This window comes from Flavobacterium aerium, from assembly GCF_030766725.1.
Taxonomy (GTDB): domain Bacteria; phylum Bacteroidota; class Bacteroidia; order Flavobacteriales; family Flavobacteriaceae; genus Flavobacterium; species Flavobacterium aerium.
Genome location: NZ_JARQWR010000009.1, coordinates 115,343 through 173,013 on the forward strand (window position 1 = coordinate 115,343; position 57,671 = coordinate 173,013).

Annotated in this window: 41 protein-coding genes and 2 tRNA genes (2 of these 43 running past the window's edge); 24 read left to right on the forward strand and 19 right to left on the reverse strand. The window is 34.0% G+C overall.

Going from position 1 to position 57,671, the window contains the following annotated elements; all coding sequences use genetic code 11:
- The 7 genes from P6733_RS13275 to P6733_RS13305 all read right to left on the reverse strand — a co-directional run.
- On the reverse strand, positions 1-484 hold the 5' portion of the coding sequence (locus P6733_RS13275) for a queuosine precursor transporter (RefSeq protein WP_306353389.1). 173 nt of this gene lie to the left of the window's left edge; the window shows 484 of its 657 coding nt (coding positions 1-484); the start codon lies at positions 482-484; the stop codon falls past the left edge of the window.
- A gap of 168 nt (positions 485-652) precedes the next feature.
- The gene (gene tsf / locus P6733_RS13280) at positions 653-1,477 is read right to left on the reverse strand and encodes a translation elongation factor Ts (protein WP_306353390.1); all 825 of its coding nucleotides are present in this window, start codon (positions 1,475-1,477) and stop codon (positions 653-655) included.
- 103 nt (positions 1,478-1,580) lie between these two features.
- Entirely contained in the window at positions 1,581-2,351 is a 771-nt protein-coding gene (rpsB, locus tag P6733_RS13285) for a 30S ribosomal protein S2 (protein WP_306353391.1), read from the reverse strand.
- A 172-nt stretch (positions 2,352-2,523) separates the two neighbouring features.
- Positions 2,524-2,910: a 30S ribosomal protein S9 gene (gene rpsI, locus P6733_RS13290; protein WP_306353392.1), complete on the reverse strand. Its 387-nt coding sequence runs from the start codon at positions 2,908-2,910 to the stop codon at positions 2,524-2,526.
- Positions 2,910-3,365: a 50S ribosomal protein L13 gene (rplM, locus tag P6733_RS13295; RefSeq protein WP_306353393.1), complete on the reverse strand. Its 456-nt coding sequence runs from the start codon at positions 3,363-3,365 to the stop codon at positions 2,910-2,912. The genes rpsI and rplM overlap by 1 nt, the downstream gene beginning before the upstream one ends.
- 305 nt (positions 3,366-3,670) lie before the next feature.
- Positions 3,671-4,492: a ferritin-like domain-containing protein gene (locus tag P6733_RS13300; RefSeq protein WP_306353394.1), complete on the reverse strand. Its 822-nt coding sequence runs from the start codon at positions 4,490-4,492 to the stop codon at positions 3,671-3,673.
- Positions 4,493-4,515: 23 nt separating this feature from the next.
- Complete coding sequence (locus P6733_RS13305) at positions 4,516-5,232, reverse strand: ferritin-like domain-containing protein (RefSeq protein WP_306353395.1); 717 nt, start codon at positions 5,230-5,232, stop codon at positions 4,516-4,518.
- A gap of 390 nt (positions 5,233-5,622) precedes the next feature.
- Between P6733_RS13305 and P6733_RS13310 the strand changes: the two genes are divergently transcribed.
- Positions 5,623-6,648 (forward strand): LacI family DNA-binding transcriptional regulator, encoded by a 1,026-nt coding sequence (locus tag P6733_RS13310; RefSeq protein ID WP_306353396.1) that lies wholly within the window; start codon positions 5,623-5,625, stop codon positions 6,646-6,648.
- 10 nt (positions 6,649-6,658) lie between these two features.
- Here the strand turns inward: P6733_RS13310 and P6733_RS13315 are convergent, their stop codons facing one another.
- From P6733_RS13315 to P6733_RS13340, 6 genes are all read right to left on the reverse strand, one after another.
- Positions 6,659-7,972, reverse strand: coding sequence for a serine hydrolase domain-containing protein (locus P6733_RS13315; protein WP_306353397.1), 1,314 nt, complete (start codon positions 7,970-7,972; stop codon positions 6,659-6,661).
- Between the two features lie 94 nt (positions 7,973-8,066).
- Positions 8,067-8,990: a hypothetical protein gene (locus tag P6733_RS13320; protein ID WP_306353398.1), complete on the reverse strand. Its 924-nt coding sequence runs from the start codon at positions 8,988-8,990 to the stop codon at positions 8,067-8,069.
- 3 nt (positions 8,991-8,993) lie between these two features.
- Positions 8,994-10,322 (reverse strand): MBOAT family O-acyltransferase, encoded by a 1,329-nt coding sequence (locus tag P6733_RS13325; RefSeq protein ID WP_306353399.1) that lies wholly within the window; start codon positions 10,320-10,322, stop codon positions 8,994-8,996.
- A 224-nt stretch (positions 10,323-10,546) separates the two neighbouring features.
- A complete protein-coding gene (gene polA, locus P6733_RS13330; protein WP_306353400.1) occupies positions 10,547-13,384 on the reverse strand; it encodes a DNA polymerase I in 2,838 nt (945 codons plus the stop codon).
- A gap of 109 nt (positions 13,385-13,493) precedes the next feature.
- Positions 13,494-16,901 (reverse strand): FG-GAP-like repeat-containing protein, encoded by a 3,408-nt coding sequence (locus P6733_RS13335; protein WP_306353401.1) that lies wholly within the window; start codon positions 16,899-16,901, stop codon positions 13,494-13,496.
- The gene (locus P6733_RS13340; protein ID WP_306353402.1) at positions 16,898-18,655 is read right to left on the reverse strand and encodes a T9SS type A sorting domain-containing protein; all 1,758 of its coding nucleotides are present in this window, start codon (positions 18,653-18,655) and stop codon (positions 16,898-16,900) included. Before P6733_RS13340 ends, P6733_RS13335 begins: the two co-directional genes overlap by 4 nt.
- 463 nt (positions 18,656-19,118) lie before the next feature.
- Between P6733_RS13340 and P6733_RS13345 the strand changes: the two genes are divergently transcribed.
- Positions 19,119-20,336, forward strand: coding sequence for a metallophosphoesterase (locus P6733_RS13345; RefSeq protein ID WP_306353403.1), 1,218 nt, complete (start codon positions 19,119-19,121; stop codon positions 20,334-20,336).
- 97 nt (positions 20,337-20,433) lie between these two features.
- Entirely contained in the window at positions 20,434-20,730 is a 297-nt protein-coding gene (locus P6733_RS13350; RefSeq protein WP_306353404.1) for a thioredoxin family protein, read from the forward strand.
- Here P6733_RS13350 and P6733_RS13355 read toward each other — a convergent pair.
- The 3 genes from P6733_RS13355 to P6733_RS13365 all read right to left on the reverse strand — a co-directional run bounded on the left by P6733_RS13355 (position 20,727) and on the right by P6733_RS13365 (position 28,183).
- The gene (locus tag P6733_RS13355) at positions 20,727-21,365 is read right to left on the reverse strand and encodes a polysaccharide deacetylase family protein (RefSeq protein ID WP_306353405.1); all 639 of its coding nucleotides are present in this window, start codon (positions 21,363-21,365) and stop codon (positions 20,727-20,729) included. The two genes, P6733_RS13350 and P6733_RS13355, sit on opposite strands and share 4 nt — an antisense overlap.
- Before the next feature lie 72 nt (positions 21,366-21,437).
- Positions 21,438-24,719: a DUF2723 domain-containing protein gene (locus P6733_RS13360; RefSeq protein WP_306353406.1), complete on the reverse strand. Its 3,282-nt coding sequence runs from the start codon at positions 24,717-24,719 to the stop codon at positions 21,438-21,440.
- Positions 24,720-24,901: 182 nt separating this feature from the next.
- Positions 24,902-28,183, reverse strand: coding sequence for a glycosyltransferase family 117 protein (locus P6733_RS13365; protein ID WP_306353407.1), 3,282 nt, complete (start codon positions 28,181-28,183; stop codon positions 24,902-24,904).
- Positions 28,184-28,337: 154 nt separating this feature from the next.
- On the opposite strand from P6733_RS13365, the gene P6733_RS13370 reads away from it, so the two are divergent.
- Together P6733_RS13370 and P6733_RS13375 are read left to right on the forward strand one after the other, a co-directional pair.
- Positions 28,338-28,408 (forward strand) — tRNA-Gln (locus tag P6733_RS13370).
- A 92-nt stretch (positions 28,409-28,500) separates the two neighbouring features.
- Positions 28,501-28,571, forward strand: a tRNA-Gln gene (locus P6733_RS13375).
- A gap of 59 nt (positions 28,572-28,630) precedes the next feature.
- Here P6733_RS13375 and P6733_RS13380 read toward each other — a convergent pair.
- Positions 28,631-29,455 carry a universal stress protein gene (locus P6733_RS13380; protein WP_306353408.1) on the reverse strand — a complete coding sequence of 275 codons (825 nt, stop codon included), beginning with the start codon at positions 29,453-29,455 and terminating at the stop codon, positions 28,631-28,633.
- 177 nt (positions 29,456-29,632) lie between these two features.
- On the opposite strand from P6733_RS13380, the gene rimP reads away from it, so the two are divergent.
- From rimP to infB, 3 genes are read left to right on the forward strand one after another with little or no spacing between them, the layout of a single operon-like run.
- Positions 29,633-30,097 (forward strand): ribosome assembly cofactor RimP, encoded by a 465-nt coding sequence (gene rimP, locus P6733_RS13385; protein WP_306353409.1) that lies wholly within the window; start codon positions 29,633-29,635, stop codon positions 30,095-30,097.
- A gap of 13 nt (positions 30,098-30,110) precedes the next feature.
- On the forward strand, positions 30,111-31,352 hold the full coding sequence (gene nusA / locus P6733_RS13390) for a transcription termination factor NusA (RefSeq protein WP_306353410.1): 1,242 nt from the start codon (positions 30,111-30,113) through the stop codon (positions 31,350-31,352).
- Positions 31,353-31,388: 36 nt separating this feature from the next.
- Complete coding sequence (gene infB, locus P6733_RS13395; protein WP_306353411.1) at positions 31,389-34,322, forward strand: translation initiation factor IF-2; 2,934 nt, start codon at positions 31,389-31,391, stop codon at positions 34,320-34,322.
- A 79-nt stretch (positions 34,323-34,401) separates the two neighbouring features.
- Here the strand turns inward: infB and P6733_RS13400 are convergent, their stop codons facing one another.
- The gene (locus P6733_RS13400) at positions 34,402-34,791 is read right to left on the reverse strand and encodes an SPOR domain-containing protein (RefSeq protein WP_306353412.1); all 390 of its coding nucleotides are present in this window, start codon (positions 34,789-34,791) and stop codon (positions 34,402-34,404) included.
- Positions 34,792-35,010: 219 nt separating this feature from the next.
- On the opposite strand from P6733_RS13400, the gene P6733_RS13405 reads away from it, so the two are divergent.
- The 11 genes from P6733_RS13405 (at position 35,011) to queG (ending at position 48,926) form a co-directional block, all read left to right on the forward strand.
- Entirely contained in the window at positions 35,011-36,291 is a 1,281-nt protein-coding gene (locus tag P6733_RS13405) for a c-type cytochrome (RefSeq protein ID WP_306353413.1), read from the forward strand.
- A gap of 32 nt (positions 36,292-36,323) precedes the next feature.
- The gene (locus tag P6733_RS13410) at positions 36,324-39,392 is read left to right on the forward strand and encodes a TAT-variant-translocated molybdopterin oxidoreductase (protein ID WP_306353414.1); all 3,069 of its coding nucleotides are present in this window, start codon (positions 36,324-36,326) and stop codon (positions 39,390-39,392) included.
- A gap of 38 nt (positions 39,393-39,430) precedes the next feature.
- Positions 39,431-40,834, forward strand: a complete 1,404-nt coding sequence (gene nrfD, locus P6733_RS13415) for an NrfD/PsrC family molybdoenzyme membrane anchor subunit (protein ID WP_306353415.1) — start codon at positions 39,431-39,433, stop codon at positions 40,832-40,834.
- Positions 40,827-41,351, forward strand: coding sequence for a DUF3341 domain-containing protein (locus P6733_RS13420; protein ID WP_306353416.1), 525 nt, complete (start codon positions 40,827-40,829; stop codon positions 41,349-41,351). The genes nrfD and P6733_RS13420 overlap by 8 nt, the downstream gene beginning before the upstream one ends.
- 8 nt (positions 41,352-41,359) lie before the next feature.
- The gene (locus P6733_RS13425; RefSeq protein ID WP_306353417.1) at positions 41,360-41,905 is read left to right on the forward strand and encodes a c-type cytochrome; all 546 of its coding nucleotides are present in this window, start codon (positions 41,360-41,362) and stop codon (positions 41,903-41,905) included.
- Positions 41,906-41,932: 27 nt separating this feature from the next.
- Positions 41,933-43,456, forward strand: a complete 1,524-nt coding sequence (locus P6733_RS13430; RefSeq protein ID WP_306353418.1) for a quinol:cytochrome C oxidoreductase — start codon at positions 41,933-41,935, stop codon at positions 43,454-43,456.
- Between the two features lie 18 nt (positions 43,457-43,474).
- Positions 43,475-44,629 (forward strand): cytochrome c oxidase subunit II, encoded by a 1,155-nt coding sequence (locus P6733_RS13435; RefSeq protein ID WP_306353419.1) that lies wholly within the window; start codon positions 43,475-43,477, stop codon positions 44,627-44,629.
- 35 nt (positions 44,630-44,664) lie between these two features.
- Positions 44,665-46,467, forward strand: a complete 1,803-nt coding sequence (locus tag P6733_RS13440) for a cytochrome c oxidase subunit I (protein WP_306353420.1) — start codon at positions 44,665-44,667, stop codon at positions 46,465-46,467.
- 95 nt (positions 46,468-46,562) lie between these two features.
- Complete coding sequence (locus tag P6733_RS13445; RefSeq protein WP_306353421.1) at positions 46,563-46,871, forward strand: GNAT family N-acetyltransferase; 309 nt, start codon at positions 46,563-46,565, stop codon at positions 46,869-46,871.
- A 61-nt stretch (positions 46,872-46,932) separates the two neighbouring features.
- A complete protein-coding gene (gene ruvB / locus P6733_RS13450; RefSeq protein ID WP_306353422.1) occupies positions 46,933-47,955 on the forward strand; it encodes a Holliday junction branch migration DNA helicase RuvB in 1,023 nt (340 codons plus the stop codon).
- Between the two features lie 50 nt (positions 47,956-48,005).
- Positions 48,006-48,926 carry a tRNA epoxyqueuosine(34) reductase QueG gene (gene queG / locus P6733_RS13455; RefSeq protein ID WP_372339304.1) on the forward strand — a complete coding sequence of 307 codons (921 nt, stop codon included), beginning with the start codon at positions 48,006-48,008 and terminating at the stop codon, positions 48,924-48,926.
- On the opposite strand, the gene P6733_RS13460 is transcribed toward queG, so the two are convergent.
- A complete protein-coding gene (locus P6733_RS13460) occupies positions 48,910-49,938 on the reverse strand; it encodes a LacI family DNA-binding transcriptional regulator (RefSeq protein WP_306353424.1) in 1,029 nt (342 codons plus the stop codon). The two genes, queG and P6733_RS13460, sit on opposite strands and share 17 nt — an antisense overlap.
- A gap of 168 nt (positions 49,939-50,106) precedes the next feature.
- On the opposite strand from P6733_RS13460, the gene P6733_RS13465 reads away from it, so the two are divergent.
- The 5 genes from P6733_RS13465 to P6733_RS13485 form a co-directional block, all read left to right on the forward strand.
- Positions 50,107-52,725 (forward strand): TonB-dependent receptor, encoded by a 2,619-nt coding sequence (locus P6733_RS13465; protein WP_306353425.1) that lies wholly within the window; start codon positions 50,107-50,109, stop codon positions 52,723-52,725.
- A gap of 44 nt (positions 52,726-52,769) precedes the next feature.
- Positions 52,770-53,990 (forward strand): MFS transporter, encoded by a 1,221-nt coding sequence (locus P6733_RS13470; RefSeq protein WP_306353426.1) that lies wholly within the window; start codon positions 52,770-52,772, stop codon positions 53,988-53,990.
- Positions 53,980-55,848 carry a trehalase family glycosidase gene (locus P6733_RS13475; protein WP_306353427.1) on the forward strand — a complete coding sequence of 623 codons (1,869 nt, stop codon included), beginning with the start codon at positions 53,980-53,982 and terminating at the stop codon, positions 55,846-55,848. Before P6733_RS13470 ends, P6733_RS13475 begins: the two co-directional genes overlap by 11 nt.
- Positions 55,849-55,950: 102 nt before the next feature.
- Positions 55,951-57,255 (forward strand): DUF389 domain-containing protein, encoded by a 1,305-nt coding sequence (locus tag P6733_RS13480; RefSeq protein WP_306353428.1) that lies wholly within the window; start codon positions 55,951-55,953, stop codon positions 57,253-57,255.
- Positions 57,256-57,272: 17 nt separating this feature from the next.
- Positions 57,273-57,671, forward strand: the 5' portion of a protein-coding gene (locus P6733_RS13485) for a hypothetical protein (protein WP_306353429.1). 12 nt of this gene lie beyond the right edge of the window; only the first 399 of its 411 coding nucleotides appear in the window; its start codon is at positions 57,273-57,275; its stop codon lies beyond the right edge, outside the window.

Genomic DNA, 57,671 nt, shown 5'->3' on the forward strand with positions numbered 1-57,671 from the left:
CAAAAGTATCAATTAGTTGAGAAATTACAGTGGAGCCCGTACTTCGAAGCCAAATCATTTTCTTTCCGGTTTTATTTCTGAAAAACCAAAATATGGAAACATCAATCAATTGAGAAAGAATAAAGGCAATGATACTACCAACAGTAATCCACATACTTTGACCAAAGACGGCATGAAATTGTTCATCAGTGACCACACTTATGCCCTTGGCCGCCGGAATAGCAATAGCAAAGAAAAGGAGTACAAAACAATACGCAATCAAACCTGTTGTAATTAACGTTAGTTTTTTGACACCATTACGGCCAAAATGCTCATTAATCAAATCGGTTGTTAAGAAAACAACCGGCCAAGGTAAGATGCCTATGCTCATGACAAATGGGCCAATTTGAATTAGCTTACCGCCTATAAGTTCGGCTACAACGGCATTCGTAATAAATATACCAGCAAGTATAACAAATACTAAGTCTTTTCGGGTCTTAAACATGGAATGAAATTAGAACATCCAAAATTACATTTTTTTAATTTTAGTTGTAGATGTTAGGCTAAAAAATACAATACAATTGAGACTAGAGGTTAAGCAATAAAATAAGACATAAAAAAAGAGTCTCAATTTAAATTGAGACTCTTTTATATATAGAAAAGAAACTTTAGATTATCCTAAAGCAGCTCTTTTGAAACCTGTAACGATTAGATCTTTATCAATAGATTTAACGTAAGCGGCAACGCTTAATTTGTTGTCTTTGATATAATCTTGGTTTACTAAAGTGTTGTCTTTGAAGAAACGTTGTAATTTACCTTTAGCGATGTTTTCCAACATAGCTTCTGGTTTTCCTTCTTGACGTAACATATCTTTAGCGATTTCGATTTCTTTTTCGATAGTAGCAGCATCAACACCAGCCTCATCTAAAGCGATTGGAGCCATTGCAGCAGCTTGCATAGATACATTTCTTGCAACTTCTTCTCCACCTTCTACATTAGCAGAAAGAGCAGTTAAAGTAGCGATTTTATTTCCAGCGTGGATATAAGAACCGATGAAAGCACCTTCAAGTCTTTCGAAAGAACCGATTTCAATTTTTTCTCCGATAACTCCTGTTTGCTCAATTAATTTATCAGCAACAGTCATACCGTTGAAGTCAGCAGCTAAAAATTCTTCTTTAGTGTTGAAGCTTAATGCTAGGTTAGCTAAATCTTGAGCTAATTTCACGAAAGATTCGTTTTTACCTACGAAGTCAGTCTCACAGTTAAGTGAAATAACAACACCAGCAGTTTTGTCAGCGTTAACTACAGCGATAACAGCTCCTTCAGTAGATTCTCTGTCAGAACGGTTTGCAGCAACCTTTTGACCTTTTTTTCTTAAGTTTTCAATTGCTAAATCGAAATCACCATCTGCTTCAACTAATGCTTTTTTGCAGTCCATCATTCCTGCACCGGTGATTGTTCTTAATTTATTTACGTCTGCAGCAGTAATATTTGCCATTTTATGTGTCTTTTTAGAGTTAAAAAAAAAATAAGTCGTTATGTTGACAATGGTTACAAAAGTAACTATCCATCAGCACAACGACTTTATCATAATGTTATTATTATTCTTCAGTAGAAGTTGCAGGAGCTTCAGTTGGAGCTGCTACTTCTTCAGCTGCTGGCTGTACATCTTTATTGTCAGTATTTCTTTCAGAAAGACCTTCGATAACTGCAGCAGTAACTAAAGATAAAACTTTATCGATAGATTTAGAAGCATCATCATTTGATGGAATTACAAAATCCACTTCTCTAGGATCAGAATTTGTATCAACCATTGCAAAAACTGGAATGTTTAATTTTTGAGCTTCTTTTATTGCGATATGTTCAGATTTGATATCTACTACAAACAACGCAGCTGGTAATCGAGTCATGTCTGCAATTGAACCTAAGTTTTTCTCAAGTTTTGCACGTAAACGATCTACCTGTAAACGTTCTTTTTTAGAAAGCGTATTGAAAGTACCGTCTTTTTTCATTCTGTCAATCATAGCCATTTTTTTAACAGCTTTTCTGATTGTTACAAAGTTAGTTAACATTCCACCAGGCCATCTTTCAGTGATGTAAGGCATGTTAGCAGCGGCAGCTTTTTCAGCTACGATATCTTTTGCTTGTTTTTTGGTAGCTACGAATAGTATTTTTCTACCTGATGCAGCGATTTTTTTCAAAGCTTCGTTAGCTTCTTCAATTTTTGCTGCAGTTTTATATAGATTGATAATGTGAATTCCATTACGCTCCATATAGATGTAAGGAGCCATGTTTGGATCCCATTTTCTAGTCATGTGTCCAAAGTGAACACCTGCTTCTAGTAATTCTTTTACTTCTACTTTGTTTGCCATTTTTTTGTAATAGTTTACGTTCCGTTGATTAGCAATGTTTAAGTGGCGATAGAATCGGCCTTAACCATTTAGATGCTAAACTAATTCCCACCTCAATGGGGTCAACAACAACTTGTTTTTTAAATTCAATAATAAATGAACCAGGTTTTCTTTTCGAAATCCAGGAATAATATTAACGTTTAGAGAATTGGAATCTCTTACGAGCTTTCTTCTGACCGAATTTTTTACGTTCAACCATTCTTGGGTCTCTTGTTAATAAACCTTCTGGTTTCAAGATAGCTCTGTTTTCAATTTCTACTTCACACATTGCGCGTGCAATAGCCATTCTTACAGCTTCAGCTTGTCCTGTTGTTCCTCCTCCGTATACATTTACTTTAATGTCAAAGTTAGTTGCATTCTCAGTCATAGCTAGAGGTTGCATTACTTTGTACTGTAAAGTTGCAGTAGGGAAGTAAGTTGTAAATTCTTTTTTGTTTACCGTGATAGTTCCAGTTCCTTCTGAAACATAAACACGTGCAACAGCGGTTTTTCTTCTACCGATTTTGTGAATAACTCCCATTACTTTAGATCGTTTAAATTAACGGTTTTAGGTTTTTGAGCTGCATGTTTGTGCTCAGTACCTACATTTACATTTAGATTACGGAATAATTCTGCACCTAATTTATTTTTAGGTAACATTCCTTTGATTGCTTTCTCTACAATGATTGCAGGGTTTTTTGCCTGTAATACTTTTGCAGTTAAAACTCTTTGACCTCCTGGGTAACCTGTGTGACGGATGTACTGTTTGTCATCTAGTTTATTACCAGTTAGGTTGATTTTTTCTGCGTTAATAACGATTACGTTATCTCCACAGTCCACGTGTGGTGTATAACTTGGCTTATATTTACCTCTTAATAGCATAGCCACTTTTGAAGCAAAACGACCTAAGTTATGACCCTCAGCATCAACAACAATCCACTCTTTTTGAGCAGTGGCTTTGTTCGCTGAAATTGTCTTGTAGCTTAATGTGTTCACAATAATTTATTTTAATTAAACATTCCATCCCCAATAAAGGGGTTGCAAAAGTACAATTATTTATTTTAAATACAAACACACATAAAAGAATATTTTAAGTGTTGATTATCAGAGTAGAATTGTTTATTCCTAAGATTGGAATTGGAATGCAATGTAGACAATTTGAATCGAATTCGTCTAATCGTTTGTAAATTGTAGAAAAATAAATTTTTTTCGAAGTAAAAAAATAAAAAAAGCAATCCTAAAAAAGAGTAATTTTTCAGGATTGCTAATAGAATGTAGCGATTATAATCATTTAATTTTGTTTAAGAAACAATAAATAAACTAGCAATGGCAACCGCTTGATCGCCTGATAATGGTTCATCATACGCTTCACTTCCTGCATCTGCACCAAATAATGTTGCTGTATTATATCCCGCTTGACTTGTAACTTCTTCTCCATTATAAACGGCTTGTGTAGCTTCGGGCATTCCTGCACCACGTTGATTCCCTTGAATCCAACCTCTTAATCCTCGAAGTCTTCTTACTTCTGAGGCATGACGTGCTTCCACAGAATGTATTTGTAATGCAGCAGTGAGTAAACTTGGTGAACTAATTAAGTTAGCTGCCTGTCCTTTATAAGCTCTTACTCCTGTATCTTCAAAAGCCTGAGCTAAAGCCATAAATTGTGCGTAGGCAGTTGCCTGACCAGCCCCATTTTGATTGAAAGGATCAAATGCTCCACCTACAGTAAAATCAAAAGTAGGTTTCTCTACAAAATTAGATGGGCCTAATCCAGCAATTAAGAATTCAACATGCGCTTTTTCATGTTTAGCAATTTGCATAAAAACTTTTTCGTCTCTTCCTCCTGGTGGAATTACGCCAGATTCTAATCCTAAGCGATAAAACTCATCTTCTAAATATTCTAAGGTTAAAGCAAGTTTTAAGGCCGATATTGGAGTTCCTGCAGAAGATTGTGCTCTTGCTTTTTCCGGAGCTAAAGCCATAGCACCCAGTCCAAATGGAATAGAAGCCAAAGCAAAATCTTTTCCGATTTTCTGAAATTGACTGAAACTATTACGTCGGGAGCCTTTACTATTCATTAAATTCTCATTCGTAAATGACTCTAAAAAGGTTAATATATTCATGATGATAAATTTAGTGTTAGTAATTAAGGTAAGCTGTTTGCTGTAAAAGGAGTAGTGATGAATTGTTTTGCAATACCTAAAATCTCCGAAGGATTTTTGGCGACATCCAAGCCATTGATTGAATTGACAATATCATCGCCTGCAAAACTATTAGAGTTAGGATTAATCAGACTTCGAATGGCAGAAGCATGTCGAGCTTCAACCGATACAATTTTACCTGCCAGCAATAAATACTCAGGATTTGTAATAAGTTTCCCAGCACCGTTATAAGCAGCGACTCCAGTATCTTCTAAGGCCATTGCTGTAGCTAATACCTGATCTCTGTTACTAAAGTTGAGTGAACCATAATTAAATTGCAGAGTAGGTAATACTTTGTTTATATTTCCTGCAGCGGCAGTAATGGCTGTTTTAAAGAAATCACGATGAATTAATTCATGGTGGTAAAGATCAGTAAACAATTGTTTTTCTATTTCTGAGATGCCGCTATAGAAAGAATTGACAACCTTAGTATAAAAATCGGCTTCCAGTTGCTCTAAAGCATAAGCATAATTTAAAACACCCAAATCACCACTTCCTAAATCAAAAATACCATTCATGGAATCTGACGAGTCATCGTCATTGTTACATCCCATAAGTAGTAAACCAGTTCCAGCCATAGCGAGGCCGCTAATTTTCAAAAAACTCCTTCTGTCCTTGAATGAGGATGGTTTAGGGGTTTCAACCGTTAATACATTTTTCATAATTTAACAATTAAAAGGTTAATAATCGGTAATCTTTATAGTATTGGTAATACTTTGTACTTACGGAATCTTTGCAGTTCTGGTTTTTTAATATAGAGCGTATAGCTTGTTTTTGTTGATATAAAGCACTTGTATAGAGGTGTTTTGTTGGGATATGTGTAATTCACTGGGAATTAGGTTATTGAAATTTGTTTGATGTGTGTGTTTTTAACAAAATGACTCTTTTTTTGTTAAAAATAACATAAGTCGATTTTTTGTTGAAAAGAAGCAAGAATACCTTCTTTATACACTAGAGTACCACTATTTCTTTAATACAATAAGGTGTTGTGAGGGTATTGCTATTTTTTATTACTTTACACTTTATTATTTCAAGAACAATCGAAGTGAACTATGAAGGCTAAAGCAACCCTTAAACAAATCGCAAAAGAATTAAATGTTTCTATTTCTACCGTTTCAAAAGCGTTGAGTAATAGCCCAGAAATTAGTGAATCGACGAAAGTAAGAATACAGGAATTTGCGAAGCTAAAGAATTATAAGCCAAACAATATGGCTATAAATCTGAAGAATAAAAGAACAAAAACAATTGGGGTTATTGTCCCTAATATTTTAAATTCCTTTTTTGCAAAAGTGTTTAGTGGAATAGAAAAGGCAGCCAATGAAAAAGGATACCATGTGATTACCTGTATCTCAAATGAATCACATGAGAAAGAAGTGTATATTATGGAGATGTTGAGTAATGGAACGATTGATGGCTTCATCCTTTCGATTGCCGAAGAGACACAAAAAGCTCAGAAATTCAATCACTTTACAGAAATAATTAATCAAGGAACACCTATCGTAATGTTTGATCGTATTTCCGATCAAGTGGTATGTGACAAAGTGATTGTAGATGATTTTGATTCGGCTGTAGATGCTACAAATTATTTAATTCAATCAAATTGTAAGCACATAGCACTATTAACCACGATTGATAATCTAAGTGTTGGAAAACTTAGAGCAGAAGGATACTTTGAAGCTTTAAGAGCAAATAATATTGCGGTAGATGAAAGCATCATTATCCGTACAGAATCAAATGAAGATTTCGATATTAAAATTCAAGAGTTATTCAATCAAAAGAAAATCGATGGTGTTTTTGCGTTAGATGAACATGCTTCAGTAACGGCAATGAAAATAGCTGTTCAAAGAGGGTATAAGATACCTGAAGAATTATCTTTAATAGGCTTTGCCGATGGCTTATGGTCCCGTCGTTTAACACCTTCTTTATCAACGGTAAGTCAGCATGGTATTGAAATAGGTGAAGCTGCGGCAAAATTACTGATGGAAAAGCTAGAAGATCAATCCGAAGAAGGATTGGGTTATAGAACACAGGTTGTTAAAACGGAATTGCGTAAAAGAGATTCAACGAAAAAAATGTAAATTATTGAATCTATTCTTTTTTAAGCGTATTGCTTATTCCTCCTTGACTTAGAATCATTGTATTGGTTGTAAAAGTCATTTCTACACCCGCTTGATCGAATATAAATATATTTTCGCTGGTTGCTGTGAGTGGAAACTCCCCTTGACCAGAAGCCTGTGCAATCAAACCTCCCTCTTTTTGTTTAATCAAAATTTTCAAAGGAAAGTTTTCGGAACTGTAAGTACCCACATATTTTGCCAGAATTTCTGGTTTGACTTTAACGGTGGTTAAATTTGGGAAACGATAGGGCATTTTGTACAATGTGCTTAAAATACCTAGAACAATATCATTGTTGTTGTAATTGTTACCATTCGTAAGGAGAGCAAAACTAATTTTGTCTGAAGGATAATATCCTAAAGAAGATATAAAAGCTTCAGTTCCGCCATTATGACCATAAAATCGTCGTTCACCAAAAGGAAAAGTCAGGATTCCTTTACCGTAATTATCTTCCAGTTTTTTCATTTCTTCAAATGATTTAGGAGTCATTAATTTACCATTGAACAAGGCATTAATAAAAATATTCAAATCGGAACCAGTAGATTGAATACCACCTGAAGCAAATACAAAAGAATTGTCCCATTCTTCAAATTTATTCCATTTGTTATTTTTAAAAGTATAAGAATAGGCTTCGTTTCTGGAAGAGTTTATAGTAGAATAGTATTGTGTATTTTGCAATCCAATTTTTGAGATGATTCGATCTTTAATATTATCGTCATAGGATTTTTTGGTAATGTCTTCAATGATATAGCCCAATAACATATAATTAGAATTGGAATAATCTCCCTTAGAATTTGGCTCGAAAACGGAAGTGTAAGAGCTGATCTTTTCTACGATAGCTTCTTTGCTTTGTGGTTTCTTATCTGCGTTGAATTCTTTGTCGTTAGTGAAGTTATAAATACCACTGCGATGATTTAATAAGTTGCCAATTGTTATTTTATCGGCGTTGGGAACTTTAGAATAGAATTTAGCAAGTTTCGTATCCAATCGGAGTTTACCTTCATCGATAAGTTGAAAAATAACTACAGCGGTAAACATTTTTGTAATCGATCCAATTTTATATTTGGTGTCAACATTGGCTTTTATCTTTTTATCGACATCGGCAAAACCGTAGGCTTTATCAAAAACAATTTGTCCCTTATCCATGATAGCTAATGATCCCATGAATTTATCATGACTATTCAGGTAGGTCAGTAAACTGTCAATTTTGGTAAAGTGAGTGTTGTTCTGAGCTAAACAATTTGCTGCAAAAAAGAATACAAACAAAGAGGAAATTAGTCTTTTCATAATTTTGAATAAAGGAATAAATAACAAATCTACAGTTTTTTGCTCAATATAATTTGAAGTATAATCTGAAAAATTACATTGTTGTTATTGTTGATTATTGTTCCAAATCAAGGATTTCATCAACAATTTGAGAGCATTTTTCAGCCCCTTTATCATTTAAATGATCGGGATCGAAGAAATCATCTTCATTAAATCGGGAATCCTTAAATAAGTTTAAATAGCTAGCATTTGTGTTGTTATCCACAATAGCAGTACAAGTTTCAAAAATTGAAGCAAGTTTAGTCTGGTTCACCCCTGAGGCATACGCAGATGAAACAGGCATAGTTACCAGTAAAACTTTGATGTTTTTTTCATTGCATTTTTCAATGATTGATTGTATTCTTTTGGTATTTGCAGTGAAATCACTCAAACCATCTTCATGTTTCACAACCGTTATTTTTGCAATTTCAGGAATATTATTCATTCGATTTTGATAGGAATAACCCGTTCCCCAACCTTTTTCATTACACTGTACAATAGTTTTATTTTTATAGTACTCCTCTATAGTATTCAAAGACATTTTGAATGATCGTGTGGTTGCTAAGCTGTATTGTTTTAAGTCATAAAACTGGATGATAGGCACATCTAAATTCATTTGTGCTTTATAGAAATATTTCCGCCATACATCTTCCGATGTATTTGGTTTTTGACTGAGACTGGTATATTCAACATTAAGGATCACATACTTTAAATGGGGTAAGGAATCAATGTGCTTGTGGAATAATAATTCATCAAAGTATAGCGATTGGCTAATGTTTGAAATATTGAAAGTTTTAGGTGTGAAAAAATCAGGATTTAATCCATAAAAGGTATGTGAATTACCAAAAATAAGGACCTCGTTATTCTTATAATTATTCTGAATATTTTTATTCTTTACCGTATAATTATTGGGAACAAATCGATAAAAAGATTCAACAAGCATTCCTACCATTAAAATGGGGATGATAAAGAAGATTATTTTGGAGAGGAATTTTTTCATTAATTAAAATTGGAAATAAATAAATTTCTGTGTTTCACCCGCAGCATAGAATACCATAAAGATTACAGCAAAATAGATGGAATAACGTACAGTTTTACTCTTAATGGAAGAAAGGTCTAATAAGTGATCCTTATGGCGTTGTAGCCATTCGAAAAACAAAAAGATAAACATGCACAAAATTAATGTTTTTGAAATAGCAGGTTTTGTAAATAATGATTCTGTAAACATAGTCTTGAAATACAACATAGCCTCAGAATAATTCTCGGCCCTAAAAAATACTCTGGCTATGGTTAGAATAATGAACGTGCTACCTATGGCAATCCAATCGTAAAGATTGTTTAATAAAGCAGAAGATGAGGAAGGAATATTCTTCGTCCATTTTCTATAATAAATATATAGAATGTATAACAAAGCATGTATAAAACCATAGATTACAAAAGTAGCATCGGCGCCGTGCCATATTCCACTAATGACAAATACGATGGTGAGGTTTCGCATTTGAATAAAATTTCCTTTCTTACTACCGCCCAAAGGAAAATAAATATAATCCCGAAGCCAATTGGAAAATGAAATGTGCCATCTTCTCCAGAAATCAGCAATGTTTTTGGCTAAATAAGGATAGTTGAAATTTTTGGTTAAATCAAATCCCAGAAGCTTAGCACAGCCAATGGCAATGTGCGTGTATCCGCAGAAATCACCATAAATTTGGAAACTGAATAAAACAGCAGCAAAGAATAAAGTACTACCGGATTCGGTGGTGTAGTTCTGATAGACCTGATCTACAATTTGTGCACAATTATCGGCAATAACCATTTTTTCAAAGAGCCCTAAAACGATCATTCTCATTCCATCTACAGCAGTATCATAATTAAAAGTCCTTTTTGCAGCGATTTGCGGTAATAATTCTTCTGTTCTTTCAATTGGTCCAGCAACTAATTGCGGGAAGAAAGTAATGAAAAGGGAAAAATTCATCAAATCGTGGGATGGAACGTTTTTTTGTCTATAAACATCGACAATGTAACTGATTCCTTGAAAGGTATAAAAACTAATCCCCACCGGTAATATAATCTGTAAAGTATGGAGATTCATTACAGTTCCAAAAACTTTGAATAGGGAGACAAAGCTTTCAATAAAAAAATTAAAATATTTAAAGTAGCCGAGAAGTCCTAAGTTGACTAGAATACCCACCCATAAAATTAATTTTTTCCTGGAATGTGCTTTTGCGATGAATTGCGCGATGCTATAATTAAAGAGTGTGCTGAAAAGAATGAGTAATAAGAATTTCCAATCCCAACAGGCATAAAAAAAGTAGCTGGCCACTAGTAATAGCATATTTTGAGTTCTCAAATTTTTATTGAAAACAAACCAGTAAAGTACAAATACTGTCGGAAAAAAAATAGCGAAATCGAGGGAATTGAAAAGCATTTTTTGGACGGTTAATTCTGTATTAAACGATAAAAGCGGTATAAATAGTGTTTAAAAATTTATACCGCTTTTTTATTGAGGATAATCCAAATAGATCTATTCTATGTCAATGGATTTGGTTTTTATCTATTTTAATGCGCTTGTAACCAATCGTTACCTTTTCCTAATTCAACTTCTAATGGAACATCCAATAAGAAAGCATTTTCCATTTCATGTTTAATCATCGGTTGAATTTTTTCTAATTCTGTATTGTGCACATCAAACACAAGCTCATCATGTACTTGTAAAAGCATTTTACTTTTCCAGTTTTCTGAAATAAGACGTTTGTGAATATTAATCATGGCAATTTTAATAATATCTGCAGCACTACCTTGAATTGGAGCATTGACAGCATTTCGTTCTGCCGCACCACGAACTACAGCATTTTGAGAATTAATATCTTTTAAATAACGTCTTCTGCCTAATACAGTTTGTACATAACCATTTTCACGAGCCAATTCAATTTGTTCTTGAATATAAGCCTTTAATCGTGGATAGGTTTCGTAATAAGCATCAATCAATGATTTTGATTCAGCTCGGGATAAAGAAGTTTGATTACTTAATCCGAAGGCAGAAACACCATATATGATTCCAAAGTTGACCGTTTTAGCATGGCTTCTTTGCTCACGAGTTACATCGGCAAGTGCTACATTGAATACTTTTGCTGCTGTAGCGGCATGAATGTCTTCTCCTTTTTTGAAAGAAGAAATCATTTCAGGATCCTTACTTAAAGCAGCAATAATTCGCAATTCAATTTGAGAATAATCGGCAGCAACCAATGTATAATTCTCATCACGTGCAATGAATGCTTTTCTAATCTGGCGGCCTCTTTCAGTACGTATTGGGATGTTCTGTAAATTAGGATTATTAGAACTCAAACGTCCTGTTGCTGCCACAGTTTGCATATAATCAGTATGAACACGTTTGGTCACTGGATCTACTTGCGTAGGGAGCGCTTCCACATAGGTGTTTTGGAGTTTAATTAAAGAACGCCAATCTAATATTGCATTGACAATATCATATTCTGTAAGAGTTGATAAAATTTCTTCCCCTGTAGCATATTGACCTGTTTTTGTTTTCTTTTGTTTTGCACCACCAATCTTTAGTTTGTCAAATAAGACTTCACCCAATTGTTTTGGAGATGCAATATTGAACGATTCGCCTGCAATCTCGTATATTTTTTGTTCTAATATTTTGATGTCACTACTTAACGCTTGTGAAAGTGATTTCAGAAAATCAACGTCTAAACGGATTCCTTCACGTTCCATATCGGCTAATACAGATACTAATGGAATTTCGATTTCATCAAATAATTTTTTAGTTTCAGTAGCATCCAATTCACTAGAAAATAGTTCTTTCAATTGGAAAGTGATATCAGCATCTTCTGCTGCGTATTCTTTAATGTCTTCCAAAGGAACATCGCGCATTGATTTCTGGTTTTTACCCTTTTTACCAATTAATGTTTCAATAGATTGTGGACTATATTGTAAATAGGTTTCTGCTAAAACATCCATATTGTGACGCATATCTGGATTAATCAGATAATGAGCAATCATGGTATCAAAGAGTTTACCTTTTATAGTAATACCATAATTGGATAAAATTTTGATGTCGTATTTTAGATTCTGACCAATTTTTTCAATTTTTTCATCTTCAAAAAATGGAATGAATTTTTCAATTAATGCTTTGGCCTCTTCTTGATTTTCTGGGAAAGGAATATAGAATCCTTTTCCTTTTTCCCAACTAAAAGAAATCCCAACCAATTCGGCATGTAATGCATTCAAACCTGTAGTTTCAGTATCAAAACAAACACTATTTTGTTTTAGCATGTTTTGAAGAAGCATTTTTATAGCCATATCACCTTGGATGATTTGGTAAAAATGATCTGTATTTTCTAATGTTTTGTAGAAACTATTTCGAGCATCTGCTCCATTTTCATCTACAGCTCCATCATTGCCGAATAAAGAAAACTGATCTTCATTCTTCACTGTTTTTTTAGCGGTCGTCGTATTTGTACTGGATGCTAGTGCTGATGTAGAACCTTCCGATTTGAATAAATTATCAAATTGTTCGGCCATTCTACGGAATTCCAATTCTTGAAATATTGCATCTACTTTTTCAATATCTGGTCTAGATAATTCATAATCATCTTCATTGAAGGTAACATCACAATCCAGTAAGATTGTAGCTAGTTTTTTGGATAGAATTCCTTTTTCAGCATTCGCTTCAATGTTCTCTTTCATTTTTCCTTTGAGCTCATGAGTATTAGCCAAAAGGTTTTCCATACTGCCGTAGGTTGCTAATAATTTTTTAGCTGTTTTTTCACCTACACCAGGCAATCCTGGAATATTATCAACAGCATCCCCCATCATTCCCAAGAAGTCAATAACTTGCTCTGGTCTTTCAATTTCAAATTTGGCCAATACTTCTGGAATTCCCCATATTTCAATTCCATTTCCCATTCGGGCAGGTTTGTACATGAAAATATTTTCGGAAACCAATTGGGCAAAATCCTTATCTGGAGTGACCATAAAAACCTGATAACCTTGTTTTTCGGCTTGTTTTGAAAGTGTACCAATTAAATCATCGGCTTCACAACCCGCCATTTCTACAACGGGAATATGCATTGCTTTTAATAAGGCTTGGATATAAGGAACAGCGATTTTTATTGCTTCGGGAGTAGCATCACGATTGGCTTTGTATTCCGGGAATAATTCACTTCGTGAAACACTTCCGCCTTTATCAAAAGCTACTGCTAAATGATCTGGTTTTTCTCTTCGAATTACATCGAGTAAAGAATTCATAAATCCCATAATGGCCGATGTATCCATCCCCTTCGAATTGATTCGCGGGTTTTTTATGAAGGCATAGTATCCGCGGAATATTAATGCATAAGCATCGAGAAGGAATAATCGTTTCTGTTGTGACATAATAAAGATTTTGAATGGTTTCAAAAATACGAACTTATATAAGAAGAAAAAAGGTCGCTGCAAATTATTTGCAGCGACCTCACGATAAACAAAAAAACGCAACTAACTCCTATTTCTTTATCACTTTTCTTATTATGGTTTGTCCATTTTCAAATTGAACATGTACCATGTAAACGCCTCTGGCAGCAGATGATATATCAATTTGGTTTGAAGTTCCTTTTGAAACTAACTGCCCAATTTGATTGTAAATCTCTACAGTTTTAATTTCCTGAGTCGATTTTATATTTAGAATGTTATCTGTTGGATTAGGATAGATAACAAAATTATTTTGTTCAAATTCATCAATTCCTAAGCTACCAGCACTTACGTTGATAGAATAATCTTCTGTTTGTCCAAGGAACCATTCAGAAGGACAAGGCCTGTTGGTGAAATTACCCATTGTACTAGAAGGGTTGTAGTAAGTATGTACGATACGCATACGTGTTGTCCCTATCGGCGCAGTAGCCGGTATAACAATGTTTGTTGTTAATTCTCCTGCTACAGTATAGGTTGCAATATTTCCGATACCTTGTAAAATACCTAAATCATACGCTTCACCTTCATCGAATACAAAATCCTTATTCCAGTCAATGTACATATAGCTTGATATTTGCTGTCCATCCGTTACACCCTTAATGTTTACTGGGTATGTACCACCTTGTTGTACTTGTGCGGTAATTGTAGTGAAGTCTTCCATTAATGGATTTCCATTGATTGTGAAATCACTTGTGTTTTGAATGCCAGCAAAATTCACAGAGTATATAGGATATACATGTGGTGTTGTTACAGCAACATCATTACAATATGGATAAGGGAAACCAGTACCTGTTTGTCCAGAAATAGTAACCTCTATGGTTGCGGAAACGGCTGTATTTCCTACAGAAGTAGCTTTGATTTTTACGATACCGTTATTTATTGCAGTTACCAAACCATTTTCACTAATGGTAGCGGATTGAGAACCGCTTACAATAGACCAAACTACCGCTTGATTAGAAGTAGCGGGTGTTACAGCGGCTAATAATTGTAAAGTACCATCATCGGTTGTTATTTTTGGATCAACATTACCTTGTGTTGTAATAGTGACTGCTGTAATTACAACAGGTGCAAAAGATTTAAGACAACGAATTGATGCTCCTTGACCACGGGGATAACCTGCTGTTGGGTTTACAATTGCATTACTGTAATATAATAATTTTGCTCCTGTACTACTTGGAGTATTACTCCAGTAAAAACCGCGTACTCCTACGAAATTCAATTCTCCAGTACCACCTCTGTTTCCGGCAATAGTTAATTTTAAATGACTGTCAAAAGCCGATTGAATATTGGTAATATTCTCGCCTGTTACGACTGCTTGCCACTCTTCAGGTGTTGGTAGTTTCCATTCATTACCTAGAGCTTTACAAGGATCACATCCGTCAGTTGCAGAAACGGCTGCGGCTGTTGCAGCTTGCCATGTGTCTGATAATACACCTTGATTCCACCATGCCGGTGTAGGAGTAAGGAAGTGGTTGTTTCCGCCATTTAATCCTGAAGGATTATTCGGAAATAGACCATTTACTTGTGCTGTTGAATTTCTCACTTGGTGTTTGTCATCCCAACGTCCCCATTGAAATAAATCTCCATAAGCTAACTCATCATTAGACATCGTAGCGGTTTTACTACTTCCAAGATTTTGTTGTAACCAAACGTTTCCGTCGGCTGCACGAACAGTTGCATATTGTACTGTTGTTCCATTATAGGTAAAGCTAATACAACCTGTATCTCCTACGTTTGGTCCTGGTTCTCCAGCACATGGTGGAGTAGAAGCCAATATATTGATTGTGTAATCTTCTGTTTGACCTGCACGTAAAGTAGTGTCACAAGGGCTGTTGATGCTGTTCGGTGCTTGTGGATTGCTATAGCTTGCCACATTTGTATTTTTTACAATACGCATTTTTGTACTTCCAGCTGTAGTGCCTTCTGGCACGATGATGTTGCCCGTAATTGTATGCGCATTAAAAGGATTTGCCGCAGCAAGACGTCCTAGGTAAAATGATTCTCCCGGATCACTTAAATTACCATTTTTATTCCAATCGATATAAACCATTACATCACTTTCAAAAGTACTAGAAGCACCTTTTACAGCAATTGGATAAGTTTGACCTGCTGTAAGATCTGTTGAAATACTTGTGAAATCCTCATATATAGGTGTAGTTCCAGATTGAGATGGAGAAGTATTATTGATTGTACCTAAAGTAACATTCATAATCATGTTTCCATCGGCATTGTATTCAAATACTGGAAGACAATCCAAAGCGGGTGTTTTATTGATGTAAATTTTAGAGTAAGCTGTACTACCTTCAAATCCCATTATAATTAAATCCAAGTCACCATCATGATCTACATCTTTGAACTCTGCTTTAGACATGTTTAGCCCCATGACAACAGCGCTGTTTTCCAAGTCTTCAGTGAAATCTAAATTTCCATTATTCTTGTAAAATTTAGCATGGTTACCATTGTTGTTGTTTCCAATTACAAAAATATCCATTAGTCCATCTTTGTTATAGTCAATCCAACGCGAAGCTCCTGTAGAAGAAGGAAGAATATTGGTGTCTGCTAATGTGAAATTAGCACTTCCATCATTAGTGTACACATTTACACTCGCTAATTCTGTAGGATGTAAGCCAGACAGTAATAAATCAGGATGATTATCGCCATTGATATCTGCTACATCAATAGAAGAAAAATATAGATTCTTTAAAGAAGTCGTTTTTTCTTCAAACAAGAAATTACCTTGATTGATATAAAGAACGGTTTGTGGTTGATAAGCATTATTAAACCCTGTTATTAATAAATCAAATAAACCATCACCATTAGCATCAAATATTTTAGTTGCACTAAAATAAGTTCCCGCTAAACTAAGTTGTTGTTCTGTAAAATGACCTGTATTGTCTTGAGAATATAGTTTAGTAATGTTGGTGTTTCCACTTCCACTTCTACCGTTTATTAATAAATCGACAAAACCGTCATTGTTAAGGTCTTTTGCCTGAATAGATCCGTAAGTTACAGGGCTAATATTTGAAACATTATCGGCGATATAAAATGTACCATCTCCGTTATTGTTGTAGTGGATTTCAAATACGTCAATGTTAGTTCCGTTTTCTGTTTTTGTGCCAGAAATTACAATGTCGTCGTAACCATCACTATTAATATCTGCAATTGCCACAGAAGAGTACATCAGTTGGCTGATGTGGTGTGTTATGTCTTCAGATAAAACACCATTAGTGTTTTTATAAAATTTTGTTGTACCAGAATATCCTGGTTTGGCCCCGGTTAATAGAAGCTCAGGAAAAGTGTCATTATTGACATCTATCCAGGCGCAATCGCCATAGAATACGCCTTGTAGTGTTGTCGCAGTGCTTTCTTCAAATACCGCTTGGGCATTTGAAGCAAAGACGCTCAACAAGGAGGCGTAAATAAAGGGTAATTTTAATTTCATTGTTTTATTATTTTTTGGGTATATAGAGTATTGTTATTATTCAATTTTAAAATGTAAATACCATTGCTCAATCCAGAAACGTCTAATTGTGTGCTATTCGCTTGAGATTTTACCATTTGACCCGCCATATTAAATAATTCAATAGACTCAATAGGTAATCCGTTGCTATAGTTAATGTTTATTGTTCCACGAGTTGGATTAGGGTATACTGTAAAGAATGAATTCTGATTTTCTGGTGTTGATAAGGTTGAAAAGGTTTGCTCTTCAGATTCTAATGACTTAATTAATGAAGCATCAACACTTTCTACTGCCCAAAACAAGTTTTGAGGTACACTGCTGAATTTTAATTCCCATTGTGAAGTTGTAATTGGGTAATAAGCAACATCTCTTGCACCTGCAGTAGTTCCTACTCTAAGATAATAGGTTAAAGCATTCACTTGTGTTTTATCATCTGATGCACCGGACCAAGTAAATTTGACCGTGTTGTTCTCTAGAAGTTCAGAAGATAGAGTTGTTGGAGGGATGGGTTTTTCATTCGCTATCGTAGATGTATTTTTAAATAATTTGGTCATGGATACATATTCTCCTTGTGGATCATAATTAAAACCAGATAATAATACATCAGAATTATGATCTCCATTATAATCGAAAAATTGAATGTTCGATGTTCCACCTAGCATTGCAATACCTGTAGGGTCTGTTGCTAAATTGAATGTTGAACTTTCATAGCTATAGATATAAGTTTTCACAATATCATTATTATCATTATCACTACCAGCAACAATGAAATCGTAATAACCATCATTATTGATGTCACCAACGATTATATTTTTTGATCCGCTTGAGATCGCTAATCCATCAGTGTCTGAATAGTGTTCCGTGAAATTTCCTTGGCCATCATTATAAAAAACTTTGATTTTGTTTTCTTCATTGATATCTGTCCCCGATACTACAAAATCCATAAATCCATCGGCATTAAAGTCGGCTACACTAATTGATCCATTGTAATATCCTGGAAATTGTTGTTTTAATGTGAATGTACCATTGGTGTTTGAATAGACTTTTAGAATGTAGTTTTCTCCGTAATCGATTCCCATAGTGATGAAATCTAAATTCCCATCATTATTAATATCGACCACTTTCAAATTCCCATTTTGTACACCTAAAGCATTTTGTGATTCAGGAATAGCAATTGTACTAATGTCGAAATTTGTTCCATTATTGGTAAATAATTTAGTGGTACGTCCAGTATTTCCTCCAACACCTGTAAGGATAAAATCAAGTTTTCCATCATGATTAATGTCCATCACTTCGATGTTGCAATAAATCATTCCATCAGCTTGCTGTAGTAATTGGAATCCTGTACCTGTATTTTTGTAGATGTATAGAATGTGTTGTGTTATATCGTCATAATTTTGACCAGAAATCACAACATCTTGTAATCCGTCATTATTGATGTCAATAAATTTGATATCACCCAAGTGTAATGGGTTTATACCAAGATCTTCCACTGCTGTAAAAACACCATTATCATTACTATAAAGTACGCAACCTGTACCTGTAGGACCACCAGCATTACTAGTGTCAATCCCACCACAGATGATAACATCTAAATCTCCGTCATTATCATAGTCACTAATATCACTTGAAGCAAAATAAAAAGTTGCAAATGCTGTGGTTACTTCTTCAAAGGACTGAGAATAACTAATATGACCGGTTAATAAGAGTAGGGTTAATACGTATAATTTTTTCATAATTTGTTTTTTTGAATACTGGGGCAAAGTTATTTATTTAGATTAAATAAAAATAAGAAGAATTTGATTTTTATTAAAAAAATCTAAATTTTAACATTAATATATCGGTATATCAGTGCATTGCGTGTGAATAATTGATGAATTGAGAATAAATTAGGGTATTGAAATTTGTTTGTTAAATCAAATTGCACTCTTATTTTATTTGCATTATAAATTACAGATAACACAAGAAATATATTAATTATATAAGATTATAATAAAACAGTTAATGGGCTGCTTGAGATGAAAGAGAATGAAAATCATTAGGAGAACTAGAAAAATAAAGTAAAAAGTATCGAATAATCTCCCTGATAGGAGGAGTATTCATGATTATATTTTCTGTTTGTGTTAAATATTTTAAAATAACACCCTGAAAAAGGAGTAATAAGTTGTTCTTTTGTAATTCATTTTTGATTTAAATACAATGCGTTGGATAATAGTTGCAGTAGTATTATTGCTAGTTGAAATTTATGCTTTTCAGGTTTTTAGAACTCTTTTAAGAGGTACATGGATACTGAATTTATATATAGGAGTTAGTGTTTTTGTAGGGATTTATATTATTTATTCCATTACACAGTTTGATCCTGCAATTGGGCAGAATAGAAGCTCTTTGAATGCAATGGGGATATTGTTATTGACCTTATTGCCAAAGTTAATTCTAGTGCTATTCATGTTTGGTGAGGATTTGTACAGAATAGTATTAGGTACAATTAACTATTTTACTGCTTCAAAAGAGGCATCATTTGATATTCCGAGTAGGAGAAAGTTTATTAGTCAAATAGCAATTGGTGTTGCAGCAATACCTTTTACCTCTATTATTTACGGAATGTTTGTAGGGAAATATAATTTCAAAGTAATCAAACAAAAGATATTCTTTAAAGATTTACCCGATAGTTTTGATGGCTTTACAATCACTCAAATTTCGGATATCCATAGCGGTAGTTTTGATGATCCAGAAAAGATTAGTTATGCAATTGACTTAATTAATGAGCAAAAATCGGATATAATTCTTTTTACCGGAGATATTGTAAATACGAGAGCTGATGAAATGACTCCATGGATTGAAACATTTAAAAAAATTCAAAAACCAGTATTTGGAAAATATTCGGTGTTAGGAAACCATGACTATGGAGAATATATTACTTGGCCATCGGAGAAAGAAAAAGAAGATAATTTTATTGCCATTAAAGATTTACACCGACAAATCGACTTTAAATTACTTTTAAATGAGAATCTTTTCATCACCAAAGGAGAAGATAAGATTGCATTAATCGGAGTTGAGAATTGGGGACATAATTTTAAGAAAGCTGGGGATTTAGAAAAAGCATCCATTGGGGTAAAAGATGAAGATTTCAAAATTTTAATGAGCCATGATCCGTCACACTGGGAGTATGAGGTGAAAAAGAATCCAAAAAATTATCATTTAACGTTAAGTGGACATACGCATGGATTGCAATTTGGGATCGAAATACCCGGGATCATCAAGTGGAGTCCAGTGCAATATATCTACAAACAATGGGCGGGATTATACAAAGAATTTGGACGCTATATTTATGTAAATCGGGGTTTTGGATTTCATGCTTATCCTGGGAGAGTAGGGATTTGGCCAGAGATTACGGTTATTGAACTAAAAAAAGGTTAAAATGTAGCTTAATTCGTTAATTATATTAAATTTGTATAATCAATATATAGCTTAAAAATGGAATTTCGATTTTTAAGTGATGTTAAAATTATCAGTTATGTCGAAATTTGGAGAACTAATAAACGGGACAACCCCTGTATTAATCGACTTTTACACAGAGTGGAATGATTCTTCAGTATCTATGCATCCCGTAATTAGAGATGTAGCTGCTGCTTTAGGCGATAAAGCAAAAGTGATCAAAATTGATGTAGATAAGAACCAAGAATTAGCAGAAGCACTTCGTATAAAAGGATTACCTACATTAATGATTTATAAAGAAGGTCAAATGATTTGGAGACAATCTGGAGAGTTGGATGCTAATACCATTATTGGTTTAGTGCAAGAACAAATCTAGGAAAGACTTACAAATTTATACCCATTCTTATTCCAATATTCTAAAGCTTTAGGTAAGGCATATTGCATATTTGCAGCGGCTTTTACACTATCATGGAACACTACAATACTTCCAGAACGAGTATGCTTAATTATATTTTGAAGACACTGCTCTGGTGTAATTCGCTTGTTGAAATCAAAGCTCACAATATCCCACATAATTATTTTATAGCCTAAGGCTTTCAATTGGTTTGCTTGCTTCGATTTAATCTTTCCATACGGTGGACGGAAAAGACTACATTGAATGGCATGTTCTGCAATTACTTGATGCGCTTTCATTGCATTTTCTACATAAGGAGCAGTTTTGTTTTTCCATCCATTAATATGATTGAAGGTATGGTTGCCAATGGAATGTCCTTGTTCAATTACTTTATTAAAAACATTGGGATGTTTACTAATGTTGTCTCCGATACAGAAAAAGGTGGCTTTTGCATTGTATTTCTGCAATTCATCTAGTACCCATTCCGTAATCTCAGGAATCGGACCATCATCAAAAGTAAGATATATTCTTTTTTCAGTAGTAGGGATATCCCATACGTACTTAGAAAATATTTTTTTGGCGAGATAAGGTATTTTAACCCAATTTATTTGAATCATCGGATTACAATTTAATCAGTTATAAAGTATCTTCCTGTAATTAAACAGGATCACAGGAAGATACAGATTTTGTTACTCATTTTTACGACCAAAACGGGCGAATATTTTATTAAAGTTATTGAATGAAACTTTGTTCTTATTGTAATATTCAAGATCATCATGATCCTTCATGATTAGCAATAAACTTCTATATCGTTCAATATTAGTTGCAATATCAACGTAGCTACTTTCTTGTTCTTTTGCCTTTAGATTACTAAAGTAAAGTAGATTCTCTTGGTATTTTTTAGATAATTTATCAAGTATTTCTCTAGCTTTTTCTTTTTCGTTGATTTCATAATACCCTTCGGCAAATGGCTCTACTAATGTATAGTAATCGAAATATTCCAATGGCATTTTGGTCATTGCCAATTCAATTATTTTTCGGGCTTTATCTAGTTTTCCTTCACTGATTAATTTTTCCATTAATCGGGCAAGACTGGTTCTGTAGGATATTCCATTAATACGCGTTTGAGTATCATGATATATTTTTGGACTACCACTATTTCCCCAATCCCAATGCATAACGATATCATACATCTTATCAGAATCAATTCCACCCATATCAAAAGGGCTGCCATTCTTTGGTGTTGGCGTTTTAATAGGAACCAGTTTGTAGATCATTCCTTGTAATTGAAGGTAATCTTTCATCCATAAATAATTATCATCATCAAAACTACCACCGCTAAAATAAATAGGCCTTTCCCAATTATTATTTGCAATAATATCCAGCATGATTAGGCGGTTTTTATATAAAGCACTGTCTTCAATATTCAATTCGATTTCTGAAACGATAGAATCATTAAATGCAGGGCTAACCACTTTGTTTTTGATTATCGTTGCTTTGTCCACTGAGATTTTAAGCTTATTCGTTGGATAAAAATGTACTTTTTGCCCATTATTCATGTCCAATTGTGTCTGAGGATTTTCACTGGCAATAAATCGAATAAGATCTTTAATGTCCCAACGATTTTCTGTGCGCTTTTGGAAAATAATATAATCTCGTGTTCCTTGAACATATTGATTATGGGTAAACGATATTGGAAGCGGTTCAGACTCATAAGCCTTGGCTTTCATTTGATCGATATACCAATCCATGTAGATTAATGAAGTATTAACAACACGAACATCAGTACGGTAATGTTCTATTTCTTGAGCATACCATAAAGGGAATGTATCATTGTCGGCGACGGTAAATAATATAGCATTTTTATCACAAGAATCTAAAAAGGCTTTTGCTTGTGCTAATGCAGTGTATTTATCCGAACGATCGTGGTCATCCCAGTTTTTAGCAGCCATTAATATTGGTGCTGCTAATAAGCAAACAACGATAACTAGTGGACCTGCAATTTTAGGAGCCATATACTTCTTGATACCGTCATATATTGCGTACACACCAAAACCTATCCAAATAGCAAAAACATAAAATGATCCAACTAAAGCATAGTCTCTTTCTCGTGGTTCAAAAGGTCTTTCATTCAAGTATATTTTAAGAGCAATACCTGTAAATAGAAATAATGTAAATAATACATAAAAGCTCTTTCGATCCTTTTTCGCATGATAAATTAATCCGATCAACCCTAGGATAAAAGGTAAGAAGTAATATGTATTGCGGCCTTTGTTGTTTAAGGCATCAGAAGGAAGGTTGTCCTGTGACCCTAATCGCGATGCATCAATAAATTTGATACCACTCAGCCAGTTTCCATTTAGATTGTCGTATTTGCCTTGTATGTCACTTTGACGACCTACGAAGTTCCACATTAAGTATCTCCAATACATATACCCAAACTGGTACTCAAACATAAAGCTAATATTGTCAGCAGTAGTTGGCTTGTCAATGATTAAGTATTCGCCATAACTTTTTAGAAATTTACTGTAATCTTCTTCTTCCAGTTGACCAGAATTGTATGCGTTTCTAAACTCAGATACTGTTTTCTCAACTTCACTTTTTAATTGTGCGATGGCACCCATAAGATCCTCCTGAGACATATTTTCCGGATCCAATCCATATTTGCGCAATCCATTTTCGTAAGGATAGCTTGGATCAATTCTGAAATTAAGAACATTTGTAAATTTCATGTAGTTATCCGCATGCTCTGTACTCCACATTCTTGGTAAAATGGTTTTGTGTAGGGCGCTAGGATTCTGTTTAGCATCTTTATAATGATTAACAATGATGTATTTACCCGTTTTGTAATCTCTTTCGTAGTTTGGCTTGTCATCCAAATAAGGTTGATCCGTATCAATACCACCATAGTTCACGGAGAATTGAGGTCCGTAGAATAATGGATTATCACCATACTGCTCACGGTTATAATAAGCTAAAACTTCACGAGCATCAGAAGGTCTGTTTTCATTAATAACTACATTAGCGTTTGCACGAATAGGTAGCATTATCCAAGTGGAGAATCCAATTAGAATAAATAAAATAGAAAGCAGTAAAGTGTTGATTTGCACTAAATTTTTTTGACGTGTATATTTTAAACCAAAATAGAATACAGCAATCAATAGTAGGGTGACAAATATAGTTCCTGAATTAAAAGGAAGGCCAAAATTGTTTACCATGTACACTTCTGTCTGCCCAAAAAAGGCCATAGTAAGTGGTAGTAATAATTTGAAAATAAATAACAGAACTGCAACGACAACGATATTCGCTACGATGAAGTTTTTAATTGTAATTGTTTTATAATTTTTAAAATAATAGATGAATCCAATGGATGGTATGGTTAACAATGCCATGAAGTGTACTCCAAATGACAATCCTACGATTAAAGAGATGATTAATAGCCATTTGTTACCACGTGGTGTATGCATGTCTTGTTCCCAACGTAGCCCAAGCCATAGGAGTAGAGCGATTAATAAAGAAGCCATAGCATAAACTTCGGCCTCTACAGCATTAAACCAAAAACTATCAGAAAATGTAAAGGCTAATGATCCAACAAAAGCACTTCCTAATATTACAATAAAGTTGCTATTATTTAATTCAGAAAATTGTGCAATAATCTTTTTTAGGATCATTGTAGTCGACCAAAACATAAAAAGTATAGTAAATGCACTAGAGAAAACAGAAACCATATTGACCATTAGGGCAATTTTGGTAGCATCTGTAGCAAACATGGCAAAGAAAGCACCAATCATTTGAAACAATGGAGCTCCTGGTGGATGTCCCACTTCCAATTTGGCTGCTGTGGAAATATATTCACTACAATCCCAAAAACTCATTGTAGGTTCAACTGTAAGTGAATAGGTTATTAATGCGATTGCAAAAGTAAGCCAGCCTAAAATGGTATTCCATTTTTTGAAATTGATTGTAGTCATGTTAATGATTAAGGATTGAATTGATGATTTATAGATACAAAGAAATGATTTTTTATCAAACAAAAAATATTTTAACTCTTTTGAATGTTTAAAAAAATATGGAGTTAAGACATAAAAAAAACCCCGTGAAAATAGTTTCACGGGGTTTGATTTATTTTATAATAGAAAATGGAATCTTTTTATTATTCATTTTTACGTCCAAAACGAGTAAACATTTTGTTGAAGTTATTGAAAGCTACTTTATTTTTATTGTAGTATTCAAGGTCACCACGATCTTTCATAATTAGTAATAAACTTCTATATCGTTCAATATTTGTAGCAATATCAACAAAATAAGCTTCTTGCTCTTTCGATTTTAAACCACTGAAATACACTAGGTTTTCTTGGTATTTTTTTGATAATTGATCTAGTAAAGCTCTCGCTTTTTCTTTCTCATTTATTTCATAATATCCACCTGCAAAAGGCTCTAGCAATGTATAGTAGTCAAAGTATTCCAATGGCATTTGAGTCATGGCCAAATCGATTACTTTCTTCGCTTTATCCGTTTTACCTTCGTTAATCAATTTATCCATTAAACGAGCGAGGTTGGTACGGTATGAAATGCTGTTTTTTCTAGTTTCAGGATCGTGGTATATTTTTGGACTACCACTATTACCCCAATCCCAACGCATTACGATATCGTACATTTTGTCGGTATCAATTTGTCCCATATCCAATGGGCTACCACCTTTTTCAATAGGAGTTTTTACAGGGATAAGTTTGTAAACCATACCTTGTAATTGAAGATAATCCTTCATCCAGATGTAATCATCATCATCAAAACTACCACCAGTAAAGTGAATAGGTCTTTCCCAATTATTATTGGCGATAACATCAAGCATCATTAATCTGTTTTTGTATAAGGCGCCACCTTTAATATCAACATCAATTGAAGAAACGATGGAGTCATTGTATTTAGGATTAACAACTTTATTTTTGATAACAGATTCTTTATCTACTGAAATTTTGATTTTGTTGGTCGGATAGAAATGAATTTTTTGTCCGTTGTTCATTTCCAATTGAGTTTGAGGATTATCGCTCGCAATAAAACGAATGAAATCTTTAATGTCCCAACGGTTTTCAGTGCGTTTTTGGAAAATCATGTAATCTCTAGTTCCCTGAACGTATTGATTGTGTGTAAAAGATATTGGAAGCGGTTCAGACTCGTAAGCCTTCGCTTTCATTTGATCAATGTACCAGTCTGTCACGAATAAACTAGTGTTTACAATACGTACATCAGTACGATAATGTTCAATTTCTTGAGCATACCATAAAGGGAATGTATCATTATCGCCAATCGTAAATAGAATGGCATTCTTATCACATGAATCTAAATAAGCTTTTGCCATTGCAATCGCAGTATATTTACCAGAACGATCATGATCATCCCAATTTTTAGCAGCCATTAATACTGGAGCGGCCAATAAACAAACAGCAATAACAATTGGTCCAGCTATTTTAGGAGCCATGTATTTCTTAATACCATCATAGATGGCATATACACCAAAACCAATCCAAATAGCAAAGACATAGAATGACCCAACTAAAGCATAATCCCTTTCTCTAGGTTCAAAAGGTCTTTCGTTTAAGTATATCTTAAGTGCAATACCTGTAAATAAAAACAGCGCAAGTAGTACATAGAAGCTTTTTAAATCCTTTTTAGCATGATAGATTAAACCGATTAATCCTAAGATAAAAGGCAGGAAGTAATAAGTGTTACGGCCTTTATTGTTTAATACATCTTTTGGTAAATTATCTTGAGAGCCTAATCGAGCCTCATCAACAAATTTTACACCACTCAACCAGTTTCCATTCAGGTTATCATATTTACCTTGAATATCACTTTGACGACCTACAAAGTTCCACATTAAATATCTCCAGTACATATAACCGAATTGATATTCAAACATGAAGCTAATATTGTCCGCTGTTGTAGGCTTGTCAATGATTAAATAATCACTATATGTTTTTAGAAACTTACTATAATCTTCCACTTCAAGTTGCCCTGAATTATAAGCATTTCTAAATTCAGAAACCGTTTTTTCTACTTCCCCTTTTAATTGTGCTACAGCACCAGCAAGATCTTCTTGAGACATATTCCCAACATCTAAGCCATATTTCTGTAGTTCATTTTCGTAAGGATAATTTGGGTTTATTCTGAAATTTAGTACATGTGTAAATTTCATATAATTATCAGCATGATCCGTACTCCACATTCTAGGTAAGAATGTTTTGTGATCATCACTTGTATTTTGTTTAGCATTAACGTAATTATTTACAATTACATATTTACCAGTCTTATAATCTCTTTCGTAGTTTGGTTTGTCATCAGAATAAGGATTATTAGGATCTAAACCAGCGTAAGTATCAGAAAATTGCGGCCCATAGAACAATGGATTATCACCATATTGTTCTCTGTTATAGTAGGCCAAAACTTCTCTGGCATCCGAAGGTCTATTCTCATTAATAACGACATTGGCATTAGAACGTACCGGTAACATTAGCCAAGTAGAGAATCCAATGAATATAAATAAAATACTTAATAGTAAAGTATTAATCTGTACTAAGCCTTTTTTACGAGTGTATTTTAAACCAAAATAGAAAATAGCAGCTAGTAAAAGTGTAACAAAGATGGTTCCTGAGTTGAAAGGGAATCCTAAGCTATTCACCATGAATACCTCCGTTTTACCAAAGAATCCCATGGTAAGAGGTAATAACAATTTGAAGATGAATAAAAGGATAGCGACTACGACAATGTTCGCAACAATGAAGTTTTTTACAGTAATCGTTTTATAATGCTTAAAATAATAGATAAATCCAATAGATGGGATAGTTAACAATGCCATGAAGTGTACTCCGAATGACAATCCTACGATTAAAGAAATGATTAATAACCATTTATTACCTCTAGGAGTATCCATGTCTTGTTCCCAACGTAATCCAAGCCATAAAAGTAAAGCGATTAATAAAGAAGCCATCGCATAAACCTCTGCTTCAACAGCATTAAACCAGAAACTATCAGAGAAAGTATAGGCCAAAGAACCTACAAATGCACTTCCTAATATTACAATAAGGTTGCTATTATTTAATTCGGAAAATTGTGCAATAATCTTTTTTAGGATCATTGTAGTCGACCAAAACATAAAAAGTATGGTAAATGCACTCGAGAAAACCGACATCATATTTACCATCAAAGCTACTTTTGTAGCATCAGTAGCAAACATTGCAAAGAAGGCTCCAAGCATTTGGAATAGGGGCGCTCCAGGTGGATGTCCAACCTCTAATTTAGCAGCTGTAGCAATGTATTCACCACAATCCCAGAAACTTAATGTAGGCTCAACTGTAAGAGTGTAAGTTATTAATGCAATGGCAAAAGTAAACCAGCCTATAATAGTATTCCATTTTTTGAAATTGAGTGTTACCATATTTGTGTTTTCAGTATTGTACAAAAATTTTGATTTACAAAGAAAATGTTTTTTTGCTTAAAAAAAATGCTTTAATTTTTTTTTAATAGTTTTTTAAAAAAAAGTTTGTGTACATGGAAAAATGTATTAAATTTGCACCCGAATAATGAAGGATTGGTCTATGGTGTAATGGTAACACAACTGTTTTTGGTGCAGTCTTTCAAGGTTCGAGTCCTTGTAGACCAACAAAAGCCTCTCTTTACCGAGAGGCTTTTTATTTAAAATAGGAGCAGTGTTGCTTTTGGAGGTTAAAAAAGGTTACGTTTTTGAAAATATATTGGTCTATGGTGTAATGGTAACACAACTGTTTTTGGTGCAGTCTTTCAAGGTTCGAGTCCTTGTAGACCAACATAAAAAGCCTCTCATAACTGAGAGGCTTTTTTTATAGTAATTTTTTTGAATCCGATTTTAGATTTTAAAAGTGATTACAGGTCTTACGGCATGATTTACAAGATCTTCGCTGATACTTCCGTTGAAAAAGTGATTCAATCCTTTTCTTCCATGAGTACTCATTCCAATAATGTCAGCTTTAGTGTGGCTGGCAAAGTTCAAAATCCCTTTTTCTACATTAACATCATTGTATACGTGTAGAGAGTAGTTGTCAAGTTTGAAATTTTTGACAAAATCAGTCATTATTTTTTCGCTTTCATCAGTAGATTTAAAGTCGTTAGGTGTGTTAATCATTACCAAATGAAGATGTGCGTTAAAGATTGCGGCAAAGTCAATAGCTTTTTGGAAAGGTTTTTTGATTTCGTTAGAGAAATCGGAAGCAAATACGAAATTTTCAATAGTAAAATCCGTATAGTCTTTCTTTACAACTAAAACAGGAACATCTGAAGTGCGGACAACTTTTTCGGTGTTAGATCCGATAAAGACTTCTTCAAAGCCAGAAGCGCCATGAGATCCCATTACAATGAGGTCAATTTCATGTTTTTTGCTAGATTTCATAATACCTTCAAAGGCTCTTTCAAATTGGACAGCCTCCGTAACAGGAATGTCAGATAAAAAGTCTTGATTCTTTATGCTTTCAAATTTTTCATGCGCTTTTTGCATGAAAAACATTACTTCAGGAATATCGCTTCCACCGGTCATGGCATCGCTCATTTGACTTGGTAATTCTAGCATGTGTAGGAGAAAGATTTCACCATTGTTTTTTTTAGCGATTTGTGCGGCTACTTTTAAAGCGTATTCTGCATGGTCTGAAAAATCGGTGGGAACTAAAATTCGTTTCATAATTAAAAAGTATAAGTTGTTGTGTAATATTTAGTTTGTTAATGGTATAATAAAGATAAGAATAAATTTTTACATCACGTAATGATTTAGATTATATAAAAAAAACACTATATTTGCATCGTTATTTAATAAAAACTAGATAATGAGGGGACTGGTGTCCCCTCTTTTTATAAAAATATGACATTCAAAGAAAAAGTTAAAAATCTGCTTACAGAGGCTCTTGACGAAAGACCTTCAATATTTTTGATTGATTTCACTATTTCCGATAGTAACAAAATTATCGTAACTTTAGATGGTGATAATGGTATAAATCTACAAGATTGTATTGACGTAAGTAGAGCAATAGAGCATAATTTAGATCGTGAAGAACATGATTTTGCTCTTGAAGTTGCTTCTGCAGGACTTTCAACACCATTGAAGATGGTTAGACAATATAAGAAAAGTATTGGAAGAAAGCTAATTGTAAAAACAGCGACAGAAAAGATTGAAGCGGATCTCGTAGATGTAAACGATGAGTTCATTGTTCTTGAATGGACAGCTAGAGAACCAAAAAAAGTAGGTAAAGGCAAGGAAACGGTTCAGAAGAGATTAGAGCTTCCCTACAATGATATAAAAGAAGCAATTGTTACAGTAACATTTTAATTAAAAGATTGGCATGGAAAATATTGCATTAATCGAGTCATTTTCAGAGTTTAAAGACGATAAACTTATTGATCGTGTAACGCTTATGGCGATTTTGGAGGATGTGTTTAGAAATGCATTGAAAAAGAAATATGGTTCTGACGATAATTTCGATATAATTATAAATCCTGATAAAGGAGATATGGAGATTTGGAGAAAACGTATTGTTGTTGCAGATGACGATCTTGATTTTGAAAATCAAGAGATTGCTCTTTCTGAAGCAAGAAGAATCGAACCAGATTTTGAGATTGGTGAAGAGGTTTCTGAGGAAGTAAAATTGATTGATTTAGGAAGAAGAGCGATCTTGGCATTACGTCAAAACTTGATTTCTAAAATTCATGAACACGATAATACAAATCTTTATAAGCAATTTAAAGATTTAATTGGCGATATTTACACCGCAGAAGTACACCATGTTCGACCAAGAGCTGTCATTTTAGTTGATGATGAAGGAAACGAAATTGTACTTCCAAAAGAAAAACAGATTCCATCTGATTTCTTTAGAAAAGGAGATAACGTTCGTGGAATTATTGAAAATGTTGAGTTAAAAGGGAATAAACCTCAAATTATTATGTCTAGAACTTCTGAGAAGTTTTTAGAGAAATTATTTGAACAAGAAATACCAGAAGTTTTCGACGGGTTGATTACAGTTAAAAAAGTAGTTAGAATTCCAGGTGAAAAAGCGAAAGTAGCAGTTGATTCCTATGATGATAGAATTGATCCAGTAGGAGCTTGTGTAGGTATGAAAGGTTCTCGTATTCACGGAATAGTTCGTGAATTAGGAAATGAAAATATTGATGTAATCAATTATACAACTAATACACAATTGTATATAACTAGAGCGCTAAGTCCAGCAAAAGTTTCTTCTATTAAAATTAATGAAGATACAAAAAGAGCGGAAGTATTCTTAAAGTTAGAAGAAGTATCTAAAGCAATTGGTAGAGGTGGACATAATATTAAGCTAGCGGGTCAATTGACAGGTTACGAGTTAGATGTTATTAGAGAAGGAAATTTAGTAGAAGACGAAGATGTCGAATTAACTGAATTCTCTGATGAAATCGAAAGCTGGGTAATAGAAGAATTTGCAAAAATTGGTTTAGATACTGCACGCAGTATTTTAAAACAAGATGTAGAAGATTTAGTAAGAAGAACGGATCTTGAAGAAGAAACAATTCTTGATGTAATAAGAATTTTAAAAGAAGAGTTTGAAGACTAATTCTTCTGTATAATAAAATAATATTAAAAAGGTTTTATGTCTGAAGAGAGAATAATAAGAATAAACAAAGTTTTAAGGGAATTAAATATTTCGTTAGATAGAGCTGTTGATTATCTAAAAGATAAAGGATTTGATATTGAAGCAAGTCCCAACACTAAGATTTCTGACGAAGTGTATAATGTCTTGTGCGGTCAATTTTCTGTTGACAAAGGGAAAAAAGAGGCTTCTATTGAAGTGGGAGAGGAGAAAAGAAAAGAGAAAGAAGCACTGCGTTTAGAAAGAGAACGTGAAATAGAAGAGAAACGCAAGCAAGACGAGGAAAGACAAAGACAAGAAATTGTTAAAGCGAAAGCTATTCTTTCTGCTCCTAAACAAGTGGGTAAGATTGATCTTAATCCAGCGAAAAAACCAGCTATTACACCTTCTAAACCAGAAGAGGTAAAAGTGGTTACGCCTCTCGAAGCAAAACCAGAACCAGTAGAAGTTCAAAAACCTGTAGTAGAAGTGGTTGAAAAACCTAAAGTTTCTTTTGAGAAAAAAGAAGCGACTCCTCCTTCAGAAACAATAAAACCAACCAGCGTTAGTCCTGCTGAAACTAAACCTGTACAAGAGGTTAAGCCAGTTGAGAATAAAGCTACTGAAGATAAAAAGGTGGAAGTGAAGAAAGAAGAGAAGAAGATTGATGCGCCAGTAAAAGCTAAAGAAGATGCGAATGCAGAAGCTGCACCCGTTGAAGAAGTGATTACAACGCAATATCAAAAGCTTACAGGAACTACTTTTACAGGCCAAACTATTGACCTTACGCAGTTCAATAAGCCAAAAAAGAAAAAAGAAGAGCCAAAACCTGTAGGGAACAAGCCTGGAGGGAATAATAATAATTCGGCTGCTTCAAAAAACAAAAGAAAAAGAATCGCTCCTAAGCCGGGCGCTCCTAAGCCACCTGGAACACCAAATACAACTGGTGGGAATAATAACAATAACAGAAACGCAGGTGGAGGAAATAGTGCTCCAAGACCAGGTTTTGTTAAAGGAAAAAGACCAGCTATTGTTGCTAAGGTTGAGCCTACTGATGAAGAGGTTAAAAACCAAATTAGAGAGACTTTAGAGAAACTACAAGGTAAAGGTGGTAAATCTAAGGCGGCTAAATATAGAAGAGATAAAAGAGATACGCACAGACAAAAGTCTGATGACGAACAAAGATTATTAGACGCTGGTAGTAAAACAATCAAGGTAACAGAATTTGTTACTGTAGGTGAAGTTGCTACGATGATGGATGTGCCTATTACGAAAGTAATATCAGTATGTATGTCATTAGGAATCATGGTTACCATGAACCAACGTTTAGATGCAGAGACATTATCGATTGTAGCAGATGAATTCGGTTACGAAGTTGAATTTATTACAGTTGATATTGAAGAAGCAATCCAAGTTGTGGAAGATAAACCGGAAGATTTAGTTCATAGAGCTCCTATCGTTACGGTAATGGGTCACGTCGATCACGGTAAAACATCTTTACTGGATTATATCCGTAGCGAGAATGTTATTGCTGGTGAGTCAGGTGGAATCACACAACACATTGGTGCATATAGTGTAACTTTAGAGAGTGGTCAAAAGATTACTTTCCTAGATACACCAGGTCACGAAGCGTTTACCGCAATGCGTGCACGTGGTGCTCAAGTAACGGATATTGCAATTATTGTGATTGCGGCGGATGATGATATCATGCCACAAACTAAAGAAGCAATTAGCCATGCACAAGCAGCAGGGGTACCATTATTATTTGCAATCAACAAAGTGGATAAGCCAACAGCAAATCCAGAAAAAATAAAAGAAAGATTAGCAGGAATGAACTTGTTAGTTGAGGACTGGGGTGGTAAAATCCAATCTCATGATATCTCTGCAAAAACAGGTTTAGGAGTTAAGGATTTATTAGAGAAAGTTTTATTAGAAGCTGAATTATTAGATTTAAAAGCTAATCCAAACAAACAAGCAGTTGGAACAGTAGTAGAGGCTTTCTTGGATAAAGGAAGAGGATACATTTCAACAGTTTTAGTTCAAAGCGGAACATTACGTATTGGTGATTACGTGTTAGCAGGTAAACATCATGGTAAAGTGAAAGCAATGCATGATGAAAGAGGTAAAAACATTAAAGTTGCTGGTCCATCTACACCAATATCTATATTAGGTCTTGATGGTGCTTCAACTGCGGGTGATAAATTCAGTGTTTTTGACGATGAAAAAGAAGCAAAACAAATTGCAGCAAAACGTACGCAGTTAATGAGAGAACAATCTGTTCGTACACAAAGACACATTACGTTAGCTGAAATTGGACGTAGAATTGCTTTAGGACAATTTAAAGAATTGAATATTATCCTTAAAGGGGATGTGGATGGTTCTGTTGAAGCATTGTCTGATTCATTCTCTAAATTATCTACTGACGAAATCCAAATTAACATCATTCATAAAGGTGTTGGAGCAATTACTGAATCTGACGTATTGTTAGCTTCTGCTTCAGATGCGATTATTATCGGATTTAATGTTAGGCCTTCTGGAAATGCTAGACAATTAGCAGACAAAGAAGAAATTGATATCAGAAACTACTCTATTATCTACGATGCAATTGATGACTTAAAAGATGCTATGGAAGGTATGTTATCTCCAGAGATGAAAGAAGAAATCACAGGTACTGCTGAAATCAGAGAGACATTTAAAATCTCTAAGGTGGGTACAATTGCAGGATGTATGGTTACAGATGGTAAGATCTTTAGAAGTTCTAGAATTCGCTTAATTAGAGAAGGAGTCGTGATTTATACGGGTGAATTATCTACATTGAAACGATTTAAAGACGATGTAAAAGAAGTAGCTAAAGGATACGATTGTGGTATTCAGATTAAGAACTACAACGATATTAAAGAGTACGATATTATTGAAGCATTCCAAGAGATTGCAGTGAAGAAAAAATTGAAATAATATTCTTTATATATACTAAAAAAAGCGTCCCGAGATTATCGGGACGCTTTTTTTTATGCTCTTATTGATTGGTTTAGTCTTATTTGTTAGGACGAATTAAAAGTGCATTAGGGTACTTTTTTTTCACTTCAAGTAGGTTCTTTTCAGCTTCAATTTTGGTTTTAAAATTTCCAACCCATACTTTATACGATGGAGTATTAAAAACGATTGTTCCATCAAGGTTTTTATATTCTCTTTTAAAGTCCGATAATGTCTTTCTTGAGGCATCACTATCACCATAAAAAATTTGAATTTTATAACGATCATTTACTGTTATAGAAGAGTTTATTTTCCTTTTTTCGTTCAATAATTGTTCAAATTTAGGGTCTTGTTCTACCGTAATATTCTTATCTTGTGAATATAACGTATGAGTTGCCGTTGCCATAAAAATAGCGGGTAAAATGATTTTTCGAAGTGTTAAGATTCTCATAATGAAGTGTATTTTGTGCAAATGTAATACTTATAGAATTAATCAATTTAAAAAATATTATTTAGAATTGTTATAAATTGATAATTATGCATTGTTTTGATTATTGAGTATAATACATAAGTCGTATTTTTGTGCAAGTTTTAGAAAAACGTATGAATTTCTATGTTCTATTAATATAGAAAAAATCGTACCAAAATTTAGTCGATAACCGTTTTAAATATGAAAAAGGTGGTAAGCCAAAATTCGATTTCAAGGATTTTATTATTAAGTTTAGCATTAATGCTAAATTTCTCCATGAGCTCCTACGCGCAGGAAGGAGATCCAGTAAAAGGAAAGGCATTGTTTAATTCAAATTGTGCTGCATGTCATAAATTAGACGCTAAATCAACTGGTCCAGCCCTTAGGGGTGTTGCGGCTAAGCATGATCGCGAGTGGCTATACAAGTGGGTGCATAACAGTAGTGAAATGATCAAGTCTGGTGATGCTCAAGCTGTGAAGATATTCGAAGAGAATGGAAAAGTAGCAATGACTGCTTTCCCGCAATTATCAACAGAAGATATTGATAATATTCTTGCGTATACTTCAGAAGTAAAAGCAGAAAAACCAAAACTTCCAGGAACTGATGTTGCAGGTGCTGAAGGTGCTAATGCTGGAGGTGGAGTTTCAAATCAACTTATTCTTGCTGCTTTAGCATTAGTAATGGTGGTTTTAGTTGTGATGCTAGTCTTAGTGAATAGAGTCTTGACAAAAATTGCTCGCGCTAATGGTATTGAGGAAGTTAAAAAAGAACCATCAACTCCGATTTGGGTTGCTTTCGCTAAGAACCAATTCTTAGTATTAGTAACTTCTATTCTTCTGTTGTTAGTAAGTGCGTACTTTGTGTATGGGTACTTAATGCAGATAGGTGTTGATCAAGGTTATCAACCAGTTCAGCCAATACATTATTCTCATAAAATTCACGCAGGTGATAATGGTATAGATTGTAAATATTGCCACTCTTCTGCACGTGTAAGTAAAACTTCAGGTATTCCTTCGTTAAATGTTTGTATGAACTGTCATAAGAACATTGGTGAAGTTGCTGAAGAAACAGCTACACCAGAATACAGCAAAGCATTCTACGATGGAGAAATCCAAAAATTATATGATGCTGTAGGATGGGATAGAACTAAGCAAGCTTACACAGGAGTTCAAAAACCAGTGAAATGGGTTAGAATTCATAATTTGCCAGATTTCGTTTACTTCAATCACTCACAACACGTTTCTGTTGCTGGAATTGAATGTCAAACTTGTCACGGTCCAGTTGAAACAATGGAGATCATGCAACAACATGCTACATTGACAATGGGCTGGTGTGTGAATTGTCACCGTCAAACAGATGTTAAGATGGAGGGTAATGAATACTACAAGAAAATCCATGAAGAACTTTCTAAAAAATATGGTGTAGACAAGTTAACTGCTGCACAAATGGGAGGTTTAGAATGCGGTAAATGTCACTATTAATCAAATTATTAAGAAGCTAATATTTATATACAATGTCATCAAACAAAAAATACTGGAAAAGTGTTGAGGAACTAAACGATAATAGTTCTATTGTTGAGACGCTTAGAAATAACGAATTTGTTGAAGAGATTCCTACAGATGAATTTCTTGGAGATAAAGACTCATTGTCTGCATCATCAACAACACGTCGTGACTTTTTAAAGTACGTTGGATTTAGTACAGCAGCTGTTTCTTTGGCTGCATGTGAAGGTCCAGTAATGAAGTCTATTCCTTACGTTGTTCAACCAGAGGAAATCATCCCTGGTGTTGCAGATTTTTATGCAACAACAATTGCGGATGGTTATGATTTTGCAAACATTCTTATAAAAACAAGAGAAGGTCGTCCTATTAAAGTAGAGATTAATAATCTTCCAGACTCTAAAATATGTCCAAACGCAAGAGTACATGCATCAGTATTATCTTTGTATGATAGTATGCGTTTGAAACAACCAAAGATATCAGGTAAAAATGATTCTTGGGATAATGTAGACGCTAAGGTAAAAGCTAGTTTAGCAGATGCTCAGGCAAATGGAGGTCAAGTTGTTTTATTAACGAATACAACTGCAAGTCCATCTACAGATAAGTTAATTGCAGAATTTTCTGCAAAATATGCAAATGTAAAACACATTGTTTACGATGCGGTTTCTTCTTCAGAAGCTTTGGATGCATTCCAAGAAGCTTACGGAGAAAGAGCTTTAGCGGAATATGATTTCGGAAAAGCAGCTACTATTGTTTCTGTTGGTGCAGATTTCTTAGGAGATTGGCAAGGTGGAGGTTATGATAGTAACTACGGTAAAGGAAGAATTCCTGCTAACGGTAAAATGTCTCGTCACATTCAGTTTGAATCAAATATGTCATTAACTGGGGCAAATGCTGATAAGCGTTACCCAATGACTACAAACGAGCAAAAACTTGCATTAGTAAAAATTTATAGTATCGTAACAGGAGCTTCTGTTTCAGTTCCAAAACTGGCAAACGAAGAAGTGGTTGTTAATGCTGCAGAACAATTGAAAAATGCTGGAAGTAAAGGAGTTTTAGTTTCAGGTATTCAAGATAAAAATGCACAGTTATTAGTTTTAGCAATCAACCAAGCTTTGAAAAGTGAGGCATTTGATACTGTTAAAACAAGACAAATAAGAAAAGGTAATACTACTCAAGTAGCACAATTACTAAATGATATAAAAGCAGGAAGTGTACATACTTTAATCATGAGTGGTATCAATCCTGTGTATACTTTGCCAAATGGTAAAGAATTTGGAGAAGCTTTGAAAAACAACAAAGTAAAGTTATCAGTTTCTTTCACAATGAAAGAAGATGAAACAGCTTTAGTTTCTTCTATTGCTGCTCCAGCACCACACTACTTAGAGTCTTGGGGAGATGTAAACATCGTTAAAGGTCACTACAGCTTAATTCAACCAACGATTCGTCCATTGTTTGATACAAAACAATTCCAAGATGCATTATTATCTTGGACTGGAAATACAGTTTCTTACTATGATTACTTAAAAGCGTATTGGAGTGCTTCAATACTTTCAGGTAAAACATGGAATCAAGCAGTTCATGATGGTTTATTTGTTTCTGGAAATGTAACAGGTTCTACTGCAGGTTCAGCGAACTTTGCAGGAGCGGCAAGTACATTAGCACAATCTAAAGCAGTAGATGGTTTAGAGCTTGTTTTGTATACTAAAACAGGTATGGGTGATGGTCAACAAGCAAACAATCCTTGGTTACAAGAGTTCCCAGATCCAATTACAAGAGTTTCTTGGGATAATTATGTAACAATGTCTCGAGTAGATGCTGAGAAATTAGGATTAAAAAATTACAATGTTGCTAATGGTGGTCTTAACGGAAGTTATGTAACCCTTGAGGTAGGTGGTACTAAGTTAGAAAAAGTGCCAGTTATCATTCAGCCAGGTCAAGCAAAAGGAACCGTTGGTGTTGCTTTAGGATATGGTCGTAAAGCAGCAATGAAAACTGAAATGCAAGTAGGTGTAAATGCTTACATGTTATATAAAAATTTCAATAATGTTCAAGGTGTAAAAATCACAAAGGAAAGTGGAGATCACGAATTCGCTTGTGTACAATTACAAAGAACATTAATGGGTAGAGGAGACATTTTAAAAGAAACTACTTTAAATGTTTTCAATACTAAAGACGCAAAAGAATGGAACTTAGTTCCGATGGTATCTTTAGATCACAAACCTATTGAAGCATCAAAAGTAGATTTATGGACTGAATTTGATCGTTCTGTTGGACATCACTTCAATTTATCAATTGACTTAAATGCTTGTACAGGTTGTGGAGCTTGTGTTATCGCTTGTCATGCAGAAAATAACGTGCCTGTTGTTGGAAAAGACGAGGTTAGAAGAAGCCGTGATATGCATTGGTTACGTATCGATAGATACTATTCTTCTGAAGAGACTTTTGCTGGTGATGAAAAGAAAAAAGGAAAAGCTTCTGGATTAATGAATTCTATTGATACATTCTCGTCAATGGAGCATCCTTCAGATAACCCACAGGTTGCTTTCCAACCAGTAATGTGTCAACATTGTAATCACGCTCCTTGTGAAACTGTATGTCCAGTGGCTGCAACTTCACACGGACGTCAAGGTCAAAACCATATGGCGTATAACCGTTGTGTAGGTACTCGTTACTGTGCAAACAACTGTCCTTACAAAGTACGTCGTTTCAACTGGTTCTTGTACAACAAAAACAGTGAATTTGATTATCATATGAACGATGATTTAGGTCGTATGGTATTGAATCCAGATGTAGTAGTTCGTTCAAGAGGGGTGATGGAGAAATGTTCATTCTGTATTCAATCTACGCAAGCAGTAATCCTGAAAGCGAAGAGAGAAGGAAGACCAGTTGCAAGTGGTGAATTCAATAATGCTTGTGCTTGTTCTGCAGCTTGTGGAAGTGGAGCAATGGTATTTGGTGATGTAAATGATAAAGAAAGCGAAGTTGCTAAATTAGCAGAAGATGATAGAATGTATCACTTATTAGAGCATATTGGTACAAAACCAAATGTGTTCTACCATGTTAAAGTTAGAAATACGTAGATCAATAAATAATTAATTAAGAAACAATATAAAGGATTATGTCGTCTCATTACGAAGCACCCATTAGAAAACCTTTAGTTATTGGTGATAAATCTTATCACGATATAACAGTAGATGTCGCTAAACCTGTTGAAGGTAGAGCCAACAAACAATGGTGGATAGTATTTTCAATTGCACTTGCCGCTTTCCTTTGGGGAGTAGGAAGTGTAGCGTATACGGTATCTACAGGTATTGGAACATGGGGATTAAACAAAACAGTCGGTTGGGCTTGGGATATTACTAACTTCGTTTGGTGGGTTGGTATTGGTCACGCTGGAACCTTGATTTCCGCAGTATTATTATTATTCCGTCAAAAATGGAGAATGGCAATTAACCGTTCTGCAGAAGCAATGACGATTTTCTCAGTAGTTCAAGCGGGTATGTTCCCAATCTTCCACATGGGTCGTCCATGGTTAGCGTACTGGGTATTACCAATTCCGAATCAATTTGGTTCATTATGGGTAAACTTTAACTCACCGTTACTTTGGGACGTATTTGCAATTTCTACATATTTATCTGTATCATTAGTATTCTGGTGGACAGGTTTACTTCCGGATTTTGCGATGCTACGTGATAGAGCAATAACACCTTTTACAAAAAGAGTTTATTCAATCTTGAGTTTCGGATGGAGCGGTAGAGCGAAAGACTGGCAACGTTTTGAAGAAGTATCATTAGTGTTAGCAGGTTTAGCTACACCATTAGTACTTTCTGTACACACGATTGTATCTTTTGACTTTGCTACGTCAGTAATTCCAGGTTGGCATACAACGATTCTTCCTCCGTATTTCGTTGCAGGAGCAATCTTCTCAGGGTTTGCAATGGTAAATACCTTGTTGATCATTATGAGAAAAGTATCTAATCTTGAAGATTACATTACAGTTCAACATATTGAATTAATGAATATCGTTATCATGATCACAGGATCGATCGTAGGTATCGCTTATATTACAGAGTTATTTATTGCTTGGTATTCTGGAGTAGAGTACGAACAATATGCATTCTTGAATAGAGCTACAGGACCTTACTGGTGGTCATACTGGTTGATGATGACTTGTAACGTTTTCTCTCCACAATTTATGTGGTTCAAAAAATTGAGAACAAGTATTATTTTCTCTTTTATTATTTCGATTGTAGTTAATGTAGGGATGTGGTTCGAGCGTTTTGTAATTATCGTAACTTCATTACACAGAGATTACCTTCCATCTTCTTGGACAATGTTCCAACCAACATTTGTTGATATTGGATTCTATATAGGTACAATTGGTTTCTTCTTTGTTTTATTCTTATTATATGCAAGATCATTCCCAGTTATTGCTCAAGCAGAGGTAAAAACAATCTTGAAATCTTCAGGACAGAACTATAAAAAATTAAGAGAAGAACATAATCATTCAGATCATGAGTAATAAAGTTATACACGCTATATACAATGATGATGATGTATTAATGGATGCTGTTAAGAAAACACGTGCAGCGCATCATCATATTGAGGAAGTCTTTACACCTTTCCCGGTTCACGGATTGGATAAAGCAATGGGACTAGCACCAACTAGAATTGCTATTACAGCATTTTTATATGGTTTGGTAGGTTTATCATTCGCAACAGCCTTGATGAACTTTGTAATGATTAAAGATTGGCCTCAAGACATTGGTGGTAAACCAAGTTTTAGCTATATTGAAAACATGCCAGCATTCGTTCCGATTATGTTCGAGTTAACAGTATTTTTTGCAGCCCACTTAATGGTTATTACTTTTTATATGAGAAGTAGATTATGGCCTTTCAAAAAAGCTGAAAATCCTGATGTAAGAACTACAGATGATCACTTTTTAATGGAGATCGCTGTTCATGATAATGAAGAAGAATTAACTTCATTTTTACAAGGTACTGGAGCAGTAGAAGTAAGAGTAATAGAAAAGCATTAATAATAGATATGAAAAGCTTATATAAAATAGCGATGTTGGTAGGTTTTGCGGCAGTAGTTTCTTCTTGCCACGATAAATCTAGTCCAAATTATCAGTACTTTCCTAATATGTATGAATCAGTAGGTTATGAAACTTATTCTGAATCTGCAGCTTTCAAAAACGGTAAAGAAGGACAATTACCTGCAAAAGGTTCTATTCCAAGAGGTTTTGAACCTTATGAATATGAAAACTCAACAGCAGGATATGAATTAGCAAAAGCTAATCTTAAAACGCCACTTGATTCAACAGAATTAGCAAGTAGTAAAGGACAACAATTGTTTACTATTTATTGTGCAATTTGCCACGGTGATAAAGGTGATGGAAAAGGAAAACTTGTGGAAAGAGAAAAGTTCTTAGGAGTTCCTAGTTATGCAGATAGAGATATTACTGAAGGTAGTATTTTTCATGTTGAAACTTATGGTTTAAACGCAATGGGTTCACATGCTAATCAGTTAACAGCTCATGAGCGTTGGTTAGTAGCACACTATGTACTTGAGCTAAAAGCAAAATTATAATTGTAGAACACACTGATTTTATTAGATATGTACACATTTTCAAGCAAATTAAAAACATTTTCTTTTATCCTAATGATCGTTGGTATTCTTGGGATAGGATATGGTTTTTTCACTGCACCAAAAAATACACAAGACGTAGAGAAAATTTTAGCAGCTGAAGAACACCATGGTGGTCATGGCGAAGCTGAAGCTTCTCACGGCGCACCGGCTGCAGAATCTCATGATGCAAAACATGAAGAAGTTAAGACAGCTCAACATTCTAATCATGAAAATGCAGCAGCTTCAACTGTAGCAAAAGATTCTACAATCAATGCAGAAGCATCTCATGAAGTAGTAGCAGATTCAAATACAACTGAAGCAGTTGTAGCACATGAAGAAGTGGTTAAAGAAGCGAAAGCCGAAGCAGATCATTCTACACATGTGTCATCTGAAGCAGAACACCACGAACATTTAGAGCACGTATTACACCAATTGCAAAATAAACCTTGGGCAGCTTTATATGTTGCTTGTATCTTCTTTATGTTGATTAGTTTAGGGGTATTAGCATTTTATGCAATTCAATATTGTGCACAAGCAGGATGGTCTCCAGTACTTTTCAGAGTAATGGAAGGAATCACAAGTTATTTATTACCAGGTTCAATAATCTTCTTTATTTTCCTTGTAGTTACTGGAGTGTTTCATGCAAATCATTTATTTGTTTGGATGGATCCAGAAGTAGTAAAAACGGATGCTTTAATCGCTGGTAAATCAGGATATTTAAATGTGCCATTTTTCTTAATTAGAGCTGTTATCTTTTTAACTGGATGGAACTTATACCGTTATTTCTCTAGAAAGAATTCATTAGCTCAAGATGAATCTAATGACAATTCATTCTACAAAAAGAACTTTAAAATTTCAGCAGCATTTTTAGTATTCTTTATTGTGACAGAATCTATTATGTCATGGGATTGGATCATGTCTGTTGACCCACACTGGTACAGTACATTATTTGGATGGTACGTATTTGCAAGTTTCTTTGTAAGTGGTATTACAGTAATCGCATTGGTTACCCTATATTTAAAATCAAAAGGTCTTTTAGAATATGTAAACACAAGTCATATCCATGATTTAGCTAAATTCATGTTTGGTATTAGCGTATTCTGGACATACTTATGGTTCTCTCAATTCATGTTGATCTGGTATTCTGATATTCCAGAGGAGGTTACTTACTTCATCACAAGAATTGAAAATTACAATTTACCATTCTTTGGAATGGTTGCAATGAACTTCTTATTCCCAGTATTAATTTTAATCAATACTGATTTCAAGAGAATTACTTGGATTATTGTTATGGCAGGTATTGTAATATTATGTGGTCACTATATTGACTTCTTTAATATGATTATGCCAGCAACAGTTGGAGACAGATGGTTTATTGGGGTATCTGAAATTAGTTCAGTATTGTTCTTCTTAGGATTGTTTATATTTGTTGTCTTTACAGCACTTACTAAATCACCATTGTTGGCAAAAAGAAACCCATTGATTGAAGAAAGTAAACATTTTCATTATTAATATTTAAAGAAAACTCAGATGACAAGTTTGTTGGTTATTATAGTTTTAGTTTTATTAACGATTGCCATATGGCAAATGACTAAAATTTTCGATTTAACTCAGGTTGGCGCTAGTGTAGATGATTCACAAGTTGCTAATGATAGAGATAATAATATTAATGGTTACTTAATGTTTGCCTTTTTAGGTTTTATCTACATATTCACTATCTATTCTCTTTACAAATGGGGACATTTAGTATTAGGTAAACCTGCTTCAGAACATGGTAAAGACGTAGATAATTTGATGGCAATTTCAATGGTATTGATTTTTGTTGTTCAATTTATTACACAAGCATTATTACACTACTTCTCATTTAAATATAGAGGTAGAAAAGATCAAAAAGCATTATATTTTGCTGATAATGATAAATTAGAGTTCATTTGGACTATTATTCCAGTAATCGTTTTAGCAGGTTTAATCTTATACGGATTATACGCTTGGACAAACATTATGTTTGTAGACGAAGACGAAGATGTAATTTATGTTGAGCTATATGCAAAACAATTCTCTTGGGAAGCTAGATATGCAGGTGAAGATAACGCTTTAGGAAAAGCTAATGTTCGTTATATTCAAGGTATCAATACTGTAGGTGTTGATGCATCTGATCCAAATGCACAAGATGATATTATCGTAAATGAGTTACATTTACCAGTAGGTAAAAAAGTAGTTTTCAAGATGCGTTCTCAAGACGTATTGCACTCTGCTTACATGCCTCACTTTAGAGCTCAGATGAACTGTGTACCAGGTATGATTACACAATTCTCTTTCACGCCAACAGTTACGACTGCTGAAATGAGAGAAGATAAAGATATTATCACTAAAGTTTCTAATATCAATAAAATCAGAGCGAACAAATCAAAAGATTTAATTGCAAAAGGAGAATCAGGTTTAGATCCTTATACATTTGATTATTTATTACTTTGTAACAAAATATGTGGTGCATCGCACTATAATATGCAAATGAAAATTGTTGTGGATACTCCAAGTGATTTTAAAAAATGGTTAAAAGAAAAACCAACTTTAAGCCAAGCTTTAAAAGCTCAGGATGCTCCTGCAGAAACTCCAGCTCCAGCAGCAGGTGCAACAAAAGCAGCAGATTCAACAGCAGTAATCGCACAAGTAGTTAAGAAATAGTTATCCTCTTTTACATAAATATAAAATAAAAGAATATGTCAGCAGAAGCTCACGATCACGATCAAGATCATGGTCACGAACATGAACATCACCATAAAGATACTTTCATAACGAAATATATCTTTAGTATAGATCATAAAATGATTGCAAAACAATACCTTATTACAGGTATTATTATGGGAGTTATCGGTATTGGTTTATCGTTGCTTTTCCGTATGCAAATCGCTTGGCCAGAAGAATCATTCAAAATTTTTGAAGTTCTTTTAGGTGAAAAATTTGCTCCAGGTGGAGTGATGAAGAATGACATTTACCTTGCATTAGTAACCATTCACGGTACAATCATGGTATTCTTCGTATTGACTGCTGGTTTGAGTGGAACATTTAGTAATTTACTTATTCCATTGCAAATTGGAGCACGAGATATGGCTTCTGGTTTCATGAACATGGTTTCATACTGGTTATTCTTCCTTTCTGCTGTAATCATGGTTTGTTCTTTATTCGTTGAAGCGGGACCTGCATCTGCTGGTTGGACAATTTATCCTCCTTTAAGTGCATTGCCACAAGCAATTCCAGGATCAGGAACAGGAATGACATTATGGTTAGTTTCTATGGCGATCTTTATTGCATCGTCTTTAATGGGGTCATTAAACTATGTTGTTACAGTATTGAATTTGAGAACTAAAGGTATGTCTATGACTAGATTACCACTTACAATCTGGACATTCTTTATTACTGCAGTTATTGGTATCGTTTCTTTCCCAGTATTATTCTCTGCAGCGCTATTATTAATTTTCGATAGAAGTTTTGGAACATCATTCTTCTTATCTGATATATTTATTGCAGGTGAAGTTTTACACAATCAAGGTGGATCACCAGTATTATTCGAACACTTATTCTGGTTCTTAGGTCACCCTGAGGTATATATTGTAATATTACCAGCAATGGGTATTGCTTCTGAAGTTATTGCTACAAACTCTCGTAAACCAATCTTTGGTTACAGAGCGATGATTACTTCTGTATTGGCAATTGCATTCTTATCTACAATCGTATGGGGTCACCATATGTTCGTATCAGGAATGAATCCATTCTTAGGATCTGTATTTACATTTACAACTTTATTGATTGCGATTCCTTCAGCTGTAAAAGCGTTTAACTATATCACGACTTTATGGAGAGGTAATCTACAGTTGAATCCAGGTATGTTATTCTGTATTGGTTTCGTATCAACTTTCATTACTGGAGGTTTAACAGGAATCATTTTAGGAGATAGTACATTAGATATTAACGTTCACGATACGTATTTCGTAATTGCTCACTTCCACTTAGTAATGGGTATCTCTGCACTTTATGGTATGTTTGGTGGTATTTACCACTGGTTCCCTAAAATGTTCGGAAGAATGATGAATAAGAACCTAGGTTATATTCACTTCTGGGTAACAGCAGTATGTGCCTATGGAGTATTCTTCCCAATGCACTTTATCGGTATGGCAGGTTTACCAAGACGTTACTATACAAACACAGCTTTCCCATTATTTGATGATTTAGCTGACGTAAACGTAATCATTACATTATTTGCTTTAGTAGGTGGTGCATTCCAATTAGTATTCTTATGGAACTTCTTCCATAGTATATTCTACGGTAAAAAAGCAGAACAAAACCCTTGGAAATCTAATACATTAGAGTGGACTACACCAGTAGAACACATCCACGGAAACTGGCCAGGAGAAATCCCAGAAGTATACCGTTGGCCGTATGATTATAGCAAACCAGGTCATGATTTAGATTATGTACCTCAAAACGTTCCAATGAAAGAAGGTGAAGAAGTATTAAATCACTAATCACTTTGAATCAATATAAAAACGTCCTAAGCCTTTCGGTTTAGGACGTTTTGTTTTTAGTACCTTTATGAATATTAATTTTTAGTCTATAGAAAATGAAAAAGAAATATGAAAATTTAGAATTGGTCGTAAACGAAGCAGAACATCAGTTTGAAATGGAAGTAAAAGGAAAGCTGGCTTTAATAGAATATCATGTTCAGGATGATCATAAAATATATCTTACCCATACTGAGGTTCCGCCAGAATTAGAAGGACAAGGTATTGGGAGTGCGTTGGTAGAGAAAGTGTTAGAATATATTAAGAAAAACAACTTAGTATTAGTACCGTTATGCTCCTTTGTGGCGAATTATGTAAATCAACATGATCAATGGCATTCTATTCTTTCAGAAGGCTACCAAATGTAGTTTTAAAGCTCTTTTAAATAGATTATATAGTACAACTGCAATTTCTTAGTATCTTTGCCCTATGAATGAGAATTTAGATCCTACAAACCAACATTACAACAACGAAGAACTTGATTTAGAAAAGAAATTGAGGCCTTTGTCATTTGATGATTTTGCTGGACAAGAACAAGTATTAGAAAATCTAAAAGTTTTTGTGGAAGCGGCTAACCTTCGTGAAGAAGCTTTAGATCATACTCTTTTTCATGGACCACCAGGATTAGGAAAAACAACTCTTGCTAATATATTAGCCAATGAACTTGGTGTTGGTATTAAAATCACATCTGGGCCTGTATTGGATAAACCAGGAGATTTAGCTGGATTGTTGACGAATTTGGACGAACGTGATGTTTTATTTATTGATGAAATTCATCGATTAAGTCCTATTGTAGAAGAATACTTATATTCTGCTATGGAAGATTTTAAGATTGATATTATGATTGAATCGGGCCCTAATGCCAGAACAGTTCAAATCAATCTGAATCCTTTTACATTAGTTGGTGCTACAACCCGTTCAGGATTATTGACGGCACCTATGCGTGCCCGTTTTGGAATTTCAAGTAGATTACAATATTATACTACGGAATTACTAACTACGATTGTAGAACGTAGTTCTGCGATATTAAAAATGCCTATTACGATGGAAGCAGCTATAGAAATAGCTGGAAGAAGTAGAGGAACACCACGTATTGCAAATGCATTATTGCGTCGTGTGAGAGATTTTGCTCAGATTAAAGGTAACGGATCAATTGATATTGAAATTGCTCGCTATTCATTAAAGGCATTAAATGTTGATGCACATGGATTGGATGAAATGGACAATAAAATTTTGACGACTATAATTGAGAAATTTAAAGGTGGTCCAGTGGGACTTTCCACCTTAGCGACAGCTGTATCAGAAAGTAGCGAAACCATTGAAGAAGTTTACGAACCCTTTTTGATTCAAGAAGGCTTTATTATGCGTACTCCACGTGGACGTGAAGTGACTGAGAAAGCCTATAAACATTTAGGTAAAATAAAATTGAATACACAAGGCGGACTTTTTTAAAGATTATTCTTTGGAGAAGCCACCGTTTTTTCTACAATTCTTAGTGTATTATGATTAATAAAAGCCAATATACAAAGTTTATAAAAGCCGAAGCAGACCGCCTCGGTTTTTTATCTTGTGGTATATCCAAGGCTGGATTTTTAGAAGATGAGGCCCCTAGATTAGAAGATTGGTTAAAGAATAATAGTCATGGACAAATGACTTATATGGAAAACCATTTTGATAAACGACTAGACCCTACACTACTTGTTGAAGGATCGAAAAGTGTAATTTCCCTATTGCTGAATTACTATCCTCCACAAATTCAGACTACAGAGAGTTATAAGATTTCAAAATATGCCTATGGTAAAGATTACCATTTTGTTATTAAAGAAAAATTAAAAGAACTCTTAAATTCCATTGAAGAGAATATAGGCGAAGTTTCAGGTCGAGCATTTGTAGATTCTGCTCCTGTGCTTGATAAAGCATGGGCTGCAAAAAGTGGGTTAGGATGGAGAGGGAAAAATAGTAATTTGCTGAGTAAACAAGTCGGTTCTTTCTTCTTTATTGCCGAACTAATTGTGGACTTAGAATTGGATTATGATACGGCAACAACAGACCATTGTGGGAGTTGTACAAAATGTATTGATGCCTGTCCTACACAAGCCATAGTCGCTCCATACGTCGTTGATGGAAGTAAGTGTATTTCGTATTATACGATTGAACTCAAGGAAAATATTCCTTTTGAAATGAAAGGACAATTTGATGAATGGATGTTTGGATGCGATACCTGTCAAGATGTATGTCCATGGAACCGTTTTTCAAAAGCACACAGTGAACCATTATTCAATCCAAATCCGGAAATGCTATCGATGACCAAAAATGATTGGGAAGAAATTACAGAAGACACTTTTAAAAAAGTATTCAAAGATTCTCCATTAAAGCGTACTAAGTTTGACGGTTTGAAACGGAATATTAATTTCTTAAAGTAGACTCTCGTTCAATAATATAAGTTGGAAGTTCTATCATTTGATGTTTAATAGGAAGATGCTCCTTCATTTGAGTTATTTCATCAATTAAAATGGCGGCAGCTCTATTTCCAATATCATAACCGGGCTGATCAATAGTCGTAAGTTTTGGTGAAATAACAGTAGACATAAACCAGTTACTAAAACCAAAAACGGCAATTTGATCGGGTATTTTAACTGCAATTTCATTCAGGTATTTAATAATTCCAATCGCTACTAAATCTGTAATAGCAAAGACAGCATCAACATCTTTATGATCCTGAACTAGTTTTTGTGCATTGGCATAACCATCTTCAAAATCAGTATTATGATCACACATATATACTAAAGATGCATCGTAGGGTATACCATGATCTTCTAATGCTTTTTTGTATCCAACAAATCGATCGATTGAATTTTGAGGTACGTTTGAACCTCTAAAATGAGCTATTTTTTTATATCCTTTTTCTATTAGATAAGTAACAGCATCATAAGCAGCCTTACGATCATTAATTACAACTTTTGAACAATTTACCATTTTGGCAATTTTGTCAAATAATACTACAGGCGTATTTTTCTTAATGACAGCATTGATATGTGAAAAATCATCAGTCTCATTTGAAAGAGACATTAAAATACCATCTACTCTTTTTTGTAGTAATAATTCAATCTGTTTTTTCTCTAATTCATATTTCTCGCTAGACTGTAAAATAATAACCAGATAACCCCTGCTTTCAGCTTCTTCCAGAATACCATTCAATACACTTGAAAAAAAATGATGAACGGTTGCTGGAATAATAACCCCGATTGTTTTGGTTTCATTTGTTCGGAGATTAACGGCATTTGAATTTGGTCTATAATTCATTTCTTCTGCCATTTCAATAACTTTTGAACGTGTCAATTTACTAATATCAGGATATCCTTTAAGTGCTTTTGAAACGGTGGTTACCGAAATACCTAACGCCGAAGCAATATCTATAAGTTTTGTATCATTCATAAAATAAATGTAATGAAATATATCGCTTTAAAGTAAAAATATTTTTCAACGAAAACGTTTTCGGTAAAATCGAAAACGTTTTCGTTGAATATTTAACACTTAGAAGTTAAAATCATGTTAAGTTTACAATAATAAATACTAATAATTACTAATCAAACAAAAATATATATGAAACGGTTAAGCTACATTCACGGTATTATTGTGATATTGATTTTGTGTTTTATACCTGAATTTTCAAATGCACAAACGAAAGGGAGTGTATCGGGAACTATAAAAGACAATTCGGGGCTATCAGCTGCGAGTATCAATGTAACACTTCAAGGAAGCACGTTGCAAACAGCAACCGATATAGATGGGAATTTCAAAATTTTTGAAGTAGAACCTGGACAATACACAATCTCAGTCTCAGGGATAGGTTATAAAACAAAAAAACAAGCTGTCTCCGTAGTGAGTGGGCAAGATACTCGAATAGATTTGGTGGTAGAGGATGATTTATTATCGTTAGATGAAGTTGTAGTAACGGGATCTTCAAATCCAAGAACAAAAATAGAATCGAGTGTAGCTATTACTACATTGGGAATTCAGGAGATTTCCAGAATAGAACCACAAAGTGCAGCAGATGTATTAAAAGTTATTCCAGGATTTTATGTAGAAACTTCTGGAGGTGCAGTGGGAAATAACCTTTTTGCTCGAGGGATCCCATCTGTAGGAGCTTACGAATATGTGCAAATTCAAGAAGATGGATTGCCTGTTTTTGAAGACGGAGCTTTACAGTTTGCTAATGCAGATAATTTTTTCCGTTTTGATGAAACGATAGATAAAGTAGAAGCCATAAAAGGAGGTTCAGGATCTATTTTTGCTACAAATGCACCAGGAGGAATTATCAATTTGATTAGTAAAAGAGGATCAAATGATTTTAAAGGTGTGTATAAACTTTCAACAGGGATGCCAAATGGATTATTGCGTAACGATTTCAATGTTAGTGGACCATTGGTAAAAGATAAATTGTTTTTTAGTATAGGTGGTTTTTACCGTACCGATGAAGGAGTACGTGACCCAGGTTTTACAGCCAATAAAGGTGGACAAGTAAAAGCAAATCTTAGATATGAATTTGATAAAGGATATGTACAAGTTTTCTATAAAAAATTAGATGATCGAAATATATTTTACTTGGGTGTTCCCTTGACAGGAAAAGATAACCCAAAAGGAGCACCAGGGTTTAATGCGAATTATGGAACTTTAACTTCATCAAACTTTAGCAGACTGAAAGTACCACAAGTAGGAGGAGGCTATTTTGAAAGAGATTTAGAAGATGGAATTCATCCAGTAGTAGATGCTTTAGGAGCTGTTGTAAAAGTAGACATCGATGAACAATGGACGATTAAAAATTCTTTTAAAAATACTAATATAGATCAAACATATACAGCAATATTTCCAAGAGCAGATCCACAATCAGCAGCAAATTTTGCAGCAAACTATAAAGGAGATTTAGCCTTAGGAAATCCTATATATTCTTATGTTGATACAGGAGAAATTGCGAATCCAAATTTAGTAGCCGAATTAGGATACTGGGCGATTGATAAAAAGATGCAAAATTTTGTAAATAACTTCAATCTAAATTATAATAGCGAAAAAGTGAATCTTACGTTTGGATATTACTATTCAAATTGGAAATCGACACAATATTGGAACTGGAGTAATATATTGGCAGAAATTTCGGATAATCCAAGATTACTGAATCTAGTAGATGGAAATAAATTACCCACAGATACCAATTATTCTAGAACCTATAATGGTGTAAGTTCAATTTCTTGGCTAACACGAGACGGGCAAACCAAAGGAATTTTGAATGCATTTTATGCCAATGCAGAGATAAAAGCTTCGGAAAATCTAAATATTGATTTAGGAATTCGATACGATATGGATCGTTATTCAGGATATAAAAGCAATAATGAAACAGCCTCTTTAGGTATTGGGAATACATCGGCAGATGATAATGTCTCAGTAATAGGAAGTACATTCACGTACTGGAAATACGATGTAAACCGTATTTCATTTTCAGCAGCGGCCAATTATAAATTTACAGAAAATATGGCAGCCTATGTACGATTCAGTAATGGTTTTAGATCCCCAGTAGAAGAAGCTTTATATGATAATGCACCTAAGTTTGAAGGAATAAAAGAAACAGTAATCAATCAATTGGAATTTGGTTATAAGTATAATGGATCAAACTTTGCCCTTTTTGCGAATGCATTCTATATGAAATTGGATAATATTGCCTTTACGGATATTTTATTGACTGGACAGTCAGAAAATAAATTTGCTTCCGCAGATAATATCGGATTAGAGATTGAAGCAAACTATAAAATAGGGAAACTATACACCACTTTTAGAGGGACAATACAAAATCCAGAATTTAAGGATTTTTCTTCTACAGATTATAACTACTCAGGAAATACAGTGAGAAGGATACCAAAAACCTATTTTACATTGTCGCCAAGTTATGATATTACAGATAAACTAAATGCATTTGTACAATGGGGATTCTATGGAAAGAAATTTTCAGATAATGCCAATGAAGCAAAACTACCAAGCTATAGTGAATTTGACTTAGGAGCAGGATATAAAATTAAAAATGTACTTCTTGCATTTTCAGTGAAAAATGTTTTCAATGCTGTAGGTCTAACCGAAGGAAATCCAAGAGTAGCAGGGACACAAGGGGATGTGTATTATGCTCGACCTATAATGGGAACTCATGGAACATTGAGTATGACCTACAGATTTTAATCCGTAACTTTAGTAGAGCAAATGAGCTATACAAAATATAAAATATGAAAAATGTTGGAGTAAAAATTGCATTGTATCTGAACTATTTCATGTTTGCGATTTTATTAAATAGTGTAGGAATAGTGATTTTTAAATCACAGAAAAACTACGGAGTTGATGAAGTACAAGCGAGTATTCTGGAAGCCTTTAAAGACATGCCTATTGCCATTGTATCTTTTCTAATAGCCTCATTTTTGCCAAGAATAGGATATAAAAAAGCAATGCTTATTGGCTTGGCCTTAGTTACCATGGCTTGTATAGGAATGTATTTTGGAAACTCATTCAATACAGCAAAAATATTATTTGCCACAGTAGGAGTGTCATTTGCTTTAATAAAAGTCTCAGTATATTCTCTAATAGGAACTGTAACCGAAAACAAGAAAGAGCATAATGCTTTGATGAGCAGTGTAGAAGGAGTATTCATGATTGGGATAGCATTAACTTACTTTCTATTCCCTTTCTTTAATAATGAAAATGATCCCAATTCCTGGTTGAATGTATACTGGCTTCTAGCAGTGATGTCTGCCTTATCCTTTGTTTTTTTATTCTTTACCAAATTTGAAAAAAACGAAGAAATACAGAAAACGAATTTGTCCGATGATTTCTCGCAAATGTTTAAGCTCATAACAAAATTATTAATCATTGTTTTTGTGATAAGCGCTTTTCTGTTTGTGATGATTGAACAAGGAATAATGACATGGCTGCCTACCTTTAATCAAAAAGTATTACACCTTAAAGACAATATTAGTATTATGATGGCTAGTATTTTGGCTATATCATTGGCGATTGGACGAATAATTGCAGGTGTAGTGACCAAAAAAATAGACTGGATATGGGTTTTAACATTTTGTATTGTCTGTGCAATGCTAATTGTGGTTTTTGTCTTACCAAGAACAGTAGGGTTAGAAGTCAGAGAAATTAATTCCTTAGGAGATATACCTCTAATCGGTTTTGCTTTCCCAATAGTGGGATTATTTATATCACCTATTTATCCCCTATTAAATTCAGTTGTATTGAGTGCTTTGCCTAAAAACCAACACAGTGCTATGACTGGACTAATAGTTGTTTTCTCAGCACTTGGAGGGACTTTGGGATCGAGAACAATTGGTTGGCTTTTTAAGAACCAAGGTCCAGAAAATGCTTTTTATTTTACGTTAATCCCAATGACTTTACTCTTAATTGCCTTTTTTATATTAAAAAAATTAACTGCTAAAAATGAAATTTAAATTACATATACATCAAACCATTCAAAAATTATTAGCACAGGAAGATACAGATGGAGATAAAAAAATAACCATTGATGATCATGGGCCGAAACAATTTTTGTTAGAAGGAGAAAGTGGGAATTCTATCGTGATAGAAGGAACCTATTATCTATCTAATTTATTACAAGAATTAGCCTTAATGGGCAAAAGAGGATTTGAAGTAACAGAAATTGACCTGTCGACGATTATAGAAAAACCAGTAGATCGAATATCCAGAAAGATAAAAGAACTATACTGGGAGGGATTAAAGCGTACGATTGATGAAGCAGGACTAGAGAAAATTATTGAAGATGAAAAAACAAATCATCACATCTCGATTTTGTATGTATCAGCAAAAGATAAAAGAGCAATTGAATATTTTTCGAATTATCAGGAGAAAAACAATCATTTTGAAGTAAGAATCTTAGCCGAAAATATTACACCAGAATATGTATTATCTCTTAATGATAATCCCGGAATCTTAGCATTGGCATTAGAAGAAAAAGAAGGAGAGATTCAAGGTATTCCTTTTGTAGTACCTGGAGGACGATTCAACGAAATGTATGGTTGGGATAGCTACTTCATTGCATTAGGGTTAATTATAGATGAAAAAATAAAAGAAGCAAAGGATATTGCAGAAAATTTCAAATATCAGATTGACCATTATGGTAAAATATTAAATGCTAATCGTAGCTATTACTTAACCCGAACACAACCACCACTATATAGTTCATTAGTAGTTCATGTTGCCGAACGTGAAAATGATTTAACATGGATTAAGAAGCACTTGGAAACGGTTATAAAAGAATATAAAACCGTTTGGATGGAAGAAGGAAAACGATTAACAACTACAGGATTAAATCGTTATAAAGCAGAAGGTATTGGGATTCCATTTGAAGTTGAAATGGGGCATTTTGATGATATTCTGGAGGAATATGCTATAAAATATGCTATGCCATTAAATGAATTTGAAGAAGAATACCTGAAAAGAAAAATTGTAGATCCAGAATTAGATGCCTATTTCATACAGGATAGAAGTATGCGAGAAAGCGGTCATGATACTACAAATCGTTTGATAGGTGTATGTGCGGATCTAAATACAGTAGCAGTAAATTGTTTTTTATATAAATACGAAATTGATATAGCCTTTTTGATTGAGGAATATTTTAATGGAGAATTCACAATAAATTCAGAAGAAGTTTATTTAACGGCCTATTGGACAAAACAAGCAGAACAACGGAAAGAGAAAATTAATGAATTATGCTGGAATGAAGAACAAAGTATTTATTTCGATTATAATTTTCTAAAAAAAGAACAACATAAATTTGAAGCAGCGACAACTTTTTTTCCATTGTGGGCAAAAGTAGCAACAGCAGAACAAGCGGCGAAATTAGTACAAGATACATTACCAAAATTCAAAATGAAAGGCGGTATTGCTGGCTGTACAAAAACGATGGTACAGAAAGTACAATTGAATGCCCCACAAAGACAATGGGATTACCCTTTTGGATGGTCACCACACCAAATATTATTATGGGAAGGGCTACTGAATTATGGGTACAATGTTGAAGCACAGGAAATGATATACCGATGGCTTTGGCTAATAACCCGAAATGCAGTTGACTTTAACGGGACTATTCCAGAAAAATTCGACTTAGAAATTAGTTCCCATAAAATATTCGCCGAATATGGAAATGTAGGAACAAACTTCGATTACATAACCGAAGAAGGTTTTGGATGGATGAATGCATCATATCAATATGGACTTAGTTTATTAGAAGAAAAACTTCGAGAAAAGCTAAATTTACTAATAGATCCAGAAGACCTTTTTTCTACATAATACAAAAACACAGGGCTGATTTTATTTTTTGGATTGATAATTGTGTAACTTAGACAAAGCGATGCTTTAATAGAATAATTATTAACGTAAAAATAAAAGAAGATGATTAGAAAGTTACTAGATTATTTCAATTTAGAAGGTGAAGTAGAAGATTTCGATAAGATACACGCAGGAATTGAAAAAGATGTCATTTTTAGAGGAACTAATCTTTGGATTTTAGTTTTTGCAATTGTTGTAGCTTCCGTGGGATTGAATGTAAATTCGACTGCAGTAATTATCGGAGCCATGCTTATTTCACCATTAATGGGACCTATTAATGGGATGGGATATAGTGTAGCCACCTACAATTTCCCTCTTTTTCGCAAAGCATTCAAAAACTTTGCTTTTGCTGTAGTAGCCAGTTTAGTAGCATCAACCCTATATTTCACAATTAGTCCTGTATCTACGGCACATTCTGAATTATTAGCGAGAACATCTCCAACAATTTATGATGTATTAATTGCCTTGTTTGGTGGATTAGCAGGTATTTTGGCCATTAGCTGTAAACAAAAAGGAAATGTATTACCTGGTGTTGCAATTGCAACAGCATTAATGCCACCCTTATGTACTGCGGGATATGGATTAGCAACGGGGCAATATACTTTCTTCTTAGGAGCATTTTATCTATTTACAATCAACACTGTATTTATTGCAATTTCATCGGTTGTAATATCACAAATATTAAAATTTCCAATACGTACCATTGTAGATGGGAAACAGAAAAGTAAAGTCAATAAATTAATCTCATTAATTATTGTTTTAACTATAGTACCAAGTATTTATTTTGGATATGGATTAGTACAAAATGAAAAATTTTCTGCAAAAGCATTGAGTTTTACAAACAACATAAGTGTTTATGAAGGAAGTTATTTATTGAAAAATGAAGTAAATCCAAATAAAAAACAAATTACATTAGTATATGGTGGAACCCTGTTGAATGAAAAACAAAAAGAAAAAATTGCAGAGATAGCAAATGATTTTGGATTAGAAAATCCAAGCATAATTATTAAGCAAGGATTTTCTTTGAATGATAATAAAGGTGACTTAAATGAAGTAGGAAATCTAAAAGCAGAAATAAATCGAGTAAATCTAGTATTGAAAGAGAAAGAACATGCTTACGATAGTATCAAGAAAGTAAATTTGCTAGGTAAAAAACTATTAGCAGAAATTCATCCACTTTATCCAGAATTAAATTCATGCTCTTATTCTCAAACGGTAATTTTTCAACAAGATACATTACCCGCTAAAAAAACAGACATTGTTGTATTTAATTCAAAAACTAAAGTTTCGCCAGTAAATCAGCAAAAAATAAATAATTGGCTAAAAAGCAGGTTGAATTCGACAGAAGTTAAAACATATTTTGAATAATAAATTTTCAGATAAGTATGAAAATTGATACTACATCAGATTCCCCTAGCTGGAGTAAAGTATTTGATATTAGTGATGAATTGCGAGCATTAAGTAGCATTCTTGAACAGAAATACACAACAATAGATTGTGAACTTTTTGTTTGCCTACGTTGCCTTCCAAATGATATCGAACGGAAATCATTTTGTCGATATTATGCAAAAGAAAAATTGCTTACTATGGACATTACGATGAATGAAGATGAGTTTATTCCTTTTAAAAAAGATATAGACGGGCAACGTAGAATAATTGGGAATGCTTTTTTCGAGTTTTTCAAAGAGAATATTGTGAAATACAAAAAGAAATTACCAGGATTGGAACCACTTGTTGAAGAACTCATCCAAGAAGTTCAACTATGGTGTTTGAATAATAAATGG

Bases quoted from the DNA above. Each gene is read 5' to 3' on its own strand.
- tsf (WP_306353390.1), bottom strand. From the start codon at position 1,477: ATGGCAAATATTACTGCTGCAGACGTAAATAAATTAAGAACAATCACC.
- rpsB (WP_306353391.1), bottom strand. From the start codon at position 2,351: ATGGCAAACAAAGTAGAAGTAAAAGAATTACTAGAAGCAGGTGTTCAC.
- rpsI (WP_306353392.1), bottom strand. From the start codon at position 2,910: ATGGGAGTTATTCACAAAATCGGTAGAAGAAAAACCGCTGTTGCACGT.
- P6733_RS13300 (WP_306353394.1), bottom strand. From the start codon at position 4,492: ATGAATATATTAACCTTTTTAGAGTCATTTACGAATGAGAATTTAATG.
- P6733_RS13305 (WP_306353395.1), bottom strand. From the start codon at position 5,232: ATGAAAAATGTATTAACGGTTGAAACCCCTAAACCATCCTCATTCAAG.
- P6733_RS13310 (WP_306353396.1), top strand. From the start codon at position 5,623: ATGAAGGCTAAAGCAACCCTTAAACAAATCGCAAAAGAATTAAATGTT.
- P6733_RS13315 (WP_306353397.1), bottom strand. From the start codon at position 7,972: ATGAAAAGACTAATTTCCTCTTTGTTTGTATTCTTTTTTGCAGCAAAT.
- P6733_RS13320 (WP_306353398.1), bottom strand. From the start codon at position 8,990: ATGAAAAAATTCCTCTCCAAAATAATCTTCTTTATCATCCCCATTTTA.
- P6733_RS13325 (WP_306353399.1), bottom strand. From the start codon at position 10,322: ATGCTATTACTAGTGGCCAGCTACTTTTTTTATGCCTGTTGGGATTGG.
- polA (WP_306353400.1), bottom strand. From the start codon at position 13,384: ATGTCACAACAGAAACGATTATTCCTTCTCGATGCTTATGCATTAATA.
- P6733_RS13335 (WP_306353401.1), bottom strand. From the start codon at position 16,901: ATGAAATTAAAATTACCCTTTATTTACGCCTCCTTGTTGAGCGTCTTT.
- P6733_RS13340 (WP_306353402.1), bottom strand. From the start codon at position 18,655: ATGAAAAAATTATACGTATTAACCCTACTCTTATTAACCGGTCATATT.
- P6733_RS13345 (WP_306353403.1), top strand. From the start codon at position 19,119: ATGCGTTGGATAATAGTTGCAGTAGTATTATTGCTAGTTGAAATTTAT.
- P6733_RS13350 (WP_306353404.1), top strand. From the start codon at position 20,434: ATGTCGAAATTTGGAGAACTAATAAACGGGACAACCCCTGTATTAATC.
- P6733_RS13355 (WP_306353405.1), bottom strand. From the start codon at position 21,365: ATGATTCAAATAAATTGGGTTAAAATACCTTATCTCGCCAAAAAAATA.
- P6733_RS13360 (WP_306353406.1), bottom strand. From the start codon at position 24,719: ATGACTACAATCAATTTCAAAAAATGGAATACCATTTTAGGCTGGCTT.
- P6733_RS13365 (WP_306353407.1), bottom strand. From the start codon at position 28,183: ATGGTAACACTCAATTTCAAAAAATGGAATACTATTATAGGCTGGTTT.
- P6733_RS13380 (WP_306353408.1), bottom strand. From the start codon at position 29,455: ATGAAACGAATTTTAGTTCCCACCGATTTTTCAGACCATGCAGAATAC.
- rimP (WP_306353409.1), top strand. From the start codon at position 29,633: ATGACATTCAAAGAAAAAGTTAAAAATCTGCTTACAGAGGCTCTTGAC.
- nusA (WP_306353410.1), top strand. From the start codon at position 30,111: ATGGAAAATATTGCATTAATCGAGTCATTTTCAGAGTTTAAAGACGAT.
- infB (WP_306353411.1), top strand. From the start codon at position 31,389: ATGTCTGAAGAGAGAATAATAAGAATAAACAAAGTTTTAAGGGAATTA.
- P6733_RS13400 (WP_306353412.1), bottom strand. From the start codon at position 34,791: ATGAGAATCTTAACACTTCGAAAAATCATTTTACCCGCTATTTTTATG.
- P6733_RS13405 (WP_306353413.1), top strand. From the start codon at position 35,011: ATGAAAAAGGTGGTAAGCCAAAATTCGATTTCAAGGATTTTATTATTA.
- P6733_RS13410 (WP_306353414.1), top strand. From the start codon at position 36,324: ATGTCATCAAACAAAAAATACTGGAAAAGTGTTGAGGAACTAAACGAT.
- nrfD (WP_306353415.1), top strand. From the start codon at position 39,431: ATGTCGTCTCATTACGAAGCACCCATTAGAAAACCTTTAGTTATTGGT.
- P6733_RS13420 (WP_306353416.1), top strand. From the start codon at position 40,827: ATGAGTAATAAAGTTATACACGCTATATACAATGATGATGATGTATTA.
- P6733_RS13425 (WP_306353417.1), top strand. From the start codon at position 41,360: ATGAAAAGCTTATATAAAATAGCGATGTTGGTAGGTTTTGCGGCAGTA.
- P6733_RS13430 (WP_306353418.1), top strand. From the start codon at position 41,933: ATGTACACATTTTCAAGCAAATTAAAAACATTTTCTTTTATCCTAATG.
- P6733_RS13435 (WP_306353419.1), top strand. From the start codon at position 43,475: ATGACAAGTTTGTTGGTTATTATAGTTTTAGTTTTATTAACGATTGCC.
- P6733_RS13440 (WP_306353420.1), top strand. From the start codon at position 44,665: ATGTCAGCAGAAGCTCACGATCACGATCAAGATCATGGTCACGAACAT.
- P6733_RS13445 (WP_306353421.1), top strand. From the start codon at position 46,563: ATGAAAAAGAAATATGAAAATTTAGAATTGGTCGTAAACGAAGCAGAA.
- ruvB (WP_306353422.1), top strand. From the start codon at position 46,933: ATGAATGAGAATTTAGATCCTACAAACCAACATTACAACAACGAAGAA.
- queG (WP_372339304.1), top strand. From the start codon at position 48,006: ATGATTAATAAAAGCCAATATACAAAGTTTATAAAAGCCGAAGCAGAC.
- P6733_RS13460 (WP_306353424.1), bottom strand. From the start codon at position 49,938: ATGAATGATACAAAACTTATAGATATTGCTTCGGCGTTAGGTATTTCG.
- P6733_RS13465 (WP_306353425.1), top strand. From the start codon at position 50,107: ATGAAACGGTTAAGCTACATTCACGGTATTATTGTGATATTGATTTTG.
- P6733_RS13470 (WP_306353426.1), top strand. From the start codon at position 52,770: ATGAAAAATGTTGGAGTAAAAATTGCATTGTATCTGAACTATTTCATG.
- P6733_RS13475 (WP_306353427.1), top strand. From the start codon at position 53,980: ATGAAATTTAAATTACATATACATCAAACCATTCAAAAATTATTAGCA.
- P6733_RS13480 (WP_306353428.1), top strand. From the start codon at position 55,951: ATGATTAGAAAGTTACTAGATTATTTCAATTTAGAAGGTGAAGTAGAA.